The organism is Bacillus sp. AFS017336 (assembly GCF_002555445.1).
In the GTDB taxonomy this organism is placed as follows: domain Bacteria; phylum Bacillota; class Bacilli; order Bacillales; family Bacillaceae_G; genus Gottfriedia.
Genome location: NZ_NUCO01000016.1, coordinates 1 through 57,671 on the forward strand (window position 1 = coordinate 1; position 57,671 = coordinate 57,671).

Here is a 57,671-nt window from a genome sequence, read left to right on the forward strand (position 1 = left end):
AACTTTATGGGGTCACTTCACTCTTGAGAATATCAGACGATTGTTTTTTTGGCTTAGAAAGTCTTTCAAAAACCTCTAAACAAATGTATCCCGTGGCAGGTATTAGTATTAATAGAATAAATCCAACTGGACCACTAACAAATTTTGCGAAATATCCAGCTTTGGGAACTATCAATACTAGTTTACCAACGAGATTCTTAGAGGTGACAACATTGATATCTGCTGTATTGTTATTGTCCCCTTTTGTCACAAATCCAATCTTTCCTTGATTTTGTTTAATGGAGGCGACACGATGGGTAAAAAATTTTGATGGTGAATCTCTAAAAGTAATCACATCATTTACTTTTACATCTGCTGGCTTTGCCTTTTTAATAATGACTAAGTCACCAGCTTTAATGTATGGGTGCATACTGTTAGTTAACACGGTTAATGGGCTGACTCCAAAAATGGAGGGCATTTTCTCCGAATGTTTTTTTGATTGAAATGTGAAGTACAGCAAAAATACTATGACGAGTAAAATAATGATGAGAAAAATAATAGAAATGCTTTTCGATACAGTTTTAATCATGAGTTCCCCAACTTTCATTTGATATCAGAATATTCTTATAATCCCTCGTATTTCACCCCATTATAAGCTTTTGCTATTTTTTTTAAAACTGCAGAATATTGCCAAACGGTTTTCTTACTTTCAAAAATTAACGATATTAGCCTTTTTTGGGGTAATTACTATTGTTTTTTCATTTTTTATTATTTTTTAATAGGAAAATAGACTATAGGTATAAAGTTGTTTTTTTCATGAATAGCATCAAAAGAAAACAAAAATGAGAAATTTATCCTATAAATATTCAGGGAAATAGGCCCGCTTTATGATGATCTGATAAACCACGATTTACGAAAAATAGTGGCCTATTTACAATGTGAATAGAGTGAATATTCGTCTAATTTAGAAAACAAATCTAAGTAATCGAATAAAGACATCTAGAAAAATTATTGCTTCTTAGTTCACTAATAAAAAGGGAAATAAAGGAGGAAGAGAAAGGGAATGAAGAAAGGGAAATTTGGCCGTGTTTTGTTAGGATCTGCATTAACCGTTAGTTTAGTAGCAGCTTCGGGTGTTCCATTTAATGTGTTGGCGAGGGCTCAGGAAAAGGCAAAGGTTACGAATGCCGAAGAAATACTGAACAACTTAAGCGTTGAACAAAGAAAGGCACTTAAAGAGATTGAAGTAGGAACAGAATTTGTTATCGCGCCAGATATCAAAGTTAACAGTCCTGAAATGGTAAATGTCATTGTGGAGTTCAAGCAAGAACCAGCACAAGTGGAAATGATGAAACAAATGGCTTCAGGAAAAAGAATGGTACTATCCTCTGCAAAGAATAAAGTAGAGGAATCTCATCAACAATTTAAAAAAGAATTTAATCAACTTAAAGGTTCAAAAACTACATTTAGTCAAAATTTAAATGAATCAAAGATTACTAGAGAATATAAAAATGCCTTTAATGGAGTAGCGGTAACAATGCCGGGTAATATGATTGAATCATTGGTGCAATCAGGTGTTGTTAAACGAGTATGGAACAATAAGGAGATTAAATTGGATCTCCCGAAAGACCAGCAAGAATTAAAGACAACAGCAATGTCAGGATCTGAAGATAGCAATAGCCAAATTGGCGTGGACAAGCTCCATAAAGAACAAATTACAGGGAAAGGCATTAAAGTAGGGGTAATTGATACTGGAGTCGACTATCATCATCCTGATTTAAAAGATGCATATAAAGGCGGATATGACTTTGTTGACAACGACAATGATCCAATGGAAACAACCTATGAAGATTGGAAAAAAACAAAGTATCCTGAAATAGACCCTAATTCTGGCGCACCTTATTATACTTCGCATGGGACGCACGTTTCGGGAACTATTGCTGGAGAAAAGAAAAATAATGTTGACCATGCAGTGGAAGGAGTCGCACCAGAAGCTGATCTTTATGTGTATCGTGTGCTAGGACCTTATGGAGGAGGTACTACAGATGCCGTTATTGCGGGAATTGATAAAGCGGTAAAAGATGGAATGGATGTAATCAATTTATCTCTTGGTGAAGGCATTAATGATGCTCTCTCTCCAACTTCAGTAGCTATTAATAATGCAATGCTTTCTGGAGTAGTTTCTGTGGTTGCAGCCGGAAATTCGGGGCCGGGTGAAAAAACAGTTGGCTCGCCAGGTACATCTGCATTTGCCATAACAGTTGGCGCAAGTGATTATTCACAAACGATTGCTACATATTCAGCGAGTGTGGGAAATGAAAAGTTTAATGAAATGAAATTACTAGGAAAGAACTTTACAGACAAGTTAGATGATTTAAAAGGAAAATCTTTCCCAGTTATTTATGTGGGGTTAGGAAAAAGTAGTGACTTTGCAGGAAAAGACTTAAAGGGTAAATTGGCTCTAATCCAACGCGGAGATATCGCGTTTGATGAAAAGATTCGTAATGCTAAGAACGCGGGAGCTAAGGCAATCATTGTATACAACAATGTAGATGGAGAGATTCCAACTTATTTGGGAGAAAGCACTAGTTATGTTCCAACCTTCCAACTTACAAAAGCAGAAGGAGAACGTTTAAAATCACTGGACGGTGGCTCCTTTACATTTGAAGAAATGAGCAGCGTGCATACAGAGGGAGATCATTTAGCAGACTTTAGCTCTCGTGGACCAGTTGAGAAGAACTATGATATTAAGCCTGACGTTGTTGCACCTGGAGTGGCGGTTTTTTCAACCTATCCAGAATATATGAATGACCCTGGAGATGGTGAAAATTACGATATCGCCTACACCCGTATGTCAGGAACTTCAATGGCGTCCCCTCATGTTGCTGGTTCAGCAGCTTTAATTTTACAAGAGCATCCAGAATATACACCATTTGAAGTGAAAGAAGCTTTGATGAATACAGCGGATGAGTTAAAAGAAAAGTATTCAGTAAATGAAGTAGGGGCAGGTCGTGTTGATACGTACGAGGCGGTTCACGCTAATACATCCATTAAAGTAATTGATAAAACAGAAAATAAGGATGGAAACCAAATCGTTGTAATTGATGAAGAGACAGGATCAATGGCGTTAGGCAGCCATTATCAAAAAGATAAGGATATAGATGAAGGCAGAAAAGTAGTGATTCAAAACAGAGATACGAAAGAAGCAAAAGAATTTAAAGTGGAAGTGGAATATTCGCCAGCAAAAGGAAATGTGAAGGATGCAGTGAAAAATGGTGTGAAGATGACGGCTCCATCATCTATCACGGTAACCGCTGGCCAATCAAAAGAAATTCAACCATCCATCCATGTTCCGATTAACGCTGAACCAGGAAGATATGAAGGATATATCCATTTTGTAAATGAAAAGGATGGAACTGAAAACTATCAGATACCATTTTCGATTCGCTACACAGATAAAGGGATTGACTATGCTGAATTAGATAGACAGGCAGTTGCAACGGATACAACGAAATTTCATCCGTACTTAAATCCATTCGTAAATGCAATATTTAAATTGAAGAGCCCGATGAAAACAATCGATATTATCATCAAGGACGGAAAAACGGGTCAGCCTGTTGGCTTCCTTGGTTCACTATATAATGCCGATAAAATTGTACCAGATTCAGAAAGATATATTTTATGGGCTTTTACAGGATCCGTTTATCCATTTACCAATGACCCAGCGAATCCTATAGCTAATAAGCCTATTAGTTTGCCTGACGGTGATTATACATTTGAAATGATTGCTAAAGATAATGATGGAAAAACATATGTGAATGATGAAGTGATTATTGTGGATAATAAGCCACCGGAATTAACCTTCAAGGACTATAAACCAGGTTTCTACGAAGTGGATCAGTCAATGTACACGGATGAAGATGGCTTCCATGCTTTATGGGCACATGGTAATGTATATGACTCTACGATTGATCTATTAAAGTCTAAAGGTCTTAACTATGATCAAACTGCAAATTCGCTCTATTATTATCAAAATTCGGCATGGCCATCAGGAATCCTGCCTCTTCAACCTAACGGGGATTTCAAATTTGGGTTATTACCGGAAGAGGTTGAAACACCTGTAAATCTAAAACTATTCCCATTTGATCTAGCATCAGCAGCGAATCTTTTTGGCTATAATTATACATTTGTCAAAGAAGGAACAGAGTATGTATTACCAAGCTACAATAAGAAGAAAGTCAAACTAGGTGATACGATTACGATGACATTGAGTATCAATAATGTGAAAAAGCTTGTTTCCGGAAAATATGGGGTTGAATATGCGAAAAATTTATATGAATTTAAAGATGTGGTGCTAAACAAAGCTTTTGAAAAATATGCAACTGACAACAAACTAAATGTTTCTCTAGATGTACCGACAATTAAAGATGATTTATGGACGAAAACAGTAAATGTTGGTGCATCCTTTGATCAAAAAGATTTTAAAGGCTTTGATGGTGATACTCCATTCCTTGATGTGACATTTAAAGTCATTAATGATGAAAGCTATGATGGAGTTGCAGCCATGAATGTAAATAAATTTATGTATACGAAAGTTGGAGAAACGAAGGAAACAACGATACCGGGATTCACAGATGAGCAGTTCTCAATCATCCCAAAACATTCTATGGTACGTGGGTTTGTTAAGCCAGAAGCATTGAGTTCAAATGACACAACCAAAATCCATGCTAAAGTTTATGCAAAAGCAGGAAGTGGACAAGAATATGTAGGAACGATTGATAGATCCGGACAATATGAGATTCATGGAATTCCAGTTTCAACGAAAGATTATGATATTTATGTAGAAGTTCCTGGGCATTTAACTAGTAAGACAACTGTTAAGTTAAGTAAAGAAGTCGATGGAGAACTAGTAGGAGTAAGCAAGCGAACGTACACAGATCAGTTTCCTGCTGGCGATGTAAACGGGGATGAAGTGATTGATATTAATGACCTAGTTCAAGTTGCAGCATATTACGGTAAAAAACATGACAAAGAAGACATCAACCAGGACGGCATAGTAGATGAAAAAGATATTCGTTTTATTGAAACGAACTTCTTGAAAATAGGAGAAAATGCAAAGAAAAATGCAAAGACACAAGAAAAGCTTGGCAAAAAAGGATTAGAAGATATTTTACGCACTTTAAGTCTTGAGCCAAATAAAAAATAGAAAGCTAGAAGGATTTTTAATCTAGGAAAAGGCGGAGGGATTTGTCTTTACATAATATTTTTGTAGGTAAAGGCAAATCGGACCTCGGCCAACAATCAAGATTAGTGACCTTAACAAAAAAATGTGACTTACATGGGAGAAGAAGCTTATGAAAAAAGTGAAAAGAGCATTATTAGGCACGACACTAGTAGGAGCACTAGTTGTATCTGTTGGATTTGGAACGTATTCCTGGTTTACTTCAGAGACAAATGCTGCTGGTGAGATTGTTAACGGAACATTACAACTAAATAATGGACAAAATATCACAGAAAAAGTTATTGATGGCGTTGATTTTGCTCCATCCCAATTAAAGTATGGGGAGTGGATGACGGTCGATAATACAGGAACGCTAGCAACAGATATTAAAGCTACCTTATATCAGAAATTGGACAAGGACATTAATATTAAAAAATATAAAGTTGGGTATATTGCGATAAAATATAAGCAAAAACCAACAGGTGATGTTCAAAAAGCGGCGAAAATCAAGCTTGATAAATTATTTGATGGAACGACTAATGTAGTAGAATCTCAAACATTTAGTAACGAATCCGAAATTGCACCAGGTGTAAGTGCGGTTACAGGTATAGTAGGAGAAGAAGGCGTAGCAGGTTATACAGCTGTATCCAATAAAAATTGGCAGCTTGGAAATGGTGCGAACCAAGGATTTTGGAGATTGAAATCGGATGAGTATATTGATATGATGTTTGCCATTAAATTAGATGAAACCGCAAATAATGACTATCAAGGAGTAAAATATTCAGCTGATTTAAAAGTTCAAGCGAAGCAAGTAGATGAAGGTTCTAAGTATGAAGGTGAATAATGTTGTTGGGCAGTCGGTTAATCGACTGCTTTTCTGATAGGAGTAGGTTATATGCGAATAAAGAAGCGTATGCTAGTTTTTTACTCCATTATTTTAATCTATTGCCTATTTCTATTTGTTGGTAAATTGAATACATATGCTTGGTTTACGGACGAGGTTCGAGCAAATGGAGATATAACCAACGCTACAACTAAAGACTTACTTTCTATTTCCACTGGTGATGTGATCTATCAAAGCAAATGTGAGATTTCCCAAAAAATCTCTATTAAAAATATTTCAGGCATAAAGATTCCTATTAAACTAGTAGATCAATCCCTATTATTGCATCCAGGGGAAACCTTTAATAAAACGATGAAACAAAAAGTTTCCTGTGAGGAGAAGGAACATCATTATCATCTATTAGGTTTAAATCATTATATTGATGAAATGATAAGCGTCCCTCTTGATCAAAACAAGCTCTCAGGAATGGAAAATAACAGTGAAAGTCCTCAGGATAAGACAAACATTTCACCTAAATCAATGAATGATAAAAAAGTGGATCCTAAAGAAAATAATCAAGTAGACAAAGAGAACTCGGTACAATCATGAAGAATCATTTCGAAGTTTATCTTTTACACCAGTGTTCTATAATGGTTTTGGAACTTTGAGCCAGATAAAAATAATAAGGTCAGAAGTATCAATCTCCTGACCTTATATTAATTAAACGAACATATTCACTCTCCTATGCTTGTCAACCAGTGGAGTAGCAAATTTATTTGCCTTTTCAATATCCCCTTTTTCCATGTAATGATCAAAAAGTTGTACTTGATAATGCTCTGTCAATAAAGACAATCCGATTTCGGTTAAATAAGGATATACTTTTGCCTCTAGGTAGTGGAAATATTTTTCTTTTCGATGTTGAAGTTTATACAAATGCATGCGGAAGAAATGAATGAAAAGTGTATCTTTCTTCTTTTTTGCAAGTTTTAGACCATTTTTAGCAAGTTCATAGAGTGTTTCTCGTGGTGATTCTCCATGCTGGCTTAGTGCATTTAAATAACCTTCCAATGACCCGATATAATTTTCCGAGAGAGGATTTCGACCCTCTAATGCATTCTTAAATAATTCACTAGCATCTTTAAAATAGCCATGTCGAAGTAGATAGTATGCATAATTATGAGTGATCATCGACCTTTGATGCTCTAAACTGTAATTATCAGCCATTTCGATTAATCTTTTATAGCTTAAGATACTTTCAGGATTATAAAAGTCATCTTGTTCTACTTGTATAAGCATTAGCATCTCTGAATCAATTATTCTAGAAAAACTGCGAGCCTCGGTAAAAAATTGTAGTGCCTTATTCGCGTAATAATAAGCCAGTGTTTTAGAATTGATGGAATGATATGCAACAGCCAAATGATAATAAAATTCTGGATTATAATAGTGGGACAAGTCAAACCTTTTTAAAATAGCAATGGCATTATTGTAGTTTCCTTTATGTAATTCTAAGATTCCTTTAATATGAAGTAACATATTTGTATTATATGGAGAATCATCAAGTTGATTTTCTATTTCTGCTATAATTGGAATGGCTTTATCTGCTTCACCAAAAGATAAATAGTATCTAGTAAGTATAAGTAAGTATTGATGATAAAGCTTCGGAATATGTAAAAGAGGAATCTCCTCCAATTGTTCTTTTAGAAGCTTTGCTTTTGAATCAAATCGTAAAATAATTGCTTCATGCCATGATTTTAATAGTAGCTCCGATTGAGCATATGATTCTATTTCTGCTTTTAAATCGAGCTCTAAGCGATTAGACAATAATTCTATTAGATCTTTCGAAACTTCTGTTAAGCCCCGTTCAATTTTGCTTAAATGAGTGTTAGAACAGATGCCCACTCCTAATTCACTTTGAGTCATCCCTTTATTTTCCCTGTAAAATTTTATAATTTTTCCTTCAAGCACTTTTTTTGTCCCCCCTATCTAAATACTAGGTAATTTACCAAATTTTTCTTTTAATTTAATCAGGTTCAACTATTGGAAGACTGGAATTTTATTTCTTTGTGCAGAATGCCCAAATGATATTATTGCTTTTTGGATTGTCTAAACGAAGACGGTAGTAGGTAATCATTCTAAAATTATTATGTCCCACTAGCTATTCGATGTTCTCCTGAGTTATTTCATTATATACAAGTGGGAAAATTCTGTTAATTGGGAAAGATATTGTAAATTAGAGTAGAATTTTCTTACTTTATACGTTTTTATTTCAAAATAAACTAGCACTAATAATTAAAAATTGTATGTTTTCTAACTTGGGAAATTTTTTGAAAAAAGGAAGATTATCATACTTTTTTTATTAAAAAAAAATTAAAAATAAAACTCTAACCATTGAAAAGTGGTTAGAGTTTAGTTAGAATTTTTCTTTTTTTCTTTAATCGATCTATAAGCATTAAACAAATAGCATATTGAATTCAAATAAAATGCCTTGGTTGAAAAATAAAACATCATATATGTTGATATAGATTATGACATATATAATGTTATTAGATTGTATTGGGATTAAATAGGGGGAGTTGCTTTATGTCTATCGGGAAAATCATTTATTATCATCGTAAGAAGCAACATATGACTCAGGAACAACTTTGCCATGGAATTTGTTCTGCTACTCACTTGAGTAAAATCGAAAACAATTCCAAAGAAGCGAATATAAAAACGTTGCAAAAGCTATGCGAGAGATTGGAAATCTCAATTGAGGAAGAAACTAAAAAAACTCAACTTTTAAAGCAGAAACTTGATTTGTTTTATGATGCCATGGAACGTCTTCATAAAGAAAAAGCAGCAACATTATATGACGAGCTAATGGAGCATAAAGAATTTGTCCAGTGTTTAGAGATCATCTATTTGTATGAATTATATATGCTTCGTTATTTATTATACTTGGATCGATTTTCGGAATTTGAGGAAGAGTCGTTGAAAATGAAAAAGGATGTACCAAAGTATTCTTCATATGAGCTATTTGTATGGAAGTTTCTCCAAGCTATTTATTATGGCCGAACACAAAAATACGCACAAGCGCTCAATATTCTAAACAAACTGGAAGAAGAAGCAGAACAATATAGTGAAAAAATTACTGATTATTATTACTATCGAGCGACAACACATGGTCATATGTTTCAGTATTCTTTATCCATTGATTATGCAAATAAAGCATTAGCAGTTTTTCAAGATAAAAACAACATCTTACGTATTATGCATATCAAAATCATAATGGCTGTTAATTTAATTTACATTGGTGAATTTAATAGAGCGGAACAAATGCTAGGTTTAATTTTAAATGATGCCGATTTACTACAGGATATAATTATGAAAGCAATGGCTCTGCATAATTTAGGCTATTTGCATCAAAGACAGGGGAATGTTGAAACAGCACTTGAATATTTCTCTCAATCACTTCAATTTAAACAGAAATATACACATTCCTATTATTTGACTATCTCAACGATCGCAGAGATGCTTATCCAATATAACCAACATGAAAAGGCTGTAGAACTATTAAAACCAGAATTGGATTACTTTCAAGACCATAAATCATCAAATTATATTAAGCTTAAAATATTGTATCTAGAAGCCACTAAAAATAAAAAGCAGCTTGTTAAATATTTAATAAAGCATGTGCCTCCAAGGGGAGAACAGAATGTAGTATTAAGCAATGGGATGAAATACTTCGATATGATAATAGCATATTATGAAGAAAAAAATGAGATCACTACTGCCTACCATTATCTAAAAATATCCAATCAGTTTCTTAAGAAATTACTTCATAATCTTGAAAGTCCTTTGGAGCTTGAAAACTTGAATTTAATATCAACGGAGAATAAACTAAATTTTTAATAGAAAAAAAGACAAGTTGAACTGAACTAGTTTAGCCTTAATAGAATGAAATACTTTATTTAGCTTTTTTTCAGTTCTTAAATAGTGCTGATCATTGTTTTCTCTTCTTCTGATATTTCTTCTTTTTAGAAAATCCAATCATTAAATCGATAAGGATTTCTCAATTTCTACGAAACCTCAATATTGTAGAATAGCCTCTTCTAGTAAAATCACTATTTTAACTTACATAAATGATGGTTTTAATTGATGAAATATGATTCCTAGTTCAAAGTAATATACATTAAGTAGATCTTGAATGTGGATAAGTAATGACTACTCTTAATCGAGTAGTTTTTTTATGTCTACTTTTTCTTATAAATAAAAATAGAATTCCATTTATGCGAATGAATAAAATTATCTATATTAATAGCAGTCTCTAAAACATAAATTAAGTTCACCAAAAATGTATTTCTTCCTTGTAAATCTTGTTTTGGGTCTCTTACTAAACTTGTGTTGGAAAATTCTGAAATGATAGCACACTTAAAACACATATGGTAAGGTATTAACATCTAACGAACTAGATTAATCAATAGAATAGAGGTGCCGTATTTTGATTAAACGTTTTTTTAGTTATTATCGCCCGCACAAAAAGTTATTTTATATAGACTTTTTCTGTGCAATATTAGTAGGGTTAATGGAGCTTGGATTTCCTTTAGCAGTGTCTTGGTTTATTGATAAACTGCTGCCGGAAGGGAACTGGAGTAAAATTATCTCGATCAGTATCGGACTTTTAGTACTTTATTTAGTAAGTTCTGGTATGCAATTTGTTGTGAATTATTGGGGCCACAAACTTGGTATTAATATTGAGACTGATATGCGTCGTGAGTTATTTAATCACGTTCAACGTCAATCATTCCGTTTCTTTGACAATACAAAGACTGGTCATATAATGAGCCGTATTACAAATGATTTAATGGATATTGGAGAATTAGCACACCATGGTCCAGAGGATTTATTTATTGCAATTATGACCTTCATCGGGGCATTTTGGATTATGCTAACAATTAACGTGAAGCTTGCATTAGTAGCCATCATTATCGTGCCATTTTTAGTTTGGTTAATCTCATACTCAAACATGAAAATGAATAATTCATGGAGTAAAATGTATGGGAATATTGCGAATGTAAACTCGCAAGTTGAAGATAGTGTTTCAGGTGTAAGAGTCGTTCAATCATTTACAAATGAACAATATGAAATGAAACGATTTAATAAAAATAATCAATACTTCCGCAAAACAAAATTAAAAGCTTATAAAGTAATGAGCATGAATTTACTAGGAATCTATGTATCTACTCGATTAATGACACTTGTTATTTTAGTTTTTGGAGCATGGTTAAGTTTTACGAAAATTTTATCTTATGGAGAATTAGTAGCGTTTATTTTATATTTAAATGTTTTATTTAAACCAATTGATAAGATTAGTGCTTTACTTGAACTATATCCAAAAGGTATGGCGGGCTTTAAACGATTTACGGAATTAATTGATAATGCGCCAGATATTGTAAATACAAAAGATGCAATTGAAGTCGTTAATCTAAGAGGAGATATTAAGTTCAAAAATGTTACTTTTGGTTATGAAAACAAACGTACAATTTTAAATGATTTATCCTTTTCAATTGAGGCCGGCAATACAATCGCTTTCGTAGGTCCTTCAGGTGCAGGGAAAACAACAATTTGTTCATTAATTCCAAGATTTTATGATGTTTTAAATGGTGCTATCACAATTGATGGAATCGATCTTCGAAATATGACGAAAGAATCATTACGAAAAAATATAGGAATCGTTCAGCAAGATGTCTTTTTATTTACTGGTACATTAAAAGAAAATATTGCTTACGGTAAGCTAAATGCATCTAATGAGGAGATTGAAGAAGCAGCAAGAAAAGCTCACCTAACAGATTTAATCGCTTCATTGCCAGACGGTTATGAAACTCAAATTGGTGAGAGAGGATTAAAGCTTTCAGGAGGACAAAAGCAGCGCTTAGCAATCGCTAGGATGTTTTTGAAAAATCCGCCAATCCTAATATTAGATGAAGCAACATCAGCGTTAGATACAGAGACAGAAGCAATTATCCAAGAAGCATTGAATGATTTATCAAAAGACCGTACAACGCTAGTAATCGCTCATCGATTAGGCACAATTAAAAAAGCAGATCGAATTTTAGTCATAACAGAAGAAGGTATTGCTGAAGATGGTACTCATAAAGAACTACTATCACAGGAAGATGGAATTTTTGCTAAGCTTCATGCTCATCAAATTTAACATTTTTTAAGAAAGTGTTTTGTATTGATTGAAAATTTTACTGGTAAAGCAGATTTATACTCAAAACATCGTCCAAGTTATCCGAAAGAATATATCGAAAATTTACTCTCTGGAAATCAATTAAGTGAGAGTAGTGTCATTGCAGATATTGGTTCAGGGACAGGTATTTTAACTAAACTTTTACTTGAAAAAAAGTTATATGTTATAGCAATTGAACCGAATGATGATATGCGGAGAAACGCAGAGATGGCTCTGAATAAATACGAAAAATATAAGTCAATTAATGCAACAGCTGAAAATACTTCATTAAAAAATAATAGTGTTGATTTAATAACGGTAGCACAAGCTTTTCACTGGTTTGATAAAGAAAAATTCAAATTAGAATGCAAACGCATTTTAAAAGAGGGTTCAAAAGTCTCTCTAGTTTGGAATAGCAAAGACTTATCAAGCCCAATAATGATTGAATTGCAGGAGATTTGCAATGAAACTTGTCCTAAGTTTAACGGCTTTAGTGGTGGAATAGAAGATACTCCGGATGTTTATGAGCAATTTTTTAAAGATGGTATTTTTGAAATAAAAGTTTATAAAAATGATCTTGAAATGGATTTAGAAGGATTTTTAGGTAGGAACATGTCATCTTCCTTTTCTCCGTTGCGTGGGGAAAAAGAATATGAGACATATAGAAGTGCACTAGGCAATTTATTTAATAAGTATAGTTTAAATGGTAAAATCGTTTATCCTTATATTACTAAAAGTTATTTAGGGCATGTGTAAATAGAAAGATTGAGAGGCAGCGTATGTATAATACGTTGCCTCTTTATTTTTTTTCAATAATAAAGACAGGGTTTATTTTTAATTTGTTATAAAGGTTATGCTAATTTAAAAAAACAGCATTTATTATCTTTTTAATGTAGCACTATTTATGAAAGGGCCAAATCCCATCTTTCTTCAATTAACTCCGATCCAATCCACTCGAAATTAGGTTTTTCTTCAGTTAAAGTAAAACCATATTTTTTATAAAGATATCTAGCTGCCCCTAAAGTACTAACCGTCCATAAAAAGACATGCTCATATTGATTTTCTTTACAAAAGTTTAGTGCCGTCTCGATTAATTTTTTACCAATTCCTAGGCCTTGGAACCTTTCATCTAATACAAACCATCTAAGTTGAGCAACGGACTCATTTGCCTTCGTAATAGCGATTGATCCAACGATTTCACCATTCACCTCTGCAACCCAAAGTTCACCGCCCTTGGAGTTCATTAGAAATTCACTTAAACCTTTCATTACATAATATTCAAATACTCGTCCAAATTGGTAGGTTGTACTATAAATTCTTCCATGTATATAAGCGACATACCCAACATCTCCGGGAATAAATGGTCGAACTGATACTTCAGCGTTATTTGAATTGTTTAATGAGATAATTGATTCAATTGTTTCCATTGATTTTACTAATTCCTTTATTTGATCATGAGAAAAGCTTTGAATCATTTTTTCAACCCCGATGTTCGCGTCCTCAACTAATTTACTGTAGATGTCCTTCCCTTTATTAGTTAGATGAAGAGAATATTGACGCTTATCTTCAGGTGATTGAATTTTTTCGATAATGTTCTCATCTTCAAATCGTTGAGTTATTCGACTTAAGTAGCCACGGTCAATACCTAGTTTCCCGATAATATCGGAAGCGGTACATCCTCTGTTTTCATTAATTTCAGTAATGATTCTAGCTTCAGTTAACGGAAATGGATGATTGTAAATTTCTTGATCAATTTTCCCTAATACATTTGCATAATGTCTGTTAAACTTCCGTATTTTTTCAATATAATTCATCTATTACCACTCCTAATATTCTGAAATTTTAGATTTATTATAACTATAATAGTTGACTCAGTCAACTAATTAGAATGACAAACAATAAAATTGTACTAGAATATTCAAAAATTTGGATAAAGAAAATACGAAAATGAGAATATAATTAAAAAGAGGTTAAAAGTAAATTAAAATAGGGGGAACGTATGGAACTATCTCTTTTACTAGAGTATGGATGGGTATTACTGATATTAATTTTATTAGAGGGCTTATTATCGGCCGACAATGCATTAGTGCTAGCCGTTATGGCTAAGCATTTACCCGAACAACAACAAAAGAAAGCTATAAATATTGGTTTACTTTTAGCGTTTATATTTAGAATCGGTGCCATTTTCATTATTTCATTTCTTTTTGATGTATGGCAGGTTCAAGCGATCGGAGCAGCCTATTTAATTTTCATTGCATTAAAGCATTTATTGAAAAAGCACGACAATGATAAAGGGAAAAAAGGGAAAAGCTTTGCAATGACAGTCGCTCAAATATCATTAGCAGATATTGCATTTGCCATTGATTCAATACTAGCAGCAGTAGCCCTAGTTATTGACCTGCCTAATACTAATATGAGTAATATAGGCGGCATGGATGGCGCTAAATTTATCGTCATTATCATTGGAGCAATAGCAGGACTAATCGTTATACGATTCGCAGCAGGTATATTTGTAAAGTTGCTTACGACACGCCCAAGTCTAGAAACAGCTGCTATGCTTCTAGTTGGTTGGGTAGGGGTTAAACTACTAATGCATACCCTAGCACATCCTTCACTACACATTATTTCACATCACTTTGTTGAAGGCCCAATTTGGAATATAATCTTCTGGACAGGAATGCTTCTAATTGCTCTAGGTGGATGGTTTTTCTCTAAAAAGAAAACACCCGACGTAAACGCAGAATAAAATAAATAAATGAAAGACGATGTCCCAAAAGTATAACTTTTAGGGGCATTTGTTTTTTACTTTAAGAAAGTATTTATTGTAGGGGGAAGAAAAGTCGATGTAGATTCCAAATTTAAATGCAAATTAAATTTAGGAATATGTAAATAAGAATCGAGAGAGTGAAGTCAGTTGATGATTTCGATTTCTTAGGTAAATTCAATCTAAAAGAAATCACAGAACCAACAATCTTTGATTTTGAGTATGTATGAATAAAGAGTAGGCTTAGGCTCACTCTTTTATGATAAATTGAAGGGAGATGATGAAGGTGGGTGTGCTTATGGAAATCAATAGAAATGAAGAGAGAGGCTACACATTTCAAGATTATCTTTCTTCTCCAGAAGGAAGTCGTTATGAAATTTATGATGGGGAACCTGTTTTGCTGGCAGCCCCAACGACAAAACATCAAGGTATTGTTTCATTTTTGACAACGGAATTCGGTATATACCTAAAAGGAAAAGAATGCAGAGTATTTGTTTCACCTTTTTGTGTGCGCTTTTCAGAGTTAAAGGATTATGAACGTGCAGATAATGTATATGAACCAGACTTATCGATAATTTTTAACAAAAGCCAAATTGACCAACATGGTTGCAAGGGTGCGCCGAATTTAATTGTAGAAGTATTATCGCCATCTACTGCTAGAAATGACAGATTAAAAAAATATAATACCTATCAAAAGCATGGTGTAAGTGAATATTGGATAGTTGATCCGATCAACGAAACGATAGAAATACATGCTTTAGAAAATAGCGTATACAGACTATGGAACGTATATAGTCGAGAAGATGTGATTACTTCAAAGCAGTTTGAAGATTTACAGATTAGTGGAGAAGAAACGTTTTCATATGGAGAATAAGCAGAAGAGTGCTCTTAAAGGGTGCTCTTTTTTATTTTGTTAGAAAAGAGGAAATAGAAAATGAATTTTTGATATTGCTTTTGAACCACCAAGAATTCAAGAAGTACCACGAGCTAGTATTCAAGCAGGGGAAGACCATTCTTATCCAGGGTCAGCGGATTCTTTTATTGAGAGGGGAATCGAGTGAGAATGGTAATTGCCTAGATCTAATTGTCTATAATGTGACCAGGAATGCTGTTGTAATCTATAATGGGTGCAAATAAAACTGGAGAACGTGTAAATAAACGTATGAAATCTGCAAATAAAAAATAAAATCCTGAATTAAATGCTGAAGTGCAAATAAAAATAGTGAATCTGCAAATAAAAATAGGAAAACTGCAATTAAAATAATCAAAACTGCAATTTAATTATGTAAAAGTGCAATTAATTTCCATGGGATTCCATTTTAGATAAGATAATACTCATACCGGTAGGGGTACTATCTTCTAAAATTGTTCAACAGTAGCTGCTTATCATTATAAAGTTAATTTGTTTGATCTAATTCTTTCAAAACTGACTAAAATAGTTGCGAAATCTGTTCAACATCAATGACAACCCACTATAAATAAAAAACATCGCTAAAATACCCCCAACCTACTTTAGTAGAGAGCAATTTATGTTAAATATAATTCTATTTAATGTCTCAATGTATGATATGAACTTAAACGTTAGCGTTTTTTATTTGATCAACCTCACTAAGTAATGCTTCTAAATGCTTTAAAATTGTTCTAGCTATTTGGTGTTCATTATTTTGTTCTAAGTGTTCTTTAGCAACTTTAGATAATTCAGCATAGTCATGATGTTTACTTTGGTTATGATTGTCATTGGTTTCTGCAAAGTTGAATGTATTGCTAAGCTTAACGCTTATTTCATTGTGTAGACTTTTTAGAGTTTCAATCATTTCATTCGTTTCATTCATTCTTTTTAATCTCCATTTCGTTTAGTAAATTTCATAGTTAGTATTTACATGTTATCCGTTAAGAATGAATAGTTTTTAATTTTTCACAGAATCTTTAATTTAAATAAGGGCTATCTATTTGTCAGTTATCCCGACTTTTGGACAGCCCATTTAGTTATTGTTTTATTATTCTTTTGCACTAATAATTCCTATTTAACTATGGTAATAAAATCATGTAGTTTATCTAAGGAAGTAATATTTTGATTGCATTTTTGACTATCTTTACAAATATAATTTCCTCTTTGAGTGAAAGTACCTTCAATTTTTCCTTTAGTTTTTGTCATAAATAAACCTAAGTCTTCAAATTTATTACAAATCGTACAATTTCCTTTTTTATTAATAGGATTAAAAGTACCTTGTAAACCGATTAATTTGTGATTTAAATAAGTTACAATGAATTTTGAATTTGATCCTAGATCGTCCCATCCAATATACGTTGTTTGTAGTAAATCGAAGTTTTTTAGGATTGGAAGTTTCAGTTTTTTAGCTTTTGGAAATAATTTTTTTATGGATTGCTCTGATACTTCTTTAAAAGGAATTACATATGGTAGTAATTGTCTTAGTAATACTTCTGCCTGTTCGGATTTTTTAATTGTGTCAATTTGTGTGAACAGTTGTTGTTGCTCTTTTGTAAGGTCAGTAAATAAACCTAGCGCTTTATCGCTGACTAGAGAATGTAGAGCGTTTAAAACAGCTCTGTCATTTACTGATGAGTGCCCATTTGTAAGGACTTGAAGCTGTTGTTTAATAAAATTGTATTGTTCCGTTCGAATAAAAGGTTCCATTTATATCACTCCTAATTTAGGAAAGTTCAAGTTAGACTTAACATCTATTAATTTACAACAAATTAATGGATTTATATATGCTGAGTTTAGGTAATAAACAAATTAGCCATAAAAAAACACTGACCATAGCTAGTCAGTGTCAGTTTATCTATTTAGTATATACAATTTTTTTGATTGTTTCGATTGAGAGGAAATATTCTTTAGCTAATTGTTCAATTGGTTGACCATTTTTAAATGATTTTTTGATTGCATTATTTCGATCGTCAATTAGCTTTCTTGTACCTGAACGCGAGCCCCATTTTTTTGGAACCTTTTCAGATTTTGGAATATAAAGAGTTTCTCCCTGTACGTATTTTTGTATTTCCGATAATAATTTCTCTGGTAAAATAGCAGTTGCTTTTATATATGCCATCTTTGATTAGCCCCTTATTCTTATTAGTTAAATAAGGTGCAAAGCCATCAAATTAGAACTGCTTACTTGGGCGATTAGTTAAAACCTACCCATGCAAAGTATCGCCTTTCTAAAACTAGGCTTTGCATGGGATGCTGATTTATCTGACAAATTAACAGTGTTTGTCATAATCGATCACCTCCTAAAAGTAATTATAAATGAATTTTATTTTGTTTGCATTGTTGATATGAATAATTTGAAAAAGGAATAAAACCTTCCACTATATGGACTGTTATTATTCCTTTAAATTATTTATTTAGTTGAAATAACATATGTTTAATAATTTCTCTTGATGAACTAGATAATCCATTTTCTTGAGAAAAAATGGCCCATACATCCTGATATATGTAATCGGATTCATCAGTATAAGTTATTGGGATTACTTTTAGTTCATCAGTACGAAATGTAGGATAGTTTTTTACTGTAAATTCATGGATAAATGAAAATGCAGTGCTTTCTTTAACGACATTTAACAGTAATCTAGGATTGTTCGTAGTCAAAATTGCATGATTAGACAAGCTTTTTGAGAATTTTTTTACAATGCTATTTTTTGTATTTTTTAAGATTACTATTTTCTCATTATTTAGATCTGCAGGTGTAACATATTCATAATTGTATAGATTAGAATTTTTTCCTACTACAATTCCAATTCTTGCTTTATTAATTAACTTTTTTCCCAGTTTTGGATATTTATTTAATTCTTCCTTATCGATCGGTAAGAAGCCAACATCATTACGATCATGATTAAAATTCTTTAGTAATTGTTCTGGGAGCATTTCTTCTACATCAATTGAGATTTGAGGATTTTCTAGATTGAAGTTAGTCACTGCTTCTTGAAATATATCAAAAAATGCAGTTGCTGCTATTATTTTTAATTGTTTTTCTTTTTTTATATTTAAATTACAAAGTTCATCATTTAACTGCTTAATATTCGATAAAATATTTATTGCCTTCGTTATAACAATATTACCTTCAGGTGTTGGAGTAGTTCCTATTCTTGAACGATTAAATATTGTTATATTTAATTCCCTTTCCAGTTGTGAAATAGATTGGCTAATGGCTGACGTAGAAATAAATAATTTTTCGGCAGCCTTTGAGATCGATTTTTCACTTGCTACATAAACAATATACTCTAATTGTTCAAAATTCATAGTAAGCTCCTAATTGTATAAAATTCTAATAACGTAATAACCTAAGACCATTAAAACTTAAAGACAGTGGACATCGTTGGTAAAAATTTTATTTCAATAATTTTAGAGAGGTTATAAAATTATCTTGCGGACATTATGAAGGAACACTTAACAATAAGAAAACAGTTTAATGATACACTTTTTTCTCTGGAAAATCTTGTGAAAAGTTAAATTTGTATTATTAAAATAATTCTTAAATTTTTATTGTATTAATTGCTTCATGAATAGTAAGAGGTTTAGACGTTATAAAGTGATTTTTTTCTCGGAGAAAATTATAGTAATAAATAAATTTCGGTATATATTCATCATAATATAAAACTATAAGTTTTTGAAACCCTAATTTTATCTATTTATTTAAGATTTTAATGTTGTAAGTAATACTTAATCATAATTTAGTGAATGTAATAATTCTTTGTTTAAGAAGAGCTTAACTTTAATTTCAAAAATATTAAATTTATTAAATCAATTCAAATATGTACAATAACTAATGTTACTATAAAAAAATTAGGTATTCGGAGGTGGTAGTAGTGTTAGCAAAATTAGTAACTAATCATCCGATAAATAATAATACTGTTATTTTTGTTGAAAATTCGCTTTTCGTGGCGGGTATTCGTACTATATTAGAATTCAATCAAATAAACGCAATTAAATTTAATATAGAAGAAAATGTACTAATTCAAGAAGTTAGTAATTCAGTTCTTATAACGCAGGTTTCAGGCGAAGAAATGGTAAAAGAAGCGAAAAGAATTATGTTACATGATGATTCTACTAAAATAATAACGATAAAAAATACTTTAGACTTTTACGAAATAGATCGTTTACTAAACGTAGGAGTGAAGGGGATTTGTTTAACGGACGTTGATGAAGCGTATTTAGTAAATACTGTAAAGCAAGTTCAAGGTGGACAATTCATGGTAGACAATCGTTTTACAAATGAATTAATAAAAGAATATAGATTCCTTAAAGAGAATTCTATCCATTTTATGCCACCTGATGACAAATATATTAAAGAATTACTTACAAATAGAGAATTCGAAATATTGCACCTTTTAGTAAAAGGATTTTCTAATATCCAAATTGGAAAAGAATTATTTATTTCGAATAAGACTGTTAAAAATCACGTTGCTAATATCTTAATGAAATTAGATGTTCAAGATCGTTTAAATGCAGTAATTAAAGTGATAAAGAATAATTGGATCTCTATTAAGCAGGAAGTAAATTAACTAAAATAGCACTCTATAAAACACGTAGACAACATTAATGAATGCGTGTTTAATAGAGTGCTTTAGTTTTGGAGTAGACTAAATAAAAATTGAGATAGTAGGTAAAGCTTAATCGCTGGACAGTTTAGAGAATATGTAGACTATTCCAAGTGATGGTTTTTAAATGTAAATTAAGTATTTGTAGAAGCAGATTCCTCTAATTTTTGTAAATAGTACACTTCTTCCCGATACATATGGTCTGCCATTAACGCAGAAAAATTACTTAACATTTGGCTAGATATATCTAATTCTTCAATTTCCTTAAGGAAAATTTGGAATAGTTGAATCTCCAATTTTATATCTTGATTCATTCTTTTTAATGCTGGAAATGTGTTAAGTTTTGTACGTAAATATCCAGTTAACTCTACTGCTTTAAGGTAGAAGTGCTCGAAATGCTTTATAAATTCATGACCCTTTTTTCTTAGCATATATTCAGTGCCATCGAGATTACTAGAAATGGCATCAGCGTGACCTGCTGCATCTAATACCCATAGTAAATGGTGATGAAGTTCATGGAAAATCGGAGGGATTTGATTTTGTTTTAAGTAGGATAGTACTAACAAGTATTCTTCCAATTCATTAACCATATGATTTAAAAACGTTGGTGTTAAGTAAATCTTAAAATTGGCGTCTGTAATGTGTTTTGTTAGCAATGATAATTTAAAATCACGGAGAGCTAGTGCATTTTTTTCAGCTTGAATCGTAATTTCGTTAATATTTGCGCTGTTATTTACACTAGAAAACAAATCATTAAAAATTATGTAAAATGACTTTGCAATTTTAATTTCTTCCTCTTGTTTAGATGGCAAAGCGTCTAAAATAAATTGAGAATGATCTCTTAAAACATGCAACCAAAATGAGTGTTCGTAGGTAGCAGTTTGTACAAAATCTGGCATCTAATCCCCCCTGTTAGTTATACAAGTTAATTATATTAATGATTAAACGAATATAGTATAAAACAAAAAAAGTGAAAACTTTGACCAAACAAAGGTTTTCACTTATTTGTTATTAGTTAGAAATCGTTGAATCCGCTAATAGCTCAAATGCAGCATGGGTCATTAGTTTTACACCAACTTTTATTGCTTCTTCATCAACCATAAATTTTGGGTGATGCCATCCGTAAGTTATACCTTTTTCTTGATTCCCTGAGCCTAGCCATAAAAAGCAGCCGGGTACTTCTTGTTGATAAAATGAAAAATCTTCTCCACCCATTGTTGATTCTGCCGTCACAACATTGTCAGTTCCGACTGTTGTAATTGCTGCTTCACGTACTACTTTTGTTACTTTTGAATGGTTGAAGACGGTAGGGAGTAAGATGTCATAATCGATTTCTACTTCTCCTCCAAGTGAATGAACAAGGTTTTGAACTAATGTTTGAAAGCTTGTTTGAATTTGCTTTCGAACTGATTCATTTGAAGTTCGAACGGTACCTTTTAAAATTGCAAATTCGGGAATTACATTATTCGTATTTCCAGCCTGGAATGCCCCAACTGTAATGACAGCTGATTCTTTTGGTGAAATTGTTCGGCTAACTAGTGTTTGTAGAAGGTTGACAACCGCGCTACCAATTACGATTGGATCAATTGCTTTTTCTGGAAGTGCTGCATGCCCACCTTTACCTTTAATCTTAATTGAAAAATCATCTACACTTGCCATTAGGAAGCCTTCTTTTATACCGATTGTACCAACTGGAAGATCAGGCATATTGTGAAGTCCAACAATTGCTTTTACATCATTAATCAATCCTTCAGCAATCATTTTCTCTGCGCCACCTTCTGCCTCTTCGGCAGGTTGGAAAATTAATCGAACGGTACCTGGAAGCAGATGTTTTAATTCCTGTAAAATGAATCCAACTCCTAGTGCAATTGTAGTGTGAACATCATGGCCACACATATGAGCGACTCCATCAATAATGGAACGAAATGGTAAATTAGATTCCTCTTGAATTGGCAATGCGTCAATATCTGCTCGGAGTGCAACAATCGGTCCTTCAAGACCAGCTATTTCAGCGCATGCTCCAGTTTTACTATTTAAAGATAATTTTTTGATGTTAGCTTTGTCTAACTCTTGACTGATAAATTTCGTTGTTTGGAACTCTTGATTACTTAATTCAGGATACATATGCAAATGTCTACGAATTTCTAATAGTCTTGAAAAATATTTGTCTACTAATGCGTCTATTTGTGCTTCTAATTGATTCATCTTAAGATTCTCCTTTTGAACTGAACTCATAATTTTTTGTTTGTTTATGTAATGAATTGTATAATTATTCTATCGTTCATACAATACCTTTTTACTATTTGGTAATGAGATAAGGTGTTTTTTACTATTTCGATATTGTACTCATTGGGTATTTAGAAGTTATCATCTATAAAAAATTTAAGTATATTTATTATTTGTTAATAAGGTGAAATGAGTAAAAATTCATTTTGCAGAACAATTTTCTCGACGTTCCTGGAAAATAAACTTTCATCCTTTTCTTTTACAAAATTGAAATTCTGTTTTAAGGTATTAGGTATAAAAAAGTAAAGGAGTGAGAGAATTGGTATATGCAGTTGGATTAATGTCAGGTACATCTTTAGATGGAATCGACTCCGCCTTAGTAGAGATCACTGGATATGGATCTGATACAGAGGTTAAATTGATTGATTTTATGACGATTCCACTAGAGGAAGCTTTATTAAAAGAGATTGAAGATGCGATTACACTTGTTTCTTCAAATGCCCAACATCTGTGTAGTTTGAATTTTAAACTTGGCTATGCTTTTGCAGATGCAGTGAAACAAATTTGTAGTAAAAATCAATTTCCACTAAATAAGCTAGATTTTATTGGATCACATGGTCAAACGATTTATCATCAGCCTGAAGTAGAAGCAAATTTTGTACAGTCTACATTGCAGTTAGGTGAATCAGCAGTAATTGCCTATGAAACGAATACAAAGGTTGTTTCTAATTTTCGAGTGATGGATATGGCAGCTGGTGGATATGGAGCACCTTTGGTACCACATTCAGAGTTATTACTTTATAGGAGTAAAACGAAGACACGCTTATTACAAAATATTGGTGGAATCGGTAATGTAACGATCGTCCCAAAGAATGCTACGATTGATGATTTAGTAGCTTTTGATACAGGCCCAGGTAATATGATTATTGATGAAATTTGTAAGCGTTATTTTAACGTGCCATTTGATGCAAGTGGTGAATTGGCTGCTAAAGGTAACGTAAATGAGAGATTACTAGAAAGATGTATGAGTATCCCTTATATATTAGCTCCAATACCAAAAACCACAGGCAGAGAGTTATTTGGTACACAGTTTGTTGATGAAATTTTAGTAGAGTTTAGTGATGTTTCACCGATTGATTTCATTACTACAATGACGATGTTTACAGCAAAATCAATTGCTGAAAACTACAAAAAGTTTATTTTGCCGAATCATCCAATTGATGAAGTCATTGTTGGTGGCGGTGGTAGTCATAATAAAACGCTATTACACATGCTTCAAGAATTATTAGGTGAACATTCAAAAGTATTAGTCCAAGAAGATATTGGCTTTTCTTCAGATGCAAAAGAAGCAATTGCCTTTGCTATTTTAGCAAATGAAACATTAAATGGTTTACCAAGTAATGTTCCTGGAGCAACAAAGGCAAATCGATTAGTTATTTTAGGAAATATTACACCTAAACCATATTAGGAGGATGAATCGTGAAAAAATTAGGAATCTCAATCTATCCAGAACACTCAACTGTTGAAAAAGATAAGGCTTATATTAAATTAGCTCATCAATATGGTTTTAAACGAATTTTTACTTGTTTATTATCAGTAAACGGTGACAAGGAACAAATTATAAAAGAGTTCAAAGAAATAATTGATTATGCAAATAGTTTAGAGATGGAAGTGCTTGTTGACATTGCACCTCGAGTATTTGGTACTTTAAATATTTCATACAATGATTTATCATTCTTTGCGGATTTAGGAGCTTATGGTATTAGACTTGATATGGGATTTACTGGGAATGAAGAGTCCATTATGACTTATAATCCTTACGGGTTAAAAATCGAAATTAATATGAGCAATGCTACAAAATATTTAGAGAATATATTAGCTTATAAGCCTAACCAGTCAAATTTAATCGGATCTCACAATTTTTATCCACATCGTTACGCAGGTTTAAGTTATTCACATTTTGTAAAATGTAGTGAAGAATTTAAAAAGCACGGAATTCGCACAGCTGCATTTATTAATTCACAAGCTGCAACATACGGTCCATGGCCAGTATCTGAAGGTCTTTGTTCTTTAGAAATGCATCGTAATTTATCGGTTGTAACCCAAGCAAAGCATTTATTTTACTCAGACTTAATTGATGATGTCATTATTGCAAATGCATACGCGTCTGAAGAAGAATTCAAACAGCTTGCCGAGCTGAACAATAATGGCAAAGATTTATTTACTTTAACGATTGATTTACATGATTCAATTACAGATTTAGAGAAAAAGATTGTTTTAGATGAGTTTCATTTTTATCGAGGGGACGTCTCAGATTACCTAATTCGTTCAACTCAGTCTCGCGTTAAATACAGAGATGAAGAATTTAAACCAACTTATACACCACATATTCGTAGAGGAGATATTTTAATCGAAAATGAATTATATGGTCAGTATAAAGGTGAATTACAAATAGCACTTCAGGATATGGAGAATTCAGGGAAAACTAATGTGGTTGGACGAATTGTCGAAGAAGAAGTTTTCCTACTAGATTTCTTACATCCATGGAGTAAATTTCAGTTTAAAGAAAACTAAATAATCAGTATTTCAAAAAGATGTGAAATTTTTTTTTACATCTTTTTGAAATTTTATTTCACTTTTTTTCGGAAAATATTGAAATTTATTTTTGGTAGGAATATAATAGCTTCATAGAAAACGTTTCCAGTTTTTTGAATCTTTGATTTTATCAAATTTAATTTAGGAGGATCTAACTATGAAAGTATTATTTGTATGTGCAGGCGGAATGTCTAGTGCGATTGTTGTAAACGCTTTAAAAAAAGAGGGAGAAAAAAACGGTTTAAGTCTAGATGTTTTAGCGGTAGGAACGCAAGAGTTTGCTGAGGAAGTTAAGAATGGTTGGGATGTAGCAATGGTTGCACCACAAGTAAGACACCGATTTGATGGATTTAAAGCTTCATCTGATGAGGCGAGTGTACCTTGTGCAGTAATTCCACCTCAAGCGTATAGTCCACTTGGAGGAGCAACATTATTAAAACTAGTTCAAGAATTAGTTAAATAGTTTAATAATTTAATAAAAAGAGGAGAAGAACAAATGGATAAGTTTATTGCATTTTTGGAAAACAATCTATCAACACCAATGGCAAAACTATCTGAACAGAAACATTTACGAGCGATTCGTGATGGAGTAGTCTCAGCGTTGCCATTTATCATTTTTGGAAGTTTATTCTTAATTATTGCCTTTCCACCAGTTCCTGCAGATTCTGCTGTTGGGGTATGGGCAGCCAAACATGCTGCGGACATTTTAATTCCTTACCGACTTACAATGTACATAATGACCCTATATATTACCTTTGGAATCGGTTATAGCTTATCTCAAAGCTATAAACTAGATCCACTTTCTGGTGCATTATTATCTGGCTCTGCATTTTTATTTACAACTGGAGTTCAAATGATTGATAAAGTCGGATTTGTATTACCAATGGCAAATATGGGCGGTCATGGACTTTTCGTTGGTATGATTACATCGATCTTTGCAGTTGAAGTATTACGTTTTTGTAAAACCAAAAATATTACAATTAAAATGCCTGACTCCGTTCCAAGTTCTGTTGCACGTTCATTTGAAGCACTTATACCTGTAACAGTTGTTTTAACGGTAATGACTTTAATTACAGTTGTATTTAAAGTTGATACACATTCTCTTGTAGACAAAGCTGTTGCTCCTTTAATTAGCGCTGGTGATTCATTACCGGGTGTATTAGTACCTGTATTCTTAATTACATTTTTCTGGGCATTTGGTATCCATGGGGTATCAGTAGTAGGTGCAGTTGCACGTCCAGTTTGGGAAGTTTATTTGGCTAATAACTCTGCAGCCGTTGCAGCTGGGAAAGTTGGAAGTCAACTACCACATATTGCTCCAGAGACTTTTTTCCAGTGGTTTATTTGGATTGGTGGTTCAGGTGCAACGTTAGGTTTAGTAATTGCTATGTTAATAGCCGGAAAATCTAGTTACTCAAAAGCCCTTGGCAGAACCTCTATTATCCCGAGTATTTTTAACATTAATGAGCCAGTTATTTTTGGTACGCCAATTGTATTAAACCCTGTACTAATTATTCCATTTATGATCGTTCCAATAATTGGTGCTACGATTGCTTACCTTGCAACAGCAGCTGGATTAGTTAATCCAACTTATGTAATGGTTCCGTGGACCTTACCTGCTCCAATAGGTGCATATTTATCTACAGGTGGAGATTGGAGAGCAATTATTCTAGTAGTAATTAATTTGACTATATCTGTAGTAATCTACTTACCATTCTTTAAACTGTACGATAAAAAATTGTTGGCACAAGAGTCAACTACGATCGAAATCGATAAAGATGTAAAAATGTCTGTATAAATTCATAGTAAAGGGAGTTTGGGATCATAGATTCCAGCTTCCTTTATTTATTACTAAATAAGCAAGAAAGGAAGCTTAACATGAACACTACAAAGAATCTTCATTTTTTTAGTTATAAAGGTGCTTTTGTATTTTTTATATTTATTCTTGCGTTTAATCTTATCTTTAATCCAGTTCTACTATTTATTGGAATGAGCAAAGATCTTGCAGTATGTATTACGAATAGCATAGGTCTTAGTGTAGGACTTACAGGCGTGATTGTATTTATTGAAGGTAAGTTTAAGAATAAGAAACAAGCTTCAATCTTATTTTTTACATTATTAATTTTCTGCACAGTGACTTGCTATATTGTTGTTTTCAATTCATAAGAAAAAATATGAAATGAAGGTGTATTCAAAATGGATAACAAAAGCGGAATTAAAATCGTAACAATAGGTGGAGGCTCTAGTTATACTCCAGAATTAGTTGAAGGATTTATAAAAAGATATAATGAACTACCTGTTAGTGAGCTTTGGTTAGTTGATATAGAAGCAGGTAAAGAAAAGCTAGAAATTGTCGGTAATTTGGCTAAACGAATGGTAAAAGAAGCAGGAGTTCCAATGGAAATTCATTTGACGTTAGATCGAAAGTTAGCCTTAAAAGACGCTAACTTCGTGACGACTCAAATGCGTGTAGGATTATTAGAAGCAAGGATTAAAGATGAACGTATTCCTCTGCAACTCGGTATGATTGGCCAAGAAACGAATGGTGCAGGTGGGTTATTTAAAGGTTTAAGAACGATTCCTATATTACTTGAGATTGCAGAAGAAATGCAGGAACTATGCCCAGAAGCTTGGTTGATCAACTTTACAAATCCAGCTGGAATGGTAACAGAGGCTTTGCTTCGATATAGCAATCATAAAAAAGTAATCGGTGTTTGTAATGTACCAATTAATATGACGATGACAATTGCTAAATTATTAGAAGTAGATCTAAGTCGTGTACATATCGATTTTGCTGGATTAAATCATATGGTTTATGGCCTACATGTTTATGTTGATGGAAAAGAAGTGACAAAGCTTGTTTTAGAGCTACTGGCAGATCCAGCTATACAAATGACGATGAAAAATATTGCACCACTTCCATGGCAAAAGGAATTTCTTATGTCATTAGGAGTTCTTCCTTGTCCATACCATCGTTACTATTACAAAACTAAGCATATATTGGATGAAGAATTAGAATCATTCAAAGCTGGTACTACTAGAGCAGAAGTTGTTAAGCAATTGGAAGATGACTTATTTGAATTATATAAAGATGAAAATTTAACAATTAAACCGCCACAGCTTGAAAAAAGAGGTGGAGCATATTACAGCGATGCTGCTTGTAGTTTAATTACTTCTATTTATAACGACAAAAAGGACATTCAAGTATTAAACGTTCAAAACAATGGTTCAATACAAGGGATTCCAAATGAGTCAGCTGTAGAAGTAAATTGTATTGTTACAAAGCAAGGTCCAATTCCAATTTCAATCGGTGAATTACCAGCTCAAATAAATGGTTTAGTTCAGCAGATTAAATCATTCGAACGAGTTGGGGCAAAAGCAGCCGTTACTGGATCTTATGAGTTGGCTTTACTAGCTTTAACAATTAATCCTTTAGTACCAAGTGATGAAGTTGCAAAGGAAGTTTTAGATGCATTATTAGATGCTCATAAAGAGTACTTACCATTATTCTTTAAAGATGAATTGGTAGTTCAATAACGATTAAAATAAATAAACAACTAAGGGGATCATGAAGATGAATATGAATAACGAACTAGAAATTTTTGAAATTATTTCACATGGTGGAAATGCAAGATCACTAGCTTATGAAGCATTAGAAGCTGCAGAAAAAAATGATTTTGAAACGGCTGATCGTTTAATCGAAGAGTCTCACGAAGAAATCGGTCATGCACATAAAACACAAACGACTTTAATACAAGCTGAATTAAACGGTCAACCATGCGAAAAATCTTTACTGATGATCCATGCACAGGATCATTTAATGACAGCAATGAGCGAGCAAAAGCTAATCGAGCATATCATTCGCTTGCATAAAAAATTAGCTGAAAAATAATCGTTACATATAGTAAGAGTATAGATAGAGATTTGGGGGTTTAGCCCGGTGAAATATATCATTAGTCTTGACGGTGGAGGAACTAAATCAGAGGCAGTTGCTTATGATTTAGAAGGCAATGTCATTAGCCAAGGTTACTCTGGTTTTAGTAATCTACTAATTAATGAAAAAGATGGAATTAATCACATTATAGAAGCGATTGAAAAATGTTTAAGCACTTTATCAAAGGAAAATTGTCTATTTCTATTTATAGGAATTGCTGGAATTGGTGGAGTTAAAGATCGAAGTCCTTTAGAAAGAGCATTAAATGATGCCTTTCAGATCCCTTTTAAAATTGTAAATGACGCGCAAATTGCCCATGCAGCAATGCTTAATGGACAAAGCGGTGTACTGACAATTGCTGGTACTGGATCAATTTGTATTGGAATGCATAAAGAGCATACAGTTACAGCGGGTGGATGGGGACATCTACTTGGAGATGAAGGAAGCGGTTATTGGATTTGTATGGAAGTTTTTAAAAAAATTACGCAAGAATTTGATGAAGGCATTCCGTTAAGTTATTTATCTTTAAAAATGCTAGAAAGATTACAACTAAAAGAAGCTGATGGACTCAAAAAATATATTTATCATAATATAAAAGCTGAGATTGCATCTCATGTTCCATTCATTGTTGAAATGGCGAATTTGGGTGATCTAATGGCCCTAACAGTTTTAGAAAGAGCTGGTCAACATCTTGGAAAAACGACAATCCAAGCGATAAAAAAATTAAACCTTCGAGAAGAGCCTCGAGTTGCTATTAAAGGAAGTATTCTTCAAAGAATACCAGTTGTTCAGAAAACGTTTATTCAAACAATTCATGAGCAATATCCAACAGTACTATTTTATACAGAAGATGTTTCCTCGACGTTTGGAGGATATCTTCTAGCGATGAAAGAATTAAATAATTATTAAAAGCAGGAATAGATTAAGTGCAGGGAGAACTGGAAATGCATTTAATAGAATATCCTTTCCTTCATCCTTAACCCCTGCCTTTTTATTCCTGAACTTAAGGGGTGGTATTGTGTTAGAGGATTTAACAACTGAAATTAGAAATGAGCGTACAAGTAAACTGGATCAGTTAAGTGTTGATGAATTTTTACAGATAATGAATGAAGAAGATCAAAAAGTAGCATTGGCAGTTAAAGAAGAAATCCCGATGATTTCAAAAGTAGTTCAGCTAGTCGTTGAAGCATTTCGAAATGGAGGCCGTTTAATCTATACAGGTGCTGGTACAAGTGGAAGAATTGGACTTTTAGATGCAGTCGAATGCCCACCTACATTTGGAACTGACCCTAGTGAAGTAGTTGGCTTAATTGCAGGGGGAGAAAGAGCATTTATTAAAGCAGTTGAAGGTGCTGAAGATAGCGAAGAGCTTGGCAAAGAGGACCTTCAAAGTATATCACTTACTAAAAATGATATCGTGATCGGTATCGCTGCTTCAGGTAGAACCCCTTATGTAATAGGTGCTTTAAAATATGCTAACGAGATTGGAGCAAAAACCGTCGCTGTAGCATGTAATAAAGAATCGAAAATTGGAGAGGTTGCGATACATAAAATTGAAGTAGATAACGGTCCAGAAGTATTAACTGGCTCTACTCGATTAAAAGCGGGAACATCTCAAAAATTAATTTGTAATATGATTTCAACTGCTTCAATGATCGGTATCGGAAAAGTATATAAAAACCTAATGGTAGACTTGCAATTGACGAATATTAAACTAGTTGATCGGGCGAAAAGAATAATTGTAGAAGCAACTGGATGTGATTATGAAACAGCAAGTCATTATTTAGTGAAAGCACATAATCAAACGAAGATAGCAATCGTCATGATTTTAACAGGAATGAATTATGAAGAAGCGATTAAGAGTTTGAAAAACGCTAGTGGTTTCATTAGCAAAGTAGTGAAAAATTAAGTAGAGCGGCAACTAGTAAATCGCTTACTAGCTTGTCGCTTTTCTTTTCGCGTTAAAATTGTATTCAATTTTTATACTATATAATTTATAATTTGTTTAGATTGTATTCATGCGAAAAAGAGTCGAATACAATATTTTTTGGTTTAAAATTTTCATAATTCTTAATTTTATATAAATACAAAGAGAGTTGAGTAGATTAAATGAATGCATTAAACGGCGGTTTAATCATGTTAAAAGAAATGCTATATAAACTTCCACCATCTGAAAGAAGAGCAGCCAAATATATTATCGAAAATCCAGAAAAATCAATTCAATATACAGTTTTTGAGCTTGCAGAAAAAAGTCAAACAAGTAATTCAGCCATTATTAGATTATGTCGTTCACTAGGCCTAAAAGGGTTTCAGGAGCTAAAGCTACGCATTGCAGGTGATATCATCACGACAAGTGAGACAGGCTCAAGAGATATTAATTTAGGAGAATCAACTGCATCCATCGTTAAAAAAATGATGAATAATAATATTCAAGCTATTAAAGATACTAGCGATATTATTAATGTTAGTGATTTAGAAGAAGCTGTACAAGCTCTAACAAAAGCTAGAAATATTTACTTCTTTGGTGTCGGAGGATCAATGGTAGTTGCATTAGACGCCCAGCAGAAGTTCTTGCGTATTAAGAAATATACATCTGCATTTACTGATTTACATTCGTTAGCTGTACAAATAGCAAACCACGAAGAAAATGACGTATTAGTTGGAATATCGTTTTCCGGCGAAACATGGGAAGTTCAAAAAGCTCTCCAAATAGCGAAGGAAAATGGTGTAAATACAATTAGTATTACTGGTTTTGGTTCTAATTCAGTTTCGAACCTATCAGATATAAAGTTATTCAATTCTCCACACCGAGAAGCGACATTTCGAAGTGGAGCAACGTCTTCAAGGATGGCTCAACTACATGTAATTGATATTTTATTTATTGCTGTTGCGACACAAGAATACGATCAAACAATTCAGTATATTGACCAAACAAGAACGGCTATTTCATCATTAAAAAAATAATGAGATAAAAGTAATGAAAGTTCGATAATGTTGAATGAAATTTTAAAATATTTGTATCCTCAATTTATTTGAGATATAATACGTTAAACCATTTCTTTACCAGGATCCACGTTAGATAGCCCTTATTCTATTTTGGAATAAGGGTTTTTTGCTTTTGCACATTAAGAAAATATAAATTGGAAGGCGGTGAAGATCAGTCGACGTAGATGCCAATTTTAGGTATAAGTATAAGTGCAACTACCCCTCTGTCTTCTCCTAAGGCTCGCCAATCGGCGAGTTTTCTTTATAAACATAAAAAAGTCAGATTCTACTATGTAGAATCTGACTTTTATTAATTATGCTTTTTTAACGTTAGTTGCTTGTGGACCGCGTTGACCTTGTTCTACTTCAAAAGTAACTGCTTGTCCTTCATCTAATGATTTGAAACCATCAGTTTGAATTGCTGAGAAGTGTACGAATACATCATCACCATTTTCACGCTCGATGAATCCAAAACCTTTTTCTGCGTTAAACCATTTTACTTTACCATTTTCCATTGATGTAACCTCCTTGTGCTGCTTACGCACATTGTAATAGTTAAATTTTAACAATTTTATTAAAGATATGCAAATTTCTCTGAAAAATAATTCATTAATTAATTTAAGTGACTTGCTAAAAGTCCATTTTAAAAGAGAAAAATGAGTGAGTTAGATAAAATTTTGAACACGATATCAAACGGTTCTATTTTTCATTTTTTTGATGTCTAAAAAAATTTTTTTTTTGGACATTTATGCTAGGAAACCCTGTCATATCAACGAATTTTAATGGTGGACAAATTTTGTCCATAGGGTGGATAAAGTCCCTGGAGAAATGCTGATTCGAACGTGTTATAGTGTGCTTAGGAGGTGTTTCTAATGCAAATTTTAATCTGTAAAGAATGCGAAGAAACCATTGAGTACACGGAGTATAAAAAAGTTGTCAAAATCTATTCTACTTGCGAAACTTGCAAAAACGAAGCTACTAATTCAACTGCAGAATAATATATATATATATTAATTAATGGAAACCCAGCAAACTTAAGTTCATTCATTCGGTTTTCTATAATTTTATCCTAAATATTAAACGGAAAGAGGCACCTCCAAGCTAGGATGGTGCCTCTTATGCTGTTTTGAATCGGATTATCTTATTAATTTGGGCCACTTTGAGCATTTAGCATGTGAAATTCATAACGTCTGCACGTCTTACCAGCGCTGGACGCCGCTTTACTAACGAAGAACACCGTTTTATCAACGAAGAATATCTTTTTATCAACAAAAACATCGCTTTATCAACGAAGAACATCTTTTTATCAACAAAAACATCGCTTTATCAACGAAGAACACCATTTTATCAACGAAGTTCACAACTTTATCAATAAAGTTCACAAAGTGTTCGTATGCTTTGAGAGATAGATTGCGTTATATTTCAACACACGAAAAAACACAAGGAAAAACAAATTCCTTGTGCTTTCTCATCATGTTTATTTTACTTCGTATTCAGCTGCTTTTAAAAGTATATCAACGATATGCACGACTTCCACACGATCTGATTGTTTTTCTCGGTCGACACCTAGTTTCATTTGAAGTAAGCATCCAGGATTTGCAGTTACTATTGTCGTAGCTTGCGTTTTTGTTGCTTGCTTCATCTTGTAATCTAGTATTTGCATCGACATTTCTGATTCGACAATATTATAAATACCGGCAGAACCGCAGCAACGGTCTGCGTCTTTCATTTCGTGATAGTAAACATTTTGAATGGACTTCAATAATGTTCTAGGAGCGGAAGCAGTTCTCATGACATTTCTTAAGTGACATGAATCCTGATACGTAATAATTTGTTCTGGTAAACTTAATTTCACTTTTTTATGGAATTCAACTTCTACTAGAATTTCCGATATATCTTTTAGTTTATTTTTAAATGAAATCGCTCGATCTTTCCAAATCGGATCATCTTTAAGAAGGTGATCGTAGTCAATTAGGAAACCTCCACAGCCACCTGCATTTGTAATGATATAATCTACTCCAAGATTCTCGAAAGCTTCGATATTTTTCCTAGCCATATCTTTTGCAATCGATTTTTCACCGCTATGTCCATGTAATGCGCCACAGCACGCTTGGTCCTTAGGAATGACAATTTCACAGCCAGCTAATTGTAAAAGCTTCATTGTCGCATTGTTTGTGTCTAGGAACATCGTATCCATTAAACATCCAGAGAAAAATGCTACCTTTTTAACTTTTTCTTTTAGTGGAGGTAGATAATCAGGGCGTGATTTCATTTGTTTCATAGTTGGAACTTTTGGTAAAACTTTTTCCATAGCAGATAAGTTGTTTGGTATTAACTTCATGATTCCAGCTTTTCTTGCAACGACTTGTAGGCCTGTTCGTTGATATAATCCTAATAAGCCTACAGCTAGTCTCATACGCTTTTGGTGTGGAAAAAGTTCTTTAAATACGACTTTACGTACTGCTCGTGCAGGAAGTGAATGCTTTTTGTGTTGCGCAATAATATCTCTTGCTTCTTCTAGTAAATGGCCGTATTTTACACCAGAAGGACAAACAGGCTCACATGCACGACAACCAAGGCAAAGCTCAAGTGTACGTTCCACATCTTCATCTGGTTCAATTAAACCATCCGTTACTGCTTTCATTAAAGCAATACGGCCACGTGGTGAGTGCGATTCTTTTTGTCCAGATTCAATATATGTTGGACAGCTTGGTAAACAAAAACCGCATCGCATACAGTTTAAAAGCTCATCTTCGTTCATACGTTCTTTAAATTGTTGACCGATTGCTTGTTGTTCTTGAAGTGTTGTCATTTTGACACCACCATTCTTTTGCGACTATCTTTTGCAAAGACTTTACCAGGGTTCATAATATGATTTGGATCTAAAGCTGATTTGACAGCAAGCATTGCGTTAATGCCTTCTTTGCCAAGCTTTAATTCAAGGTAAGGAGCTTTTACGATTCCAACTCCGTGTTCACCTGTAATCGTGCCACCTAGTTCAATTGCTTTTTCAAATATTTCTGCAAATGCTTCTTCTACTCGTTCCATTTCTTCATGATTACGAGCATCAGTTGGACAAGTAGGGTGTAGATTACCATCGCCCGCATGGCCGAACGTACAAATTTTCACATTATGTTTTTCAGCAATCTCATTAATTGCATTAACCATTTCAGCAATTTTAGAACGAGGTACAGTCGCATCCTCTAAAATTGTTGTCGGTCTTAATTGTGCAAGAGCTGAAAGAGCAGAGCGTCTAGCCGTACGTAATGCTACTGCTTCTTCTTCGGATTTAGCTACACTCACTGAAACGCATTTTTCTTGCTGACAGATTGATTTAATTAATTCGATGTCTCTGTTTACAACTTCTTCCGGACCATCTTGTTCAATTAGTAATACAGCTTTTACATCGGTCGGTAACCCAATTTGCGCAAAGTTTTCAACTACTTCTAGAGTAGGTTGATCCATAAATTCAAGTGAAGTAGGAATAATTTTATTAGCAATAATTTTAGAAACAGTTTTGGCTGCATCTTCTAAGCTATCATATAATGCAAGCATTGTTTTTTTCGTTTCTGGCATTGGGATTAGCTTCAATGTAGCTTCAGTAATAATTCCTAATGTTCCTTCAGAGCCAACAAATAAACGAGTGAAATCATATCCTGCAACATCTTTTGCTAGTTTCCCACCAGTTCGAATGATGTCACCGTTTGCTAATACGATTTCAAGAGCGATTACATAATCACGAGTTACGCCATATTTTAATCCACGCAGGCCACCTGAATTTTCATTAATATTTCCACCTATTGTAGAAATTTTCATTGAGCTTGGATCTGGCGGATAAAATAAACCTTTTTCTTCGATTTTATTGATCATATCAAGTGTCACTACACCTGGTTGAACTGTAATCGTTAAGTTTTCTTCATCAATCTCAAGGATATTGTTTAAGTGTTTAAATAAAACAACGATTCCGCCCTCAGTTGGACAAGTACCACCGCATAAATTCGTTCCCGAACCTCTAGGTACAATTGGAATGATGTGTTCGTTACAAATTTTCACAATTTCGGATACTTCTTTAGTAGAGCGAGGACTAATGACTGCATCCGGAAGTGATTGCAAATTTGGTGTAGCATCGTAAGAATAGACGAGTCTCTCAACTTTTGAATCATCATAATTTTCATTTCCAACGATTGCTATTAAACGTTGAGCAATGTCTTTTGTAATCATAAATAAATTCCCCCCATTATCTTAATTCAAGTATAAAGAGTTAGTAGACGAATTTACTATAGAGAAAAATACAGAAAAAACACCAATTATCGGTGTTTTTTTGTAGAATCATCTAAAAGGTATGTTCCTATATATAGTTTGAATAAATCTTGGATATTTTTAGGATTCAAATTCGTTAATTCAGAAATTTTATTGAGGCGATATAGTAGTGTGTTTATATGAATATGTAATGTTTGTGCAGTATTTTTAAGCGATAGATTTTGGTTTAAATATTCTTTGATCGTACTATATAAATCTTCTTCACTTAAAATCGGTGAAATTGTACGTTGTATAAATGTTTTCTTAATTTCTGGTGAAAGTTCCTGCAAGATTAAATCAATTGTTAAGTCTACATCAAAAATAATTGAACTTGTTTTTAATGCGACCTTCAATGCTCGAACTGCTTGATGGTATGATTTATGTAATTGATTTGGAAGGATTTGTTGCCCAACACCAGCAGCGATCGGGAAGTTTAGTCGATTTTTAATTATTTCATAAAGATCATTTACTCGTTGTAGAGTATCTTTATTCAAATCGTCTACTTTCATCAAAACTACAATACGATTATTGCCCCAACGAACAAGTACGTCCTCTGAAGATCGATTAGTTAAATCCAGCAATAGTTGGCGAGTATCGATTGGTAACATATTTGAATTTTCCCACTCAAAAATAACAATCTGTCTTGCATAATTTAAATCAATATTTAACATAGTCGAACGTTCATAAAAAGGATCATCCCACTCGATATCTTGAATCCAATCAAATACAAATGCTTCAAGTGCTCTTTGGTGTAAATCAATTTGGTCTGTATAATAATTTTCTCTAATTAATAATTCGGTCATTCTACGAAGCATTTCTCCAAAAGGTGAAATTTGTTCGGGATTTCCTGTAATGCCAATCACTCCAACTATTTCATTTTGAAAATAAATAGGAAGATTAATACCAGCCTTTACACCAGTCAATCGGTTTTCATCTTCGGAAGTTATCGTAAAAGTTATCCCCTCATTAATTGCAATTAAGGAACCTTCGTGAAACGTACCAGTTCGCGTTGGATCCGTACTTGCAATAATGATTCCATTTATATTAATAATAATGATATCCTCTTGTATTAGTTTCCTAACTTCATTTATGATTTTTAAAGCTAACTCATCAAGTACCATGGTTTTCTCCGATCACAATAGTTAATACTAGTATAATGAAAAATTTCGTTATTTCTACTATTTGTTATACAATTTAGTTTGTGAAAATAGTAGGAGCAGGAAAAATAGGATTCATTTAACCCTGTCTTTTCTTAGTCTTGCCCGTAATATCCTAGTTTTAACGTGTAGGGTTACTAAATGGAAAGGGTATAATAATACATATATAAGTAATAAAAAGGAGTAAGTGATGAACAATTATAAATTAATCATTCAGTACGATGGAGGCCGTTATAAAGGTTGGCAAAGGCTTGGTAATGGCGAGAACACAATTCAAGGTAAAATTGAACATGTAATTTCAGAAATGGTAGGAAGAGAAATTGAAATTATTGGTAGCAGTCGAACGGATGCAGGTGTACATGCCTTTGAACAGGTTGCTAATTTTAAAATAAAAGAAAACATACCTGATTTAGAAATTAGAAGTTATTTAAATCGTTATCTACCAAATGATATTAGTATAAAAGAAGTTTCTATGGAATCTGACCGTTTTCATTCAAGATATAATACGAGTGCTAAAACGTATGTATATAAAATTTGGAATGAAGAATACTCGAATCCTTTTATGCGCAAATATAGTATGCATGTAGAAGAGAACTTAGATCTTAAAAAAATGAAAATGGCAGCAAAGTACTTTTTAGGTGAGCATGACTTTACAGCATTTTCAAATGCCAAGTCTAAGAAGAAATCAATGGTTCGTGAAATCTACTCAATTGATTTCGAAAAGATAGACGGATTTATTCAAATAAGAATTAGCGGCAATGGGTTCTTATACAATATGGTTCGAAAAATTGTAGGAACATTAATTGAAGTTGGTACTGGTAAATTAAATGCAGACAATATACCAAAAATAATTGAATTAAAGGATCGTGCACAAGTGAGTAATCTTGCAGATCCTGGTGGGTTATATTTGGAAAAAATAGAGTTTAAGTCATAACTTGAGTCACCCGAGAGTATTACGAACACAATGTGAACTTTATTGATAAAGCTGTGAACTCCGTTGATATAATGGTGTTTCNNTACAGAACTTCGTTGATATATTGCTGATTCACGTTGATATATATCTGGCACTGGTTAAAATCATCATTTTGCCAGCAAATCATACCTTTTTAACATCAAAAAAGAGCATGGAAATAATATTCCAGTGCTCTTTTTTTAGTTCTTAAGTTTATTTTCTCTGGCATCATATGCTTTTTCTTTAAATAGAAGCATAAGGAAAAATCCGATTAGTAATAAAATTAGCATGAAAAAAACGGAATGATTCCATGTAGATTGTTCGCCTTTAATGAACTGCATCGCATCGATTACAATTACCGCACCTAAATTACCTGCCATTAGAAGTAGCCCAGTTGCTTCTCCTGATACTGTTTCACCAACTAGCTCTTCTGTAGATGATAATAGTAAGGCAAAGGCCGGTAAAAAAATAAAGCCAAGGACACTGCCTAATACAAGTAGAAATGTAAAATTTCCTGAAGTGCAAACAGGATAAATTAAAAGGAGGGACCCGATTATCGTAAAGAGTAAAAATGGTTTTCGTTTTCCAATTTTGTCTGAAAAAAACGGAATTATAGTGGAGCCAATTATGCCCCCAATGATTAAAGAGCCTCCGACAATTCCAGCTTGTTCCGAGGAAATTCCGAACGGTTTTAATATTTGTTCAAGCCAGGATGTTAGTCCATTAAAGACGCCTAATCCTAAAAAGGAAACAATGTTTAATAGTAAAAGGTTTTTGTTTTTGAGTAATTTAAATGTAGTACTAAAACTACTAGATGCCGTTCGTTTGAAATCTGTATTATGATGCCCGATGAAGTAGAAGATGAGAGTAGCAAGTATTGTTAGGATTGCCATGATGACTAAAGTTAATTGAAATCCAAAAAGATCGACCAAAAGGGGAGTCACTGCTAATGCTATTGCCATGCCGATGAACATCCCTACGGTGCCAATGCCTGTTGCGGTAGCTTGCTTATTTTTAGGAAACCAGTCAACGACTAAACTTGATATGGCATTTAAAATATAAGGTTGGCCAATCGCAATCCCTATTTGACCAATTAAGAGGAATGAGAAGCTTGAATCAAATATTCTGATACAAGAAAAAACTGACATGAATAGTCCGCCTATTAATATGCTAACACGATATCCACGTCGATCAATTACTTTGCCAGCGTGTATTGAAAGGAGTATATAAATTAGTGGGAATACAATTAATAACCAATTAATGTCTGACTCTGTTACTTCATAATGCGATTTTAAATAAGAGATAAGAGGTGCAAAATTTAGCCAAAGCATTTGACTAATACCAGCAAGTACAGCAAATGATACTAAGACATACCAGTTTGTGAATGGCTTTGAAACTTTAGTAGACGTCATTCGATCACTTCCCTAACATATTTTCTATAAATAAATCGATTTAATAGAATATATGTTACGAAGTCTACTAATAACAACTCGTTTGAATAAACAAATATAAACATTTTCTTCAAATTTAAACACCTCTAAAAGTAGCTTAACTAATCTGCTACTTTTAGAGGTGTATTTAAACTATTGATTCCTTTCTAAGTAATCAATAGCATTTTTTAATCTGTTTAATCCTTCAATAATCTTAGATTTTGGGCAACCAATATTCATACGGATAAAATCCTTTCCGGCCAAACCATATGTTTCTCCAGGCATGATCGCTACTTTTGCATGATGAACAAGTGCATGCTGTAACTGTTCGGTAGAAAAAGGGAGCCCGGAAATATCAATCCATGCCAGGTATGTTGATTCAGGCATAGTAAATTTAAGTTTTGGAAGGTTTTTATTAATGAAATCTTCTACCGTTTTTATATTATCATGTATATATTCGACCAATTCATCAACCCAGTCGCCACATGTATTGTACGCTTTAATTGTCGCCAGTGTCCCAAAAATACTTGCTGATGAAAGTCCGTCTCGATTTTTTATTGATAAGAGAAATTCATTATTCATTTTTTCATTAGGTAAAATCATATATGAGCCACCTAATCCAGGCGTATTAAATGTTTTACTAGCAGAAGTACAAATACATACTTTCTCCAAATTGATGCTAGTGTTTATGATTGGAATATGGGAATTAGGCTCATGCACAATATCCATATGAATTTCATCAGAAATAATGAAAACATTATGTTTATTACACAAGTCAATAATTGTTTCCAATTCATGTTTTGTCCAAACGCGTCCTGTAGGATTATGCGGACTACATAATAGCATGACTTTAGCACGCTTGTGAGATAGTTTTTGTTCTAAATCATCAAAGTCGATTCGATATTTACCATTTTCGTAGAGTAATTGATTGTCAGAAATGAGTCGATTGTTATCTTGAATGACTTTAAAGAAAGCATCATAAGCTGGAGTTTGTATCACGATATGATCGCCCTCATTCGTCAAGTATTCAATTACTTTCGAGATTGAATAAATGACACTTGGACTGTAAACAATCCAATCTTCTTTTATTTCACATGAGAAACGCTTACGAAACCAGCCGATAATTGAATCTTTAAATTCAGCATGATTCCAACGCGTATAGCCAAATATGCCATGCTTCATTCGTTTTTCTAATGTCTGTATTATTTCATCTGGACACTGAAAGTCGGTATCTGAAATCGAGAAGGGGAGCAAATCTGGTTCTCCAAAACGATCTTCAATATAGTCCCACTGTGTACAATAAGTGCCAGTTCGATCAATCATTTGATCAAATTTGTATTTCATTTCGTACATCCCCAATTTTATTTATGATGATAATTTTTCTAATTGTGATTTAAGAATACCTACTTGTGGACCAATAACAACTTGTAAATTATGCTCATCTAATTTCACAACGCCGAGTGCACCACAATCTTTTAAAACTTTTTCATTAATCATCTGCATATTATCGACAACAAGTCTTAATCTAGTAATACAGTTATCTAGTGATTGAATATTCTCTTTCCCACCTAAAGCAGTAAGGATTTTTAAGGCTTGTGCATTTGTACCTTTCATTACTTGTTCTTTACTTTGATCTTCTTCTTCTGCTATTTCTCTACCAGGAGTTTTTAAGTTGAATTTTAATATTGCGTATCTGAAAACTGAGTAATAAACGGCAAACCAAATTGCACCTATAACGGGTACGAGATACCATTTTGTTTTAACGCCCTGTAAAACACCGAAGATAATAAAATCAAGTATGCCACCATCAGTATTACCGATTGTTAAGTGAAGTAGTGCCATTACCATAAAGCCTAATCCTGTTAAAATAACATGAATGAAATATAACGGTGGAGAAACGAATAAGAATAAGAATTCGATTGGTTCTGTGATACCGGTTACAAAAGTTGCAATCACACCTGAAATTAAAAGTCCTTTAATTTTCTTACGATTTTCTGGACGAGCAGTGTGATAAATTGCCAGTGCTACTGCTGGTAAACCAAACATAAACGTTGGCATTTTACCTTGTGATAAGAAAGCTGTCGCAGAAGGACTAAATGGTACACCAGCTTTTAATTGTGCGTAAAATATATTTAGAGCCCCAGATACTGACTGACCATTAACAACCTCAGTACCACCAGCATCAGTAAATCGAATCATTGCAACTAAAATATGATGAAGACCAAACGGTAATAGTAAACGCTCACCAGCACCAAATAAAAATGGTCCGAACACACCAGATTTTTGAATTAAAGTTCCAATACCTGTGATTGCGATTGCAAAAATTGGCCAAATCATTGGAATGATAATCCCAACGATTGATAAAGTAAGTGTTGTTATAATTGGAACGAAGCGAGCACCACCAAAAAAGGCGAATGCATCTGGAAGTTTTATACTATAGAAACGATTATGTAATAAATAAACGATTATACCGGCAATGATCCCACCTAACACACCCATTTCGATTGTTTGGATTCCCATTACCATACCTTGACCAGCTTGACGCATTTTATCTGCTGCTACTAATTGATTTGTTTCTGTTAAATAAAAATTAATTGATAAGTGCATGATGACATAACCAACAAAACCAGAGAAAGCAGCTACGCCTTTTTCATAACGTACAAGACCAAACGGAATAGCCATCGCAAATAAAACTGGTAAGTACGAAAATGCAAAACCACCTATCGTAGACATAAAGCTAAAAATAACTTGCAGTACATGATTTCCTAAAAATGGGAATGTCTCAATTGTTGTTGGACTAGTAAATGAACTTCCAATACCTAACATAAGACCCATAAAGGCCAATAAGGCTACAGGTACCATAAAAGTCTTACCTAAACCTTGGAAAAATTCCCACAGCTGTGATTTAACGGACTTCTTCTTTGCCATGTTATTAGCTCCTTCGTTTTTTATTATGTCTTAAGAATACTCACACCCAAAAAGATTAACAACCGTTTGAGATGTTTATGTAAGCGTGTACAATTTTTGTATATTGGAAAGAAATTAAGAGTAGAAAAAGAAGTGAAAGCAGGAAGAGAAAAAAGCAGGGATACTAGGAAAAGTTAAAAAATTTCACCTAGTTCCTGCTCATTATTTTTCATTTAGATAGGCAATGATTATGAAGTCTAGTACCATACTTAAGGGGAAGCGTGATGTCATATCGAGTTCTCCGAAGTAAGTATTTGTAATGAAGGCTTGGAGTGATAAATTTACTTCTTTTTGTAGGCGGTTGCTGTGATTTCCGGTGATGGCAATCGTTTTAACATTTCTGCTTTTTAAAATATGAGCGAACTCCAACATGTGCAAAGTTTCTCCACTATATGAAACTAATATAGCTAAATCATTTTCTGTTAAACTATTTGCTGCACTTCGTAGCTCGTCCCAATCAGTTCGAGCATTACATAGTTTTCCCGCAAACATAAGTTTTCTAGAAGCATCGACACAAGCAGGAAGCGAATTACCAACTCCAAAAATCTCTACATGTGTGCTTTCTTTTAGTAATTTAGCGGCTAGCTTTATCTTTTCCTCATCAATATACTCTAATGTTCGCTCCATTTCTTCCTTCATTCTTTCAATATGCGTATTCAGTAGATAGGAGGTAGAAGACACTGGACTTTGAGCTTTATTCGTTTCCATTGAGAGGGTATACTTTAAGTCCTGAAACCCACGAAATCCTAATTGTTGGCATGTTCTACTGATCGTAGCTGTAGATACATAAAGTTCCTTAGATACCTCATCAAGATTAAGCTTCGTAATATAATCAGTATTTTGCAAAATATAATCCAAAACTTGTTTTTCAAGCTGGCTTAGTTTTTCTCTATTTTGTGATAATCGTTTTAATAGTATTTGCATAAAATCTCACCTGCTTTTAGTGAACTAGAATAATATCTTATTATATAGCAATTATTCAGAATTAAGTGAAAGAAATGTGGATAATTTGCAACAGGATTAAAGAGGAGGAAAATATTTTAATTTTAATTTAATCTATTCAAAAGAATAATAGGATGATAATTTAATATAGAGATTAAATTTATTAATTAAATCTAAATAAAGGGGAAATCATTAGTTGAATAATTTGCAGGATATTTTTATTCAGAATGGATTTAAAGTAACAAATGAGGGAAGTAAGTCAATTGAATTTGAACATAGTTTAATGAATGAAGTAATTTATTTACTCCCTAATATTGAAATTACTATTGTGAGGAGTCCAGAGAAGATTGAAGAGAAACCAGAATTAATTAATGATAACATACGCAAAAATCACAATACATCGTTTAAAAAGTTCCCTAAAAAAAGAAATAAAGGGAAAAGTCCAATTCACTATGGCTATGCCTTTAAATTTCAATCACCTCAAGAATTATCTACGTTTCTTTACACTTTAAATAAAAATTAACTTAAACGAAAAGGGGAAAAAATGTTGAAAAAGTATTTTACATTTTTAATTGTAATTAGTTTTATTCTATTAAGTTTTAAAAAACCAGTAGAAGCAAGTACAATTACATATCCTATTAATCAACCAACATATGTTTATAAAGATAAAAAATTTACCTCAAATATTAAGGATATAATACCAAAAAAGAAGGTAGCAGTCGTTAAATCTAGCAGAGATTGGTATTATGTAAAATACACAGATCTAAATGGTAAACAGCAATATGGATGGATTAACACTAAGGGCACGAAGGTACAAATAACGAAACCCAAGACATTCTATTCATTACCTATGAAGACGAATGCTGATTTAGTAAAAAAGAAGGTATTAAAAGGTTATTACATAATAAAAGGTGCAACGAAGACAGGGTGGTACAAGGTCTTATATAATAATCAAGATTATTTTATTCCGATTTCACCTTTTAATGTTACTCTAAATGTAAATACACTAGCATATAAAAATCCAATGGAGCAGACCAATCATATAACTGTAAAAAGTGGAACATATACAATATTAGATGAACAGGCGGAAAATTGGTATAAAATCTCTTATAATAAACAGCAAGTATGGTTACAAAAAATAAAAAAAGTAAGATCCGACGAAAAAGCTGTTTTTAAGAGTGGCTTAACTATTGTTAAAGAGTTGGAAGGAAGCGCATGTACTAATCACGTTAAAGATCATGGAGGTTTGACTAAGTATGGAATTACCCAAAATGTGTATGATGAATATCGAGATGGTCATAATTTAGGGAGGAATTCTGTATGTAAAATCTCAAGTAAAGAAATTGAAGACATAATATACAAAACATATTATGTACCAACTAACGGAACGAAAATGAGCTCAAAATTAGCAATTGTCATGTTAGATACAGCTGTTAATTTTGGTAAAGGGACCGCGTACGCGATTTTTCAAAGAGCAATGGGCATTGATAAAGGGAAGACAAATTGGGGTCCATTAACTAATTATAGTTTTAACCATTTAGCGACGAATCAGGAAAATGATGTTGCGTTAAGAATGATATTTGAAAGAATGCGTTCGCGTTATAATATTGTAGCCAAAGACCCAAGTCAAGGGGATTTTCTTAAAGGCTGGCTAGCTAGAGATCAGAAGTTACTCACGAAATTGGCATTGAAATAGTATAGTTTAGAGAGTGGGTGTCCCAAAAGTAATTTTTAGGGACACCTTTTTTTGCTTAAAAGTAAAAAGGATATGAATCAATGATTCATACCCTTAAGGTAGTCAAATTTTAAATTAAAACTCACCAGTTCCGTGATTAAACATCCAATGAATGCCGAACTTGTCCGTTAAGCTACCGTAAGCTTTGCTCCAAAAAGTTTCTTGAAGCTCCATCTCAACTTTACCGCCATCACTTAACTTAGTAAAGACAGATCTAAGTTCTTCTAAGTCTTCACTTAAAAATGATAAATGAATATTATTGCCTTCCACAAAAGGGAAACCAGGGAATGTATCTGAGAACATTACATTGCTACCGCTAATGTTAAGTCTTGTATGCATAACTAAATTTTTTGCTTCTTCAGGTAGTGGATACTCTGGATTTGGAGGTGCTTCTCCAAAAGTCATGATTTTTGGTGTTTCCGTGTTAAATACAGCTGCATAGAACTCAACTGCTTGACGAGTATTTCCATTAAAATTTAAATAAACATCGATTGGCATTTAATTCACTCCTATTTCTTATGTATTTAAAAGCCTACAAATCCATTCTATCCAAAAAAAGGTAAATTAACAAACTAAGATTTGTAAATTGTGTGAAATATTCTGATTTTATTTTTGATTGGAAATAAAAAAAGTGGAATCGCAATTAAAAGTAGGGAATCGCAATTAAATTAAAAAAATATCAAATAAATAACTCAAAATGAACTAAATTAAGTCGTTTCTATAAAATTATTTCTTAAAAAACAATTAATCTGCTGTACATCACTTCATGAGTAGGTTAAAAAGCTTCTATTCAAATAAAAAATTGCTCTGTTTTAACCCGGACCGTTGATCTCCATAAAAGTAATTACTAAAAGTTCGTAGAAAATTGTCGTAAATATAGTAAAGACTGATTATCCTGTTTGATTTACACACCACATATTTTCCTATTTTATAGATGGTATTCAACTAATTAAAATGTAAAATTGCAGCTTTATTCTAGTTAAACTCGCAATTACCTCAACATTTATTCTAGCTTTTCCCGGAAAAATAAATTTTTTTCGAACTTCATCGACTGAATATGTCAAAAATTTCTTTTTTTCTACTCGGTATTTTGAAAAATTTTCCTGTTCGTGCATGCCAAAAGTCCAATTGAATAACCCAATATGATTATATGGGTCACGTAATTAAAATTAAGTTAGTATCAACTTTCTTAGCAAAGCATTAGCAATTAATTGGATCTGTTTGGGGTGAATCTATTTTTATTTTAATAGATTGAGAACATTAAAGTTTACTGGAGGAGATTAGAAATGAAGAAGAGAAAAAGCTTTCCTTACCAAGTCCTTGCGACGACAACTTTAGCTTCAATGTTATTTGCATCAACTGGATTTGCTGAAGAAACAAACGAAAATCAAGTACCAGCTCCAAGTTTGGATGAAATTGTAAAACAGGGTCAAAAGATTTTTGCTGAGGAACAAAAGCAAGCAGCGGGAGAGGTTGTAGATCCATTAGGATATAAAGATTTAAAAAATGCCCAAGCTTATAAACCAACTGATAAAGTACGTGTAATTGTTGAAGTTGAGGAACCAACAACTACTGATACTTCTACTCAAACTAAAAAAACACGTTTTAAACAAAAGCAGGATCAAGTAATCTCACAAATTTCAAAGGAAAGATCGACTCCTAAAATTAAGCAACGTTTTTATGAAGGCTTTAATGGATTTAGTATGGAAACTGAATATCGTAATTTAAAGGATATTCAAGCAACTCCAGGTGTAACAAATGTACATATCGCAAGACAATACCAACCATCAATGGGAGCAAGTAAAGAATTAGTACAAGCTCAAAAAGTATGGCAAAGTTACGGATATCAAGGTGAAGGATTGTTAGTAGGGATTGTCGATACAGGAATCGATTACACACATAAAGATATGACGATCACTGAAAAAGGTAAAGCGAAAGAAAAGTGGACGAAAGATAATATTCAAAGCAAGCTTGATCAAACAAGTGTCGGTGATATTTGGTATAGCGACAAAGTTCCAACCGGTTATGACTGGGCAGATCATGATACAGATGTAATCCCGCATGGTGCAGGGAATGAACACGGTATGCACGTAGCTGGTACTGTTGGTGCAAATGGTGATGAATCGAATGATGGTGTTCAAGGTATTGCTCCAGGCGTACAGTTATTAGCAGAAAAAGTATTCTCTGATAAAGGAAACGGTGGTGCTTATGAAGATGATATCATAGCTGGTATTGAGCACGCTGTAACAATGGGTGCAGATGTTATTAATATGAGTTTAGGAACTGATTCTGGTTTTGTTAGTGAAGTAGATGATCCTATTCAAAAAGCGATTCGTGAAGCGACTGAGCAAGGTACACTTGTAATTGTCGCGGGAGGAAACTCTGCGTATAGTACACAAAATAATTTGTTACAATCTTCTGCAAAACCTTATGCCGAAAATCCTGATATTGGTACTGTTGGGGAACCAGGAGTAAGCCCTTATGCTATTTCAGTTGCATCATATGAGAATACAAGTATACATATGAGTACATTACAAGAAGAAAATGGAACGCAGCTTCCATACCGAGATCAATCACAATATAACTTTAATCTGTCTAAAGTTTTATCACCATTAGAATCTTATGAAATGGTCTATGTAGGAGAAGGTAAAACAGCAGATTTTAAAAATCTTCCTGATTTAACAGGCAAGATTGTCGTTGCAAAACCAAAGGTTAAGTATGGTACTTACTCTTATATTCAATCTGAAGCCCAGAAGAAGCATGCAAAAGCGGTTATCCTTGTTCCTCCAAATGAGGAGATTGATTATCCATACGTTTATTGGAGTCCTTACTCATTATACCCGCAAGCAGCTACGACAAGTAAAGCAATCGGTGATGCATTAATTTCGAAGTTAACTAGCGGTTATGTTGTAAAAATGAAACCGTCTAAAGGGGTATATGTTGATAATCCAGATAAGAATACGATGTCATATTTCTCATCTTATGGGGCTCCACATACACTAGACTTTAAGCCAGAAATATCAGCACCAGGTGGTAATATCTACTCTACAGTACCAGATAACGGGTATGAAGTTATGAGCGGTACGTCAATGGCATCACCACATGTTGCTGGTGGTTCAGCATTAGTATTGCAATCACTTTATGAAAAAGGATTAAAGCATTCAGAAGAAACGGCATTAAAAGCGAAGATTGCTTTAATGAATACTGCGAAATTAGTACAGGATCCTCGTACGAATAATGAAGTGCCGTATTCTCCACGCGTTCAAGGTTCTGGTTTAATGCAAATTCAAAATGCAATTAAAACACCGGTTATTGTTACGAGAAAAAATACACCACTTGAGCAGGCGGGAGCAGTTGCGTTAAAAGAAATTAAAAATGATCGTGCGGTCTTTAATTTAAATGTTGAATCGCTTCAAACAGAGAAAACGAAAGATGAATATGAGTACACTGTAAATGTTGACTTATTAACTGACGGAATTGAAACAAAACAATTTGACTTAGATTACGATGGTGCATTAGATACAAAAGACTATTTAACTTTAAAAAGTGAACATATTGAAGGTGCTTCTGTATACGTGAACGGCGAAAAATTATCTGGATCAGAAGGTGCAACATTAAAAATTAAATCTGGTCAGAAGAAAAACCTAAATGTTGAAATTCGTTTGCCTAGAACGATGAAGAAAAATGAATTTGTTGAAGGATTTGTGCATCTTGTACCAACAGGACAATATAGTGATTCTGCAGTACCTTTAACAGTACCTTACATGGGCTTTAATGGAGATTGGGATGAGCCTAAAAATATTGATCCGGCAGCATATGAAAAAGATGCATTCCTAGGCTATACGACGCTTTGGAATGATGAAATAGGAGCGGAAGGGGTATGGCCATTAGGTTATGATCCAAGAACAGGAAGATTTAATATGGATCGAATTGTCATGTCTCCTAATACTCCATTGAACGAAGTGTACGCATCATTTACAGTACTTCGTAATTTAGAGAAGGCAGAAATGTATATTGAAGACCAAAACGGTAAATTGATTCAATATTTAGGTGATTTTAGTGAATACACTGGGACTGGTCAACCTTGGAAATTCCGTAAAAATATTATGTCTTACAGAGACTATATGAACACTGGCTATTTCTGGGATTTAAAGGATAAAAATGGACAGTTAGTAAAGGATGGCACTTATAACTATGTCATTAAAACAACGCTTGATTATAATGGTGCGAAGCCACAAATCGTTAAACTTCCATTGCATATTGACTCAGTTGCGCCAGTAGTATCGGATATTAAGGTAACACCTAAAGATGGTCAATATGAAATATCCTTCAAAGCAACTGATAGTGGAAGTGGCTATAATGGAGCAATTGTTTGGTACAATGGTAAATATACTCCACTGCAACAAGGTGCAACATCAATTCTTGTAAAAGAAGAGCCAAAAAGCGTAGTCGTTTTAGGAGCAGATTATGCCCTAAACCATAGTTATACAGTTTGGGGAGATCCTTCTTATATTAATGAAGGAATGCTTGTTAGTTACTTCAATGTCTCTCCAAACAAAAACATAAATGCTAAAACTCCAGCAGGAATCAATGCATTTGCAAATAACGCTATAAATTGGAAAGTGTATGTTAAAGATGTAAATGGTAATGTAATTGATACTTTAAACGTGGAAAATCAAAATGAAATTCACTTGAAATGGACTCCAGAAGCTGATGTTCCAAACGGTACGTATTCAGTTTATGCTGATGCAACTAGTAAAGATGGATTTAAAGTAACAACTAAGCCACAAACAGTTACAGTACAGCAATAAAAATGCAAATAATAAAAGTGTAGGAAGAATTTTTCCTACACTTTTTCATTTTTATCAAGATTATTAATGTAGAAAGTACTAAAAACCAACTTTAATCGGGTTATTAATATGATTTTCTGAACATTTGGTCCATAATAGAGAATAGTAATAGTTTGTATGTTTTTTGCAGAAAGGTGTTTAGTAAATGAGGCATTTAACAATCTTATCAAAAATTGAAAATTACATGGATCGATTTACGCAAGCGGAAAAAAAAATCGCTGTATATATAATGGAGCATGCTGAAATAGTACCGAACTTAACGACTAAAGATATTTCTAATAATACTGGAGCTAGTGAAGCGAGTGTTGTTAGATTTTGTAAAACAATTGGAATCGGAAGTTTTAAAGCTTTTAAAATAGCTTTAGTTCGTGATTTGACTGTTGCTGAAATGAATATTAATGATTTTTCTGTAATGGATAAAACGGACACACCGTATGATTTATTTAATAAAGTAACATATGTAAATAAAGCTGCGATTGAAGCGACAGTATCAACTTTAGATAAAAGAGAATTAGAAAAAGCAACCGAAGAAATTGTAAAAGCAAAAAAGATCATATTTTACGGAGTGGGCGGGTCAGCTGTATCAGCAATGGACGGAGCATATAAATTTGGGAAAATTGGCTACCACGCTATTATGTCTCCGGATTTTCATATGGTGATCACTTTAGTAGGACATATGGAAGAGGGAGATATTTTTGTTGCTGTTTCTAATTCAGGTAAAACGAAAGATGTTTTAGAGCTGGCGCGCTTTGCTAAGAAAAGAGGAGCGACAATCATTGCAATCACTAAGTTAGGTAAATCTCCTTTATTTAAGGAAGCAGATATCAAACTTTGTACTCCAGATATGGAACAGGACAATCGAATTGGTAGTATAGCTTCTAAAATGGCACAGCAAAATATAATCGATTCATTATATGTAATTTGCTTTAACCGAATTGGAAACAAGGTATCAACTAAGCTACATGAGTATAGTGAAGAAGCAGGTAAATTAAGAAGATAAAAGTGAATATGGATGATGAAAGAAGATGAGCAAAAGTAAATTTTGACTTGTCTTCTTTTTTTCGACTAATAGAAGTAAATTGTCAAAATTTGAAGTGGGAATGTTATCCAAAATATTAATATTACATATTTTACAGCATCGAATGTATATTTTTAATATTTGTAATAATACTAAAGTGCTAAACTTCATAACTAGCATACTTTGAAAAAATGAGTCTAAAGACAGGGAAATTAAAGTGTCAAGTCATAATAACTGACGAATTTCGTCATTATTCTATATAAAAAAGTTAGAAAAATGTTAGAAAATAATGAAAATTGTTAGTATTTGATGAAAAATACCCTCTATAATTTAAAGAATTTTTAGAATATTATTAAAATGTACTTATGAAATTATTAAGGGGGACTTATTTTGAACAAATTTGTTTTATCAAGTTTCGCATCTGTGATGGTTGCAGGTACATTATTTTCTGGAATTCCATTAAAAACAGCATCATCTGAAAGCTTAAGTAAAGTGCATAGTCAATTGGCTAAGCATTCAAAAAGTACTTTAGATTTATCGTTAGTAAATGATGAAAAACTTTTAGCTGCATTAGTTAAACGTGGAGTTATTTCTGGAAATGCTTCTCAAGATCAGAAGCAGGCTGCATTACAGAATTATTTAGAGGTTAAAGGACAAGCTGATTTAGTAACAGAAAAAGATCCAATTGCTAGCAAAGCTAAAAAAGCAGAAACTGCTAAACATAAAGAGTTTAAAGATTTTAATAACGGATTATTACATGGAAATGGTAAGAAAAATGGTCAATTAAAGGGTAATCCTGATCCAGTTAAAGAGTCAGCTTCACCAGGTGTTCAGAAAAAAGGTAAACTTTTAACATTAATGGTAGAGTTTTCTAATCTTCCTCACAATAATATAAAGCCGTCAGAAACAGATAATTACTATAAAGATTACACTCCAGAACATTATGAAGATATGATTTTTGGTAAAGATGGTGTGAAAGGTCCAAACGGAGAAACATTCCTTTCACAAAAACAATATTACGAACAACAATCTGGTGGAACTTATACAGTTGATGGTAAAGCATATGGTTGGTTAAAGGTGCCAGGTACTGCTGAGTATTATGGAAAAGATTCTAAAACTGGTCATGATAATGTAACGCCAGGCGGATCAAAACAATTAGTAATCGATACATATAAGGCTGCATTAGCTGCAGGAATTCCTTTACAAGATTACGATTTAGAAGATCCACATGATTTAGATGGAGATGGAAACTACTGGGAGCCAGATGGATTAGTTGATCATCTTCAAATTATTCACTCAGGTATGGGACAAGAAGCTGGTGGTGGAGCACAAGGCGACAATGCAATTTGGTCACACCGTTCTGCTAAATATGTTGACGATACACCAGTACGTGGAGAAGGTTTACCAGGTTTCTACGACTACACAATGATGCCTGAAGACGGTGCAACGGGTGTATTCGCACACGAATATGGTCATGATTTAGGATTACCAGATGAGTACGATACAATTTACTCAGGTGCTGGTGAAGCGGTTGAATATTGGTCAATCATGTCAGCAGGTTCATGGGCTGGAAAAATTCCAGGAACAGAGCCAACTGGATTCTCACCTTGGGCAAAATCATATTTCCAATCAACTTTAGGTGGAAAATGGACTAACCCAACTGTTGTAAATTGGGAAGATGTATCGACAAAAGGTACTCAATTCTTATTAGACCAAGCAAATTCACCACTTGGACAAAACAACCAAGCTGTTCAAGTGAATTTACCGAAAAAAGTTTTACCTATTAACAAACCAGCTGCTGGCACTTATGAGTATTGGGGTGGACAAGCAGATGAAATGAATAACAGCATGGTTACTTCTGTAAATTTAACAGGAAAATCTTCAGCAACACTAACGTTTGATGCTTGGTACGATATGGAAGAACAATGGGATTTTGCATTTGTACAAGTTTCAACTGACAATGGTGCTACTTGGAAGTCTTTAGAGAATAGCCACACTAGAAGTGATGTAGTACCTGAAGGTTATCCAACGATTATAGACTCAATGCCTGGTTTCACTGGTAAATCAAATGGCTGGGAAGCACAAAGCTTTGATTTATCAAAATATGCAGGTCAAAAAATTCAGCTTCGCTTACGCTCTGCAACTGATTGGGGTACTTCGAACACTGGATTCTTCGCTGATAATATTAAAGTGGTAGCTGATGGTGCTACAGTTGTAGATGACGGTGCTGAAAATGCAACTTCTCCATTTACATTAAAAGGTTTCTCAAAATTCGATGGTAACAAATATGCAAATCATTACTACTTATTAGAATGGCGTAACCATAAAGGTGCTGACGAAGGTTTAGCTCATATTAAACGTGGAAACGATTTATTAAGCTATGATGGTGGTTTAGTAGTATGGTATGTTGATGATAGTTTTACAGAAAACTGGACAGGCGTTCACCCAGGTGATGGTTTCTTAGGTGTTGTTGACGCACATGATGATACGAATTTATTATGGAACTACGGTGATCAAGCAGTTTCACGCTACGCTGTTGCGGATGCAGCATTCGGATTAAATTCAACATCGGGTTATAATGTTGGTTATACAACTGGTGAAAAATTGATTTCTCCAAGTCAAGTAGGTATCTCATTATTTGATGATAACAAGGACTACAATAATAAGTTCTTACCAGATGCTGGTCGAAACATCGGACACTACGGCTTAAAAGTACGTGTTAATGGTCAATCTACTGATAAATCAGTTGGATCAATCGTAGTATATAAATAATATGAACTGAGAAAGGCAACTTATTGTTGCCTTTCTTTTTTTATGAATCTATTATAATTAAATTATTCCATTATTTGGATTTATTTGAAATTAAATTTCATTAATATAATGTATAATATTGACAAATAATTTCGAAAGATTAAAATGTAACCGAATAGTATTATTCTAATAGTAGGAAGAAGGAATGAGATTATGCTAGGGATATCAATCTATTTATCTGAAAAAAATATTGAAAAGAATAAAAAGTATATCGAAATAGCAAAGGAAAATGGATTTACTTCAATTTTTACCTCATTACACATACCGGAAGATGACCCTTCAACTTATAAAAATCTACTTCAAAACCTTGGTGCAGTGGCGATGAAAAATGAAGTCGAGCTTATGGCAGATATTTCAGCAAAATCACTTACCCATTTAGGGCTAGATTACTCAAACGTTAGTGAATTACTAAATTGGGGTGTTACTGGATTACGAGTTGATTACGGACTGGACGAAAAACAAATAGCAGACCTTTCAAAAAAAATGAAGATTGCACTAAATGCAAGTACACTAACACCCGCATTTTTAAATGAATTGCTTAAGCTTGGATTACAAACTGAAAACGTAGAAGCTTGGCATAATTTTTATCCGCGCCCCGAAACGGGATTATCAACAAATTATTTAATTGAAAAAAATAAATGGTTAAAAAGCTGTGGAATTTCAATAATGGCATTTATTCAAGGCGATGATGAAATGAGAGGGCCTTTGTTTAAAGGATTACCAACTTTGGAAAAGCATCGTGGAATGAATCCTCTACTTGCTTATTTAGAGTTAACTCAAGACTGCTATGTTGATAAAGTTTTAGTTGGCGATATTAGTATTAAAGAAGAAACGATGACTACTCTTTCAAAAATGAATGGTTTGATCGAGTTAAGATATAGACCATATTCACATGAAGAGGACATTCTTTCAATCGTTGAAAAGATTCATACAAATCGTGAAGATCCTGCGCGTGATGTTATTCGATCAATGGAATCTAGATTATACGGTAGTTTTAGTGAGACTAGTTTAAAGCCAGTAAATACGATTACACGAGATATGGGCACTGTTACAATTGACAATGAATTATATGGTAGATACGGAGGGGAGTTACAAATTATGCTTACTAATCTACCAAGTGATGAAAAGGTAAATGTGATAGGGAAGATTATTGAAGATGATCTATCATTATTGCAATTTATCGGAGCAGGTAAGAAATTTAAATTAAAAAGAGTATAAAATAGACATTGAATTGTCTACAAGAAAAGCGTGTTTAAAGTTAACACGCTTTTTGTGTAAAAATAGACTGAACATATTTAAAAGCGATATTATGTATATATAAAACTAATATTGAATGGTCGTGGATTAGTGATTGATAAGTATTATGATGATTTGTTGAATATAAAAACAGAGGGAGAGCAAAAAGGTTTTAATGCCTCATTTCATTATCATCGATATGAGGCAACACCTTATAGTGCTTTAGAGCAATTGTTTCAGCAATATTTGATTTCAAGCGACGATCGTGTAGTTGACTTTGGATGTGGTAAAGGAAGATTAAATTTCTATCTTAATAATAAATTTGATGCTACTGTTGTTGGAATTGAAATGAATGAAAAGTATTATAGTGAGGCCGTTGAGAATAAAGAACATTTCTTAAAGAAAAAAAGAATGAGCGAAGATAAAATTTTATTTTATTGCTGCTTGGCAGAAGATTATTCAATTGATCCATCTGATAATCGTTTTTATTTTTTTAATCCTTTTTCAATTCAAATTTTTAGGAGCATCATTAATAATATATTAATTTCAGTTGAACAATCAAAGAGAGAAATTGAAATTATTTTATATTATAGTTCTGACGATTATATTTACTTTTTAGAAAATCAAACTGCTTTTGAATTAAAACAAGAGATTATATTACCAGATATTTATAAACAAAATCCAAATGAACGGTTTTTAATTTATCGATTGGATTATTAAATTTTTAAGTTTCAAGGATATATTGGACCTAATGGAGAATTTTTACTGAAGTGGTTATTCAAAATAAAGAGTTGGAAGGAAGAGTTTAATTTGTATAAGATTAATCCTTTTTCAGAGTCATTTAAAAATACAAATCAACAATTAGTTGGTCACGGAGTTAGAAATATTCAAATACTAAAAGACGCATTAAATGAACTAGATGGAAATGAAGAAAGTGATGTGTATGGAGCAGGGAATTTTATTGAAGACTTCCAAAACAAAATGGCGGAGTTTTTAGGGAAAGAATCAGCGGTTTTTTTTCCTAGCGGTACAATGGCTCAGCAAATCGCTTTAAGAATTTGGTGTGATCAAAAAGGAATCAATAAAGTTGCTTATCACCCTCTATCTCATTTAGAAATTCATGAAGAAGATGGATTGAAAAAGTTACATAATATAGAGCCTATTTTACTGGCGGATAAAAGCCGCGTAATCGAATTAGAGGATGTTTTAGCAATGAATGAAGAAATCTCTTGTTTATTACTAGAACTGCCACAACGTGAAATCGGTGGACAATTACCATCATATGAAACACTTAAATCAATCTCATCATACTGCCGTGAAAAAGGAATTAAATTGCAGTTAGATGGTGCTAGATTAATGGAAATTCTACCATACTATAAAAAGACAGCTGCTGAAGTTTGTAGTTTATTTGATAGTGTTTATATGTCATTTTATAAAGGGATCGGAGGGGTTGCAGGAGCAATTCTTGCGGGGGATACTGACTTTATTAATGAATCAAAAGTTTGGAAAAGAAGACATGGTGGAGATTTAATTAGTCTTTATCCGTACATAATCAGTGCAAATGTTTATTTTGATCAAAGAGCAAATAAAATGGAACAATATTATCATAATGCAGTTGAACTAGCTGAATTGTTTAATAGCTGTCACGGAATTAATACAATACCACAAATACCAGTCTCAAATATGTTTCATGTTCACTATAATGCTCCACTTGAAAAAATTAAACAAATTATAATAGCTCTTCAGGAAGAAACAAAAATTGGGATTACTAGTAATTTAAGACCAGTTAATGAAGAAGTGTGTTATAGCGAAATTAGTATTGGTGACCAGTACTCAGCGATTTCTAAAGAAGATCTCCATAATGTATTTAAGAAATTAAATGAGGAAATGAAATCAATTTAAAGACGAGTTTTCATTAAACATAATAAAAGGAGCTTGATTACATGCAAAAAATTACAACGTTTTTAATGTTTGAAGGAC

The 57,671-nt window shown here is 33.1% G+C and carries 49 protein-coding genes (1 of these 49 running past the window's edge); 31 read left to right on the top strand and 18 right to left on the bottom strand.

Going from position 1 to position 57,671, the window contains the following annotated elements; all coding sequences use genetic code 11:
* Nucleotides 1-4: 4 nt before the first annotated feature.
* Nucleotides 5-568 (bottom strand): signal peptidase I, encoded by a 564-nt coding sequence (locus CN601_RS08015; RefSeq protein ID WP_179865490.1) that lies wholly within the window; start codon nt 566-568, stop codon nt 5-7.
* A 474-nt stretch (nt 569-1,042) separates the two neighbouring features.
* On the opposite strand from CN601_RS08015, the gene CN601_RS08020 reads away from it, so the two are divergent.
* The 3 genes from CN601_RS08020 (at nt 1,043) to CN601_RS08030 (ending at nt 6,632) form a co-directional block, all read left to right on the top strand.
* Nucleotides 1,043-5,185, top strand: a complete 4,143-nt coding sequence (locus CN601_RS08020; protein ID WP_098170725.1) for a S8 family serine peptidase — start codon at nt 1,043-1,045, stop codon at nt 5,183-5,185.
* Nucleotides 5,186-5,333: 148 nt separating this feature from the next.
* Entirely contained in the window at nt 5,334-6,044 is a 711-nt protein-coding gene (locus CN601_RS08025) for a hypothetical protein (RefSeq protein ID WP_098170726.1), read from the top strand.
* 51 nt (nt 6,045-6,095) lie between these two features.
* Nucleotides 6,096-6,632 (top strand): hypothetical protein, encoded by a 537-nt coding sequence (locus CN601_RS08030; protein ID WP_098170727.1) that lies wholly within the window; start codon nt 6,096-6,098, stop codon nt 6,630-6,632.
* Between the two features lie 111 nt (nt 6,633-6,743).
* On the opposite strand, the gene CN601_RS08035 is transcribed toward CN601_RS08030, so the two are convergent.
* The gene (locus CN601_RS08035) at nt 6,744-7,988 is read right to left on the bottom strand and encodes a helix-turn-helix domain-containing protein (RefSeq protein ID WP_098170728.1); all 1,245 of its coding nucleotides are present in this window, start codon (nt 7,986-7,988) and stop codon (nt 6,744-6,746) included.
* A gap of 615 nt (nt 7,989-8,603) precedes the next feature.
* On the opposite strand from CN601_RS08035, the gene CN601_RS08040 reads away from it, so the two are divergent.
* From CN601_RS08040 to CN601_RS08050, 3 genes are all read left to right on the top strand, one after another.
* On the top strand, nt 8,604-9,914 hold the full coding sequence (locus CN601_RS08040; protein WP_098170729.1) for a helix-turn-helix transcriptional regulator: 1,311 nt from the start codon (nt 8,604-8,606) through the stop codon (nt 9,912-9,914).
* 589 nt (nt 9,915-10,503) lie between these two features.
* The gene (locus CN601_RS08045; RefSeq protein WP_098170730.1) at nt 10,504-12,216 is read left to right on the top strand and encodes an ABC transporter ATP-binding protein; all 1,713 of its coding nucleotides are present in this window, start codon (nt 10,504-10,506) and stop codon (nt 12,214-12,216) included.
* A 24-nt stretch (nt 12,217-12,240) separates the two neighbouring features.
* Nucleotides 12,241-12,990 (top strand): class I SAM-dependent methyltransferase, encoded by a 750-nt coding sequence (locus CN601_RS08050; protein WP_098170731.1) that lies wholly within the window; start codon nt 12,241-12,243, stop codon nt 12,988-12,990.
* 146 nt (nt 12,991-13,136) lie between these two features.
* On the opposite strand, the gene CN601_RS08055 is transcribed toward CN601_RS08050, so the two are convergent.
* Nucleotides 13,137-14,048 (bottom strand): bifunctional helix-turn-helix transcriptional regulator/GNAT family N-acetyltransferase, encoded by a 912-nt coding sequence (locus CN601_RS08055; RefSeq protein ID WP_098119330.1) that lies wholly within the window; start codon nt 14,046-14,048, stop codon nt 13,137-13,139.
* 185 nt (nt 14,049-14,233) lie between these two features.
* Between CN601_RS08055 and CN601_RS08060 the strand changes: the two genes are divergently transcribed.
* Entirely contained in the window at nt 14,234-14,980 is a 747-nt protein-coding gene (locus CN601_RS08060) for a TerC family protein (protein ID WP_098170732.1), read from the top strand.
* A 316-nt stretch (nt 14,981-15,296) separates the two neighbouring features.
* Nucleotides 15,297-15,872, top strand: a complete 576-nt coding sequence (locus CN601_RS08065; RefSeq protein WP_179865491.1) for a Uma2 family endonuclease — start codon at nt 15,297-15,299, stop codon at nt 15,870-15,872.
* A 700-nt stretch (nt 15,873-16,572) separates the two neighbouring features.
* Here CN601_RS08065 and CN601_RS08075 read toward each other — a convergent pair.
* The 4 genes from CN601_RS08075 to CN601_RS08090 form a co-directional block, all read right to left on the bottom strand.
* Nucleotides 16,573-16,830, bottom strand: coding sequence for a hypothetical protein (locus CN601_RS08075; RefSeq protein ID WP_098119326.1), 258 nt, complete (start codon nt 16,828-16,830; stop codon nt 16,573-16,575).
* Between the two features lie 188 nt (nt 16,831-17,018).
* Nucleotides 17,019-17,654, bottom strand: coding sequence for a FusB/FusC family EF-G-binding protein (locus CN601_RS08080; protein ID WP_098170734.1), 636 nt, complete (start codon nt 17,652-17,654; stop codon nt 17,019-17,021).
* 148 nt (nt 17,655-17,802) lie between these two features.
* On the bottom strand, nt 17,803-18,066 hold the full coding sequence (locus tag CN601_RS08085; RefSeq protein WP_098119324.1) for a CD3324 family protein: 264 nt from the start codon (nt 18,064-18,066) through the stop codon (nt 17,803-17,805).
* A 287-nt stretch (nt 18,067-18,353) separates the two neighbouring features.
* Nucleotides 18,354-19,256: a LysR family transcriptional regulator gene (locus CN601_RS08090; RefSeq protein WP_098119323.1), complete on the bottom strand. Its 903-nt coding sequence runs from the start codon at nt 19,254-19,256 to the stop codon at nt 18,354-18,356.
* Between the two features lie 566 nt (nt 19,257-19,822).
* Here CN601_RS08090 and CN601_RS08095 point away from each other — a divergent pair.
* Complete coding sequence (locus CN601_RS08095; RefSeq protein ID WP_098119322.1) at nt 19,823-20,518, top strand: helix-turn-helix transcriptional regulator; 696 nt, start codon at nt 19,823-19,825, stop codon at nt 20,516-20,518.
* Nucleotides 20,519-20,688: 170 nt separating this feature from the next.
* On the opposite strand, the gene CN601_RS08100 is transcribed toward CN601_RS08095, so the two are convergent.
* A complete protein-coding gene (locus CN601_RS08100; RefSeq protein ID WP_098170735.1) occupies nt 20,689-21,453 on the bottom strand; it encodes a DUF2935 domain-containing protein in 765 nt (254 codons plus the stop codon).
* A gap of 112 nt (nt 21,454-21,565) precedes the next feature.
* Complete coding sequence (locus tag CN601_RS08105) at nt 21,566-22,759, bottom strand: M20 metallopeptidase family protein (RefSeq protein ID WP_257131649.1); 1,194 nt, start codon at nt 22,757-22,759, stop codon at nt 21,566-21,568.
* Between the two features lie 340 nt (nt 22,760-23,099).
* Here CN601_RS08105 and anmK point away from each other — a divergent pair, with 340 nt between their 5' ends.
* From anmK to CN601_RS08155, 10 genes are all read left to right on the top strand, one after another.
* Nucleotides 23,100-24,248: an anhydro-N-acetylmuramic acid kinase AnmK gene (gene anmK / locus CN601_RS08110; RefSeq protein ID WP_098170736.1), complete on the top strand. Its 1,149-nt coding sequence runs from the start codon at nt 23,100-23,102 to the stop codon at nt 24,246-24,248.
* An 11-nt stretch (nt 24,249-24,259) separates the two neighbouring features.
* Nucleotides 24,260-25,354: a DUF871 domain-containing protein gene (locus tag CN601_RS08115; protein ID WP_098170737.1), complete on the top strand. Its 1,095-nt coding sequence runs from the start codon at nt 24,260-24,262 to the stop codon at nt 25,352-25,354.
* Nucleotides 25,355-25,532: 178 nt separating this feature from the next.
* Entirely contained in the window at nt 25,533-25,838 is a 306-nt protein-coding gene (locus CN601_RS08120) for a PTS sugar transporter subunit IIB (protein WP_098170738.1), read from the top strand.
* A 33-nt stretch (nt 25,839-25,871) separates the two neighbouring features.
* Nucleotides 25,872-27,173 (top strand): PTS sugar transporter subunit IIC, encoded by a 1,302-nt coding sequence (locus tag CN601_RS08125; RefSeq protein ID WP_098170739.1) that lies wholly within the window; start codon nt 25,872-25,874, stop codon nt 27,171-27,173.
* Nucleotides 27,174-27,253: 80 nt separating this feature from the next.
* On the top strand, nt 27,254-27,541 hold the full coding sequence (locus CN601_RS08130) for a hypothetical protein (RefSeq protein ID WP_098119316.1): 288 nt from the start codon (nt 27,254-27,256) through the stop codon (nt 27,539-27,541).
* Nucleotides 27,542-27,571: 30 nt separating this feature from the next.
* Nucleotides 27,572-28,912: a 6-phospho-beta-glucosidase gene (locus CN601_RS08135; RefSeq protein WP_098170740.1), complete on the top strand. Its 1,341-nt coding sequence runs from the start codon at nt 27,572-27,574 to the stop codon at nt 28,910-28,912.
* Between the two features lie 37 nt (nt 28,913-28,949).
* On the top strand, nt 28,950-29,267 hold the full coding sequence (locus CN601_RS08140; RefSeq protein WP_373604962.1) for a PTS lactose/cellobiose transporter subunit IIA: 318 nt from the start codon (nt 28,950-28,952) through the stop codon (nt 29,265-29,267).
* A 48-nt stretch (nt 29,268-29,315) separates the two neighbouring features.
* A complete protein-coding gene (locus CN601_RS08145; protein WP_098170741.1) occupies nt 29,316-30,218 on the top strand; it encodes an N-acetylglucosamine kinase in 903 nt (300 codons plus the stop codon).
* A 109-nt stretch (nt 30,219-30,327) separates the two neighbouring features.
* On the top strand, nt 30,328-31,218 hold the full coding sequence (murQ, locus tag CN601_RS08150) for an N-acetylmuramic acid 6-phosphate etherase (RefSeq protein WP_098170742.1): 891 nt from the start codon (nt 30,328-30,330) through the stop codon (nt 31,216-31,218).
* Between the two features lie 200 nt (nt 31,219-31,418).
* Complete coding sequence (locus CN601_RS08155) at nt 31,419-32,273, top strand: MurR/RpiR family transcriptional regulator (protein WP_179865492.1); 855 nt, start codon at nt 31,419-31,421, stop codon at nt 32,271-32,273.
* A 335-nt stretch (nt 32,274-32,608) separates the two neighbouring features.
* Here CN601_RS08155 and CN601_RS08160 read toward each other — a convergent pair whose 3' ends face one another.
* The gene (locus tag CN601_RS08160; protein WP_056476843.1) at nt 32,609-32,809 is read right to left on the bottom strand and encodes a cold-shock protein; all 201 of its coding nucleotides are present in this window, start codon (nt 32,807-32,809) and stop codon (nt 32,609-32,611) included.
* Nucleotides 32,810-33,166: 357 nt separating this feature from the next.
* On the opposite strand from CN601_RS08160, the gene CN601_RS08165 reads away from it, so the two are divergent.
* Both CN601_RS08165 and CN601_RS26515 read left to right on the top strand, forming a co-directional pair.
* Entirely contained in the window at nt 33,167-33,292 is a 126-nt protein-coding gene (locus CN601_RS08165) for a GapA-binding peptide SR1P (RefSeq protein ID WP_098119311.1), read from the top strand.
* A gap of 176 nt (nt 33,293-33,468) precedes the next feature.
* Complete coding sequence (locus tag CN601_RS26515; RefSeq protein WP_142317318.1) at nt 33,469-33,669, top strand: hypothetical protein; 201 nt, start codon at nt 33,469-33,471, stop codon at nt 33,667-33,669.
* A 102-nt stretch (nt 33,670-33,771) separates the two neighbouring features.
* On the opposite strand, the gene CN601_RS08170 is transcribed toward CN601_RS26515, so the two are convergent.
* From CN601_RS08170 to CN601_RS08180, 3 genes are all read right to left on the bottom strand, one after another.
* Nucleotides 33,772-35,106 carry a (Fe-S)-binding protein gene (locus CN601_RS08170; RefSeq protein ID WP_098170743.1) on the bottom strand — a complete coding sequence of 445 codons (1,335 nt, stop codon included), beginning with the start codon at nt 35,104-35,106 and terminating at the stop codon, nt 33,772-33,774.
* Complete coding sequence (gene glcD, locus CN601_RS08175) at nt 35,103-36,515, bottom strand: glycolate oxidase subunit GlcD (RefSeq protein ID WP_098170744.1); 1,413 nt, start codon at nt 36,513-36,515, stop codon at nt 35,103-35,105. Before glcD ends, CN601_RS08170 begins: the two co-directional genes overlap by 4 nt.
* Before the next feature lie 86 nt (nt 36,516-36,601).
* Nucleotides 36,602-37,714 carry a CdaR family transcriptional regulator gene (locus tag CN601_RS08180; protein ID WP_098170745.1) on the bottom strand — a complete coding sequence of 371 codons (1,113 nt, stop codon included), beginning with the start codon at nt 37,712-37,714 and terminating at the stop codon, nt 36,602-36,604.
* A 226-nt stretch (nt 37,715-37,940) separates the two neighbouring features.
* Between CN601_RS08180 and truA the strand changes: the two genes are divergently transcribed.
* A complete protein-coding gene (gene truA, locus CN601_RS08185) occupies nt 37,941-38,684 on the top strand; it encodes a tRNA pseudouridine(38-40) synthase TruA (protein WP_098170746.1) in 744 nt (247 codons plus the stop codon).
* 218 nt (nt 38,685-38,902) lie between these two features.
* Here the strand turns inward: truA and CN601_RS08190 are convergent, their stop codons facing one another.
* The 4 genes from CN601_RS08190 to CN601_RS08205 all read right to left on the bottom strand — a co-directional run bounded on the left by CN601_RS08190 (nt 38,903) and on the right by CN601_RS08205 (nt 44,023).
* A complete protein-coding gene (locus tag CN601_RS08190) occupies nt 38,903-40,114 on the bottom strand; it encodes an MFS transporter (RefSeq protein WP_098170747.1) in 1,212 nt (403 codons plus the stop codon).
* Between the two features lie 171 nt (nt 40,115-40,285).
* Nucleotides 40,286-41,476 (bottom strand): MalY/PatB family protein, encoded by a 1,191-nt coding sequence (locus CN601_RS08195; protein WP_098119305.1) that lies wholly within the window; start codon nt 41,474-41,476, stop codon nt 40,286-40,288.
* A 21-nt stretch (nt 41,477-41,497) separates the two neighbouring features.
* Complete coding sequence (malX, locus tag CN601_RS08200; protein ID WP_098170748.1) at nt 41,498-43,060, bottom strand: maltose/glucose-specific PTS transporter subunit IIBC; 1,563 nt, start codon at nt 43,058-43,060, stop codon at nt 41,498-41,500.
* A 201-nt stretch (nt 43,061-43,261) separates the two neighbouring features.
* The gene (locus CN601_RS08205) at nt 43,262-44,023 is read right to left on the bottom strand and encodes a MurR/RpiR family transcriptional regulator (protein ID WP_098170749.1); all 762 of its coding nucleotides are present in this window, start codon (nt 44,021-44,023) and stop codon (nt 43,262-43,264) included.
* Nucleotides 44,024-44,237: 214 nt separating this feature from the next.
* Between CN601_RS08205 and CN601_RS08210 the strand changes: the two genes are divergently transcribed.
* On the top strand, nt 44,238-44,564 hold the full coding sequence (locus CN601_RS08210; protein WP_098119302.1) for a hypothetical protein: 327 nt from the start codon (nt 44,238-44,240) through the stop codon (nt 44,562-44,564).
* Nucleotides 44,565-44,588: 24 nt separating this feature from the next.
* Nucleotides 44,589-45,737: a glycosyl hydrolase 108 family protein gene (locus tag CN601_RS08215; RefSeq protein WP_179865493.1), complete on the top strand. Its 1,149-nt coding sequence runs from the start codon at nt 44,589-44,591 to the stop codon at nt 45,735-45,737.
* A 114-nt stretch (nt 45,738-45,851) separates the two neighbouring features.
* On the opposite strand, the gene CN601_RS08220 is transcribed toward CN601_RS08215, so the two are convergent.
* Nucleotides 45,852-46,274 carry a VOC family protein gene (locus CN601_RS08220; RefSeq protein ID WP_098119300.1) on the bottom strand — a complete coding sequence of 141 codons (423 nt, stop codon included), beginning with the start codon at nt 46,272-46,274 and terminating at the stop codon, nt 45,852-45,854.
* A gap of 788 nt (nt 46,275-47,062) precedes the next feature.
* On the opposite strand from CN601_RS08220, the gene CN601_RS08225 reads away from it, so the two are divergent.
* From CN601_RS08225 to CN601_RS08255, 7 genes are all read left to right on the top strand, one after another.
* On the top strand, nt 47,063-50,587 hold the full coding sequence (locus tag CN601_RS08225) for a S8 family serine peptidase (RefSeq protein ID WP_098170750.1): 3,525 nt from the start codon (nt 47,063-47,065) through the stop codon (nt 50,585-50,587).
* Nucleotides 50,588-50,771: 184 nt separating this feature from the next.
* On the top strand, nt 50,772-51,626 hold the full coding sequence (locus CN601_RS08230) for a MurR/RpiR family transcriptional regulator (RefSeq protein ID WP_098119298.1): 855 nt from the start codon (nt 50,772-50,774) through the stop codon (nt 51,624-51,626).
* A gap of 408 nt (nt 51,627-52,034) precedes the next feature.
* The gene (locus CN601_RS08235) at nt 52,035-54,416 is read left to right on the top strand and encodes an immune inhibitor A domain-containing protein (RefSeq protein ID WP_098170751.1); all 2,382 of its coding nucleotides are present in this window, start codon (nt 52,035-52,037) and stop codon (nt 54,414-54,416) included.
* A 192-nt stretch (nt 54,417-54,608) separates the two neighbouring features.
* A complete protein-coding gene (locus CN601_RS08240; RefSeq protein ID WP_098170752.1) occupies nt 54,609-55,673 on the top strand; it encodes a DUF871 domain-containing protein in 1,065 nt (354 codons plus the stop codon).
* Nucleotides 55,674-55,802: 129 nt separating this feature from the next.
* Complete coding sequence (locus tag CN601_RS08245) at nt 55,803-56,411, top strand: methyltransferase (RefSeq protein ID WP_098170753.1); 609 nt, start codon at nt 55,803-55,805, stop codon at nt 56,409-56,411.
* Between the two features lie 90 nt (nt 56,412-56,501).
* Nucleotides 56,502-57,593, top strand: a complete 1,092-nt coding sequence (locus CN601_RS08250; protein WP_098170754.1) for a threonine aldolase family protein — start codon at nt 56,502-56,504, stop codon at nt 57,591-57,593.
* Between the two features lie 41 nt (nt 57,594-57,634).
* Nucleotides 57,635-57,671, top strand: partial view of a VOC family protein gene (locus CN601_RS08255; RefSeq protein ID WP_098170755.1) — the 5' portion only. Its footprint extends 362 nt past the window's final position; the window shows 37 of its 399 coding nt (coding positions 1-37); its start codon is at nt 57,635-57,637; its stop codon lies beyond the right edge, outside the window.

Bases quoted from the DNA above. Each gene is read 5' to 3' on its own strand.
- CN601_RS08190 (WP_098170747.1), bottom strand. From the start codon at position 40,114: ATGACGTCTACTAAAGTTTCAAAGCCATTCACAAACTGGTATGTCTTA.
- CN601_RS08155 (WP_179865492.1), top strand. From the start codon at position 31,419: ATGAATGCATTAAACGGCGGTTTAATCATGTTAAAAGAAATGCTATAT.
- CN601_RS08225 (WP_098170750.1), top strand. From the start codon at position 47,063: ATGAAGAAGAGAAAAAGCTTTCCTTACCAAGTCCTTGCGACGACAACT.
- CN601_RS08180 (WP_098170745.1), bottom strand. From the start codon at position 37,714: ATGGTACTTGATGAGTTAGCTTTAAAAATCATAAATGAAGTTAGGAAA.
- CN601_RS08090 (WP_098119323.1), bottom strand. From the start codon at position 19,256: ATGAATTTTGAACAATTAGAGTATATTGTTTATGTAGCAAGTGAAAAA.
- CN601_RS08230 (WP_098119298.1), top strand. From the start codon at position 50,772: ATGAGGCATTTAACAATCTTATCAAAAATTGAAAATTACATGGATCGA.
- truA (WP_098170746.1), top strand. From the start codon at position 37,941: ATGAACAATTATAAATTAATCATTCAGTACGATGGAGGCCGTTATAAA.
- CN601_RS08025 (WP_098170726.1), top strand. From the start codon at position 5,334: ATGAAAAAAGTGAAAAGAGCATTATTAGGCACGACACTAGTAGGAGCA.
- CN601_RS08105 (WP_257131649.1), bottom strand. From the start codon at position 22,759: ATGAATCAATTAGAAGCACAAATAGACGCATTAGTAGACAAATATTTT.
- CN601_RS08205 (WP_098170749.1), bottom strand. From the start codon at position 44,023: ATGCAAATACTATTAAAACGATTATCACAAAATAGAGAAAAACTAAGC.
- CN601_RS08015 (WP_179865490.1), bottom strand. From the start codon at position 568: ATGATTAAAACTGTATCGAAAAGCATTTCTATTATTTTTCTCATCATT.
- CN601_RS08125 (WP_098170739.1), top strand. From the start codon at position 25,872: ATGGATAAGTTTATTGCATTTTTGGAAAACAATCTATCAACACCAATG.
- CN601_RS08085 (WP_098119324.1), bottom strand. From the start codon at position 18,066: ATGGCATATATAAAAGCAACTGCTATTTTACCAGAGAAATTATTATCG.
- CN601_RS08135 (WP_098170740.1), top strand. From the start codon at position 27,572: ATGGATAACAAAAGCGGAATTAAAATCGTAACAATAGGTGGAGGCTCT.
- CN601_RS08160 (WP_056476843.1), bottom strand. From the start codon at position 32,809: ATGGAAAATGGTAAAGTAAAATGGTTTAACGCAGAAAAAGGTTTTGGA.
- CN601_RS08080 (WP_098170734.1), bottom strand. From the start codon at position 17,654: ATGGAACCTTTTATTCGAACGGAACAATACAATTTTATTAAACAACAG.
- malX (WP_098170748.1), bottom strand. From the start codon at position 43,060: ATGGCAAAGAAGAAGTCCGTTAAATCACAGCTGTGGGAATTTTTCCAA.
- CN601_RS08195 (WP_098119305.1), bottom strand. From the start codon at position 41,476: ATGAAATACAAATTTGATCAAATGATTGATCGAACTGGCACTTATTGT.
- CN601_RS08170 (WP_098170743.1), bottom strand. From the start codon at position 35,106: ATGACAACACTTCAAGAACAACAAGCAATCGGTCAACAATTTAAAGAA.
- CN601_RS08140 (WP_373604962.1), top strand. From the start codon at position 28,950: ATGAATATGAATAACGAACTAGAAATTTTTGAAATTATTTCACATGGT.
- CN601_RS08040 (WP_098170729.1), top strand. From the start codon at position 8,604: ATGTCTATCGGGAAAATCATTTATTATCATCGTAAGAAGCAACATATG.
- glcD (WP_098170744.1), bottom strand. From the start codon at position 36,515: ATGATTACAAAAGACATTGCTCAACGTTTAATAGCAATCGTTGGAAAT.
- CN601_RS08100 (WP_098170735.1), bottom strand. From the start codon at position 21,453: ATGCCAGATTTTGTACAAACTGCTACCTACGAACACTCATTTTGGTTG.
- CN601_RS08075 (WP_098119326.1), bottom strand. From the start codon at position 16,830: ATGAATGAAACGAATGAAATGATTGAAACTCTAAAAAGTCTACACAAT.
- CN601_RS08165 (WP_098119311.1), top strand. From the start codon at position 33,167: ATGCAAATTTTAATCTGTAAAGAATGCGAAGAAACCATTGAGTACACG.
- CN601_RS08030 (WP_098170727.1), top strand. From the start codon at position 6,096: ATGCGAATAAAGAAGCGTATGCTAGTTTTTTACTCCATTATTTTAATC.
- CN601_RS08060 (WP_098170732.1), top strand. From the start codon at position 14,234: ATGGAACTATCTCTTTTACTAGAGTATGGATGGGTATTACTGATATTA.
- CN601_RS08055 (WP_098119330.1), bottom strand. From the start codon at position 14,048: ATGAATTATATTGAAAAAATACGGAAGTTTAACAGACATTATGCAAAT.
- CN601_RS08130 (WP_098119316.1), top strand. From the start codon at position 27,254: ATGAACACTACAAAGAATCTTCATTTTTTTAGTTATAAAGGTGCTTTT.
- CN601_RS08120 (WP_098170738.1), top strand. From the start codon at position 25,533: ATGAAAGTATTATTTGTATGTGCAGGCGGAATGTCTAGTGCGATTGTT.
- CN601_RS08220 (WP_098119300.1), bottom strand. From the start codon at position 46,274: ATGCCAATCGATGTTTATTTAAATTTTAATGGAAATACTCGTCAAGCA.
- CN601_RS08240 (WP_098170752.1), top strand. From the start codon at position 54,609: ATGCTAGGGATATCAATCTATTTATCTGAAAAAAATATTGAAAAGAAT.
- CN601_RS08020 (WP_098170725.1), top strand. From the start codon at position 1,043: ATGAAGAAAGGGAAATTTGGCCGTGTTTTGTTAGGATCTGCATTAACC.
- CN601_RS08065 (WP_179865491.1), top strand. From the start codon at position 15,297: ATGGAAATCAATAGAAATGAAGAGAGAGGCTACACATTTCAAGATTAT.